Source organism: Halorubrum halodurans (genome assembly GCF_002252985.1).
GTDB lineage: Archaea > Halobacteriota > Halobacteria > Halobacteriales > Haloferacaceae > Halorubrum > Halorubrum halodurans.
Genome location: NZ_NHPJ01000079.1, coordinates 1 through 54,905 on the forward strand (window position 1 = coordinate 1; position 54,905 = coordinate 54,905).

The 54,905-nt window shown below is 69.4% G+C and carries 56 protein-coding genes and 1 pseudogene (1 of these 57 running past the window's edge); 34 read left to right on the forward strand and 23 right to left on the reverse strand.

Features of this window, described 5'->3' with window-relative positions:
* Nucleotides 1–142: 142 nt before the first annotated feature.
* Nucleotides 143–553, reverse strand: coding sequence for a hypothetical protein (locus DJ70_RS07350; protein ID WP_094531536.1), 411 nt, complete (start codon nt 551–553; stop codon nt 143–145).
* A gap of 113 nt (nt 554–666) precedes the next feature.
* On the opposite strand from DJ70_RS07350, the gene DJ70_RS07355 reads away from it, so the two are divergent.
* Both DJ70_RS07355 and DJ70_RS07360 read left to right on the forward strand, forming a co-directional pair.
* Nucleotides 667–876 (forward strand): hypothetical protein, encoded by a 210-nt coding sequence (locus DJ70_RS07355; protein WP_094531538.1) that lies wholly within the window; start codon nt 667–669, stop codon nt 874–876.
* A gap of 239 nt (nt 877–1,115) precedes the next feature.
* On the forward strand, nt 1,116–1,373 hold the full coding sequence (locus DJ70_RS07360) for a DUF7386 family protein (protein WP_094531540.1): 258 nt from the start codon (nt 1,116–1,118) through the stop codon (nt 1,371–1,373).
* A gap of 101 nt (nt 1,374–1,474) precedes the next feature.
* On the opposite strand, the gene DJ70_RS07365 is transcribed toward DJ70_RS07360, so the two are convergent.
* Complete coding sequence (locus DJ70_RS07365) at nt 1,475–1,951, reverse strand: type IV pilin (protein ID WP_094531542.1); 477 nt, start codon at nt 1,949–1,951, stop codon at nt 1,475–1,477.
* A 172-nt stretch (nt 1,952–2,123) separates the two neighbouring features.
* Between DJ70_RS07365 and DJ70_RS07370 the strand changes: the two genes are divergently transcribed.
* A complete protein-coding gene (locus tag DJ70_RS07370; protein ID WP_094531544.1) occupies nt 2,124–2,900 on the forward strand; it encodes a hypothetical protein in 777 nt (258 codons plus the stop codon).
* 23 nt (nt 2,901–2,923) lie between these two features.
* On the opposite strand, the gene DJ70_RS07375 is transcribed toward DJ70_RS07370, so the two are convergent.
* Nucleotides 2,924–3,184, reverse strand: a complete 261-nt coding sequence (locus DJ70_RS07375) for a phage repressor protein (protein ID WP_094531546.1) — start codon at nt 3,182–3,184, stop codon at nt 2,924–2,926.
* Between the two features lie 743 nt (nt 3,185–3,927).
* Here DJ70_RS07375 and DJ70_RS07385 point away from each other — a divergent pair.
* The 6 genes from DJ70_RS07385 to DJ70_RS07410 all read left to right on the forward strand — a co-directional run bounded on the left by DJ70_RS07385 (nt 3,928) and on the right by DJ70_RS07410 (nt 7,768).
* Nucleotides 3,928–4,950 (forward strand): tyrosine-type recombinase/integrase, encoded by a 1,023-nt coding sequence (locus DJ70_RS07385; protein ID WP_094531550.1) that lies wholly within the window; start codon nt 3,928–3,930, stop codon nt 4,948–4,950.
* 419 nt (nt 4,951–5,369) lie between these two features.
* The gene (locus DJ70_RS07390; protein ID WP_094531552.1) at nt 5,370–6,122 is read left to right on the forward strand and encodes a hypothetical protein; all 753 of its coding nucleotides are present in this window, start codon (nt 5,370–5,372) and stop codon (nt 6,120–6,122) included.
* Nucleotides 6,080–6,787 (forward strand): class I SAM-dependent methyltransferase, encoded by a 708-nt coding sequence (locus DJ70_RS07395; protein WP_094531700.1) that lies wholly within the window; start codon nt 6,080–6,082, stop codon nt 6,785–6,787. The genes DJ70_RS07390 and DJ70_RS07395 overlap by 43 nt, the downstream gene beginning before the upstream one ends.
* 40 nt (nt 6,788–6,827) lie before the next feature.
* Nucleotides 6,828–6,968 carry a hypothetical protein gene (locus DJ70_RS07400; protein WP_245810755.1) on the forward strand — a complete coding sequence of 47 codons (141 nt, stop codon included), beginning with the start codon at nt 6,828–6,830 and terminating at the stop codon, nt 6,966–6,968.
* Nucleotides 6,969–7,081: 113 nt separating this feature from the next.
* Nucleotides 7,082–7,333 (forward strand): AbrB/MazE/SpoVT family DNA-binding domain-containing protein, encoded by a 252-nt coding sequence (locus DJ70_RS07405; RefSeq protein WP_066416798.1) that lies wholly within the window; start codon nt 7,082–7,084, stop codon nt 7,331–7,333.
* Nucleotides 7,334–7,768, forward strand: a complete 435-nt coding sequence (locus tag DJ70_RS07410) for a PIN domain-containing protein (protein ID WP_094531553.1) — start codon at nt 7,334–7,336, stop codon at nt 7,766–7,768.
* Between the two features lie 236 nt (nt 7,769–8,004).
* Here the strand turns inward: DJ70_RS07410 and DJ70_RS07415 are convergent, their stop codons facing one another.
* The 3 genes from DJ70_RS07415 to DJ70_RS07425 form a co-directional block, all read right to left on the reverse strand.
* Nucleotides 8,005–8,256, reverse strand: a complete 252-nt coding sequence (locus DJ70_RS07415; RefSeq protein WP_094531555.1) for a type II toxin-antitoxin system HicA family toxin — start codon at nt 8,254–8,256, stop codon at nt 8,005–8,007.
* Nucleotides 8,257–8,517, reverse strand: coding sequence for a type II toxin-antitoxin system HicB family antitoxin (locus DJ70_RS07420; RefSeq protein ID WP_094531557.1), 261 nt, complete (start codon nt 8,515–8,517; stop codon nt 8,257–8,259). It abuts the gene before it with no gap.
* A gap of 141 nt (nt 8,518–8,658) precedes the next feature.
* Complete coding sequence (locus DJ70_RS07425) at nt 8,659–10,176, reverse strand: class I adenylate-forming enzyme family protein (RefSeq protein WP_094531559.1); 1,518 nt, start codon at nt 10,174–10,176, stop codon at nt 8,659–8,661.
* Between the two features lie 144 nt (nt 10,177–10,320).
* Here DJ70_RS07425 and DJ70_RS07430 point away from each other — a divergent pair, with 144 nt between their 5' ends.
* Nucleotides 10,321–11,454: an acyl-CoA dehydrogenase family protein gene (locus DJ70_RS07430; RefSeq protein WP_094531561.1), complete on the forward strand. Its 1,134-nt coding sequence runs from the start codon at nt 10,321–10,323 to the stop codon at nt 11,452–11,454.
* Complete coding sequence (locus DJ70_RS07435; RefSeq protein WP_094531563.1) at nt 11,451–12,446, forward strand: LLM class flavin-dependent oxidoreductase; 996 nt, start codon at nt 11,451–11,453, stop codon at nt 12,444–12,446. Before DJ70_RS07430 ends, DJ70_RS07435 begins: the two co-directional genes overlap by 4 nt.
* Before the next feature lie 31 nt (nt 12,447–12,477).
* Here DJ70_RS07435 and DJ70_RS07440 read toward each other — a convergent pair whose 3' ends face one another.
* Complete coding sequence (locus DJ70_RS07440; protein ID WP_094531565.1) at nt 12,478–13,794, reverse strand: carboxylate--amine ligase; 1,317 nt, start codon at nt 13,792–13,794, stop codon at nt 12,478–12,480.
* 218 nt (nt 13,795–14,012) lie between these two features.
* On the opposite strand from DJ70_RS07440, the gene DJ70_RS07445 reads away from it, so the two are divergent.
* Both DJ70_RS07445 and DJ70_RS07450 read left to right on the forward strand, forming a co-directional pair.
* A complete protein-coding gene (locus DJ70_RS07445; protein ID WP_094531567.1) occupies nt 14,013–14,540 on the forward strand; it encodes a DUF5813 family protein in 528 nt (175 codons plus the stop codon).
* A gap of 85 nt (nt 14,541–14,625) precedes the next feature.
* Nucleotides 14,626–14,946 carry a hypothetical protein gene (locus tag DJ70_RS07450; protein ID WP_094531569.1) on the forward strand — a complete coding sequence of 107 codons (321 nt, stop codon included), beginning with the start codon at nt 14,626–14,628 and terminating at the stop codon, nt 14,944–14,946.
* A gap of 138 nt (nt 14,947–15,084) precedes the next feature.
* Here the strand turns inward: DJ70_RS07450 and tmk are convergent, their stop codons facing one another.
* On the reverse strand, nt 15,085–15,684 hold the full coding sequence (tmk, locus tag DJ70_RS07455) for a dTMP kinase (RefSeq protein ID WP_094531571.1): 600 nt from the start codon (nt 15,682–15,684) through the stop codon (nt 15,085–15,087).
* Nucleotides 15,685–15,957: 273 nt separating this feature from the next.
* Between tmk and gcvH the strand changes: the two genes are divergently transcribed.
* The 6 genes from gcvH to DJ70_RS07485 all read left to right on the forward strand — a co-directional run bounded on the left by gcvH (nt 15,958) and on the right by DJ70_RS07485 (nt 21,534).
* A complete protein-coding gene (gene gcvH, locus DJ70_RS07460) occupies nt 15,958–16,341 on the forward strand; it encodes a glycine cleavage system protein GcvH (protein ID WP_094531573.1) in 384 nt (127 codons plus the stop codon).
* A gap of 193 nt (nt 16,342–16,534) precedes the next feature.
* Nucleotides 16,535–17,854, forward strand: coding sequence for an aminomethyl-transferring glycine dehydrogenase subunit GcvPA (gene gcvPA / locus DJ70_RS07465; protein ID WP_094531575.1), 1,320 nt, complete (start codon nt 16,535–16,537; stop codon nt 17,852–17,854).
* A 1-nt stretch (nt 17,855) separates the two neighbouring features.
* Entirely contained in the window at nt 17,856–19,286 is a 1,431-nt protein-coding gene (gene gcvPB / locus DJ70_RS07470; RefSeq protein WP_094531577.1) for an aminomethyl-transferring glycine dehydrogenase subunit GcvPB, read from the forward strand.
* 120 nt (nt 19,287–19,406) lie between these two features.
* On the forward strand, nt 19,407–19,850 hold the full coding sequence (locus DJ70_RS07475) for a hypothetical protein (protein WP_094531579.1): 444 nt from the start codon (nt 19,407–19,409) through the stop codon (nt 19,848–19,850).
* Nucleotides 19,851–19,946: 96 nt separating this feature from the next.
* Complete coding sequence (locus DJ70_RS07480) at nt 19,947–20,456, forward strand: metallophosphoesterase (protein WP_094531581.1); 510 nt, start codon at nt 19,947–19,949, stop codon at nt 20,454–20,456.
* A gap of 199 nt (nt 20,457–20,655) precedes the next feature.
* Nucleotides 20,656–21,534 carry a serine hydrolase gene (locus tag DJ70_RS07485; RefSeq protein WP_094531583.1) on the forward strand — a complete coding sequence of 293 codons (879 nt, stop codon included), beginning with the start codon at nt 20,656–20,658 and terminating at the stop codon, nt 21,532–21,534.
* A gap of 54 nt (nt 21,535–21,588) precedes the next feature.
* Here DJ70_RS07485 and DJ70_RS07490 read toward each other — a convergent pair whose 3' ends face one another.
* Nucleotides 21,589–22,758 (reverse strand): class II histone deacetylase, encoded by a 1,170-nt coding sequence (locus DJ70_RS07490; RefSeq protein WP_218827796.1) that lies wholly within the window; start codon nt 22,756–22,758, stop codon nt 21,589–21,591.
* Nucleotides 22,759–23,201: 443 nt separating this feature from the next.
* Here DJ70_RS07490 and DJ70_RS07495 point away from each other — a divergent pair, with 443 nt between their 5' ends.
* A complete protein-coding gene (locus tag DJ70_RS07495; protein ID WP_094531585.1) occupies nt 23,202–24,899 on the forward strand; it encodes a BCCT family transporter in 1,698 nt (565 codons plus the stop codon).
* 129 nt (nt 24,900–25,028) lie between these two features.
* Nucleotides 25,029–26,390, forward strand: coding sequence for an aminotransferase class III-fold pyridoxal phosphate-dependent enzyme (locus DJ70_RS07500; RefSeq protein WP_094531587.1), 1,362 nt, complete (start codon nt 25,029–25,031; stop codon nt 26,388–26,390).
* 54 nt (nt 26,391–26,444) lie between these two features.
* On the opposite strand, the gene ilvA is transcribed toward DJ70_RS07500, so the two are convergent.
* Both ilvA and DJ70_RS07510 read right to left on the reverse strand, forming a co-directional pair.
* Complete coding sequence (ilvA, locus tag DJ70_RS07505; RefSeq protein ID WP_094531589.1) at nt 26,445–27,677, reverse strand: threonine ammonia-lyase; 1,233 nt, start codon at nt 27,675–27,677, stop codon at nt 26,445–26,447.
* Complete coding sequence (locus DJ70_RS07510) at nt 27,674–29,053, reverse strand: amidohydrolase (RefSeq protein ID WP_094531591.1); 1,380 nt, start codon at nt 29,051–29,053, stop codon at nt 27,674–27,676. The genes ilvA and DJ70_RS07510 overlap by 4 nt, the downstream gene beginning before the upstream one ends.
* A gap of 124 nt (nt 29,054–29,177) precedes the next feature.
* Here DJ70_RS07510 and DJ70_RS07515 point away from each other — a divergent pair, with 124 nt between their 5' ends.
* Nucleotides 29,178–30,155: an NAD(P)-dependent oxidoreductase gene (locus DJ70_RS07515; protein WP_094531593.1), complete on the forward strand. Its 978-nt coding sequence runs from the start codon at nt 29,178–29,180 to the stop codon at nt 30,153–30,155.
* Nucleotides 30,156–30,239: 84 nt separating this feature from the next.
* Entirely contained in the window at nt 30,240–30,776 is a 537-nt protein-coding gene (locus DJ70_RS07520; protein WP_218827797.1) for a DUF4870 domain-containing protein, read from the forward strand.
* Between the two features lie 33 nt (nt 30,777–30,809).
* Here DJ70_RS07520 and DJ70_RS07525 read toward each other — a convergent pair whose 3' ends face one another.
* Nucleotides 30,810–31,988, reverse strand: a complete 1,179-nt coding sequence (locus DJ70_RS07525; RefSeq protein WP_094531595.1) for a M24 family metallopeptidase — start codon at nt 31,986–31,988, stop codon at nt 30,810–30,812.
* Nucleotides 31,989–32,343: 355 nt separating this feature from the next.
* On the opposite strand from DJ70_RS07525, the gene DJ70_RS07530 reads away from it, so the two are divergent.
* Entirely contained in the window at nt 32,344–33,360 is a 1,017-nt protein-coding gene (locus tag DJ70_RS07530; protein WP_094531597.1) for a sensor histidine kinase, read from the forward strand.
* 48 nt (nt 33,361–33,408) lie between these two features.
* On the opposite strand, the gene DJ70_RS07535 is transcribed toward DJ70_RS07530, so the two are convergent.
* Nucleotides 33,409–34,470 carry a phosphoribosylaminoimidazolesuccinocarboxamide synthase gene (locus DJ70_RS07535; protein WP_094531599.1) on the reverse strand — a complete coding sequence of 354 codons (1,062 nt, stop codon included), beginning with the start codon at nt 34,468–34,470 and terminating at the stop codon, nt 33,409–33,411.
* A 160-nt stretch (nt 34,471–34,630) separates the two neighbouring features.
* Here DJ70_RS07535 and DJ70_RS07540 point away from each other — a divergent pair, with 160 nt between their 5' ends.
* Nucleotides 34,631–35,209, forward strand: a complete 579-nt coding sequence (locus DJ70_RS07540; protein ID WP_094531601.1) for a tRNA (cytidine(56)-2'-O)-methyltransferase — start codon at nt 34,631–34,633, stop codon at nt 35,207–35,209.
* A 25-nt stretch (nt 35,210–35,234) separates the two neighbouring features.
* Here the strand turns inward: DJ70_RS07540 and DJ70_RS07545 are convergent, their stop codons facing one another.
* On the reverse strand, nt 35,235–36,713 hold the full coding sequence (locus DJ70_RS07545; RefSeq protein WP_094531602.1) for an ATPase domain-containing protein: 1,479 nt from the start codon (nt 36,711–36,713) through the stop codon (nt 35,235–35,237).
* Nucleotides 36,714–36,817: 104 nt separating this feature from the next.
* On the opposite strand from DJ70_RS07545, the gene DJ70_RS07550 reads away from it, so the two are divergent.
* Complete coding sequence (locus tag DJ70_RS07550) at nt 36,818–38,302, forward strand: PAS domain-containing protein (protein WP_094531604.1); 1,485 nt, start codon at nt 36,818–36,820, stop codon at nt 38,300–38,302.
* A 36-nt stretch (nt 38,303–38,338) separates the two neighbouring features.
* Here the strand turns inward: DJ70_RS07550 and DJ70_RS07555 are convergent, their stop codons facing one another.
* The gene (locus DJ70_RS07555) at nt 38,339–39,298 is read right to left on the reverse strand and encodes a hypothetical protein (RefSeq protein ID WP_094531606.1); all 960 of its coding nucleotides are present in this window, start codon (nt 39,296–39,298) and stop codon (nt 38,339–38,341) included.
* Nucleotides 39,299–39,430: 132 nt separating this feature from the next.
* Between DJ70_RS07555 and DJ70_RS07560 the strand changes: the two genes are divergently transcribed.
* Genes DJ70_RS07560 through DJ70_RS07570 form a run of 3 tightly spaced genes read left to right on the forward strand, consistent with a single transcriptional unit; the run spans nt 39,431 to nt 41,440 of the window.
* Complete coding sequence (locus DJ70_RS07560; RefSeq protein ID WP_066416873.1) at nt 39,431–39,955, forward strand: transcription factor; 525 nt, start codon at nt 39,431–39,433, stop codon at nt 39,953–39,955.
* A complete protein-coding gene (locus DJ70_RS07565; protein WP_094531608.1) occupies nt 39,955–40,650 on the forward strand; it encodes a DUF2110 family protein in 696 nt (231 codons plus the stop codon). Before DJ70_RS07560 ends, DJ70_RS07565 begins: the two co-directional genes overlap by 1 nt.
* Nucleotides 40,651–40,663: 13 nt before the next feature.
* Nucleotides 40,664–41,440, forward strand: coding sequence for a DUF5803 family protein (locus DJ70_RS07570; RefSeq protein WP_094531610.1), 777 nt, complete (start codon nt 40,664–40,666; stop codon nt 41,438–41,440).
* 154 nt (nt 41,441–41,594) lie between these two features.
* Here the strand turns inward: DJ70_RS07570 and DJ70_RS07575 are convergent.
* Nucleotides 41,595–42,842 (reverse strand): annotated as a pseudogene (locus DJ70_RS07575) (RNA-guided endonuclease InsQ/TnpB family protein); the annotation flags it as partial.
* A 284-nt stretch (nt 42,843–43,126) separates the two neighbouring features.
* Here DJ70_RS07575 and DJ70_RS07580 point away from each other — a divergent pair.
* Complete coding sequence (locus tag DJ70_RS07580; RefSeq protein WP_094531612.1) at nt 43,127–43,828, forward strand: competence/damage-inducible protein A; 702 nt, start codon at nt 43,127–43,129, stop codon at nt 43,826–43,828.
* Between the two features lie 160 nt (nt 43,829–43,988).
* Here the strand turns inward: DJ70_RS07580 and DJ70_RS07585 are convergent, their stop codons facing one another.
* Nucleotides 43,989–45,245, reverse strand: a complete 1,257-nt coding sequence (locus DJ70_RS07585; RefSeq protein WP_094531614.1) for an ArgE/DapE family deacylase — start codon at nt 45,243–45,245, stop codon at nt 43,989–43,991.
* 323 nt (nt 45,246–45,568) lie between these two features.
* Here DJ70_RS07585 and DJ70_RS07590 point away from each other — a divergent pair, with 323 nt between their 5' ends.
* From DJ70_RS07590 to DJ70_RS07600, 3 genes are all read left to right on the forward strand, one after another.
* The gene (locus DJ70_RS07590; protein ID WP_094531615.1) at nt 45,569–46,681 is read left to right on the forward strand and encodes an ATP-NAD kinase family protein; all 1,113 of its coding nucleotides are present in this window, start codon (nt 45,569–45,571) and stop codon (nt 46,679–46,681) included.
* A 562-nt stretch (nt 46,682–47,243) separates the two neighbouring features.
* Nucleotides 47,244–48,152, forward strand: coding sequence for a type II methionyl aminopeptidase (gene map, locus DJ70_RS07595; RefSeq protein WP_094531617.1), 909 nt, complete (start codon nt 47,244–47,246; stop codon nt 48,150–48,152).
* 371 nt (nt 48,153–48,523) lie between these two features.
* The gene (locus DJ70_RS07600; protein ID WP_094531619.1) at nt 48,524–49,708 is read left to right on the forward strand and encodes an MFS transporter; all 1,185 of its coding nucleotides are present in this window, start codon (nt 48,524–48,526) and stop codon (nt 49,706–49,708) included.
* Nucleotides 49,709–49,732: 24 nt separating this feature from the next.
* Here DJ70_RS07600 and DJ70_RS07605 read toward each other — a convergent pair whose 3' ends face one another.
* On the reverse strand, nt 49,733–49,969 hold the full coding sequence (locus tag DJ70_RS07605) for a hypothetical protein (RefSeq protein WP_094531621.1): 237 nt from the start codon (nt 49,967–49,969) through the stop codon (nt 49,733–49,735).
* 90 nt (nt 49,970–50,059) lie between these two features.
* Between DJ70_RS07605 and DJ70_RS07610 the strand changes: the two genes are divergently transcribed.
* Nucleotides 50,060–50,542 (forward strand): cupin domain-containing protein, encoded by a 483-nt coding sequence (locus DJ70_RS07610; RefSeq protein WP_094531622.1) that lies wholly within the window; start codon nt 50,060–50,062, stop codon nt 50,540–50,542.
* A gap of 82 nt (nt 50,543–50,624) precedes the next feature.
* On the opposite strand, the gene DJ70_RS07615 is transcribed toward DJ70_RS07610, so the two are convergent.
* The 5 genes from DJ70_RS07615 to DJ70_RS07635 form a co-directional block, all read right to left on the reverse strand.
* A complete protein-coding gene (locus tag DJ70_RS07615; protein ID WP_094531706.1) occupies nt 50,625–51,227 on the reverse strand; it encodes a CDP-alcohol phosphatidyltransferase family protein in 603 nt (200 codons plus the stop codon).
* A gap of 58 nt (nt 51,228–51,285) precedes the next feature.
* Nucleotides 51,286–51,867: an adenylate kinase family protein gene (locus tag DJ70_RS07620; protein ID WP_094531625.1), complete on the reverse strand. Its 582-nt coding sequence runs from the start codon at nt 51,865–51,867 to the stop codon at nt 51,286–51,288.
* Nucleotides 51,864–52,958, reverse strand: coding sequence for a histidinol-phosphate transaminase (gene hisC, locus DJ70_RS07625; protein WP_094531627.1), 1,095 nt, complete (start codon nt 52,956–52,958; stop codon nt 51,864–51,866). Before hisC ends, DJ70_RS07620 begins: the two co-directional genes overlap by 4 nt.
* 233 nt (nt 52,959–53,191) lie before the next feature.
* Nucleotides 53,192–53,935, reverse strand: coding sequence for a fumarylacetoacetate hydrolase family protein (locus DJ70_RS07630; protein WP_094531629.1), 744 nt, complete (start codon nt 53,933–53,935; stop codon nt 53,192–53,194).
* 89 nt (nt 53,936–54,024) lie between these two features.
* A protein-coding gene (locus tag DJ70_RS07635; RefSeq protein WP_094531708.1) for a zinc ribbon domain-containing protein crosses the window boundary here: on the reverse strand, nt 54,025–54,905 show its 3' portion. The gene runs 235 nt beyond the window's last position; only the last 881 of its 1,116 coding nucleotides appear in the window; its start codon lies off the right edge, out of view; its stop codon occupies nt 54,025–54,027.

The following is a 54,905-nucleotide window of genomic DNA, read 5'->3' on the forward strand; positions in this document are numbered from 1 at the left end:
ACGGCCGGCTCACCGAGCCCGTCCGCCAGCTGGGCCACCGCGTTGTAGTCGGCGAACTCGAGGAGCCCCCAGTTGACCGCGCCGATCGAGGTGAGGATCCAGATCACTCCCGCGATCGTGTCCTCGCCGTCCCAGATCGAACTCATAGCATCCACCCCAGGGCGAACTGCCCGGTGGTAACCGCGACGACGTACAGGAGCCCCCACAGGTCGGAGCTTTGGAAGAAGCTGCCGACCGAGTCAGGAAACACGATGAACGCGATCGGAAGCGCGAGCGTCCCGACCGCAGCCGCGAGGTAGTACCCTTGAAGCCCCTGAATGTCCTCCGAGAGGGTCTGTAACTCGGTGTTTTCGTTCGTGAGGATCGTCCCGGCGATCGAGCCGTAGCCGAGGATCCAGGCGGTCGAGAGCCCGATCCCGGAGACGGTGAACTGTGTCGCCGAGAACGTCACGTCGAATAGTTGGAACTGTGCGATACCGACGAGCATGAACGCCGACGCGAGCCCGGTGACGACCAGGGCCGCGTCGAGCGCGTCGAATTCCATCTTAGCCATGCGGACGGGACGGTCACGGTGATCCCCATATACTCCCGCATTCAGTACGGCGTAGGCCCGTCAGGTGTCACTTTGAGGTATCTTTAAGTGAACCACCGTGCCCGGACGCGTCGATGGGATTCAAAAGTCTCGTTGACCGCGACGGAAGCGGAACCGTAACGATCGACAAGCAACACCTCCAGCTAGACGGATTAGTCGCCGAAGACGGGTCGATCAAGGAAGCCGACGCGCACACCCAGCGCGTCGGCGAGCGCGCGTACCTGGTACGGTTCCCGGAGAACGGCGAAGTCCCCTCGTTGATCGAACTCGTGGGGCGAGCGTGAAACCCGCCGGAAGGGGGTTCTCGACGCGACCCCGTGGGGTCCGACGTGGATGTATTCACGAACCGCGATCTATGTACTTCGGTGGTCTTCGAGGACGGTTGAAGTACATAGAAATCGGTCGGGTTGTGGGTGACCACCGTCGAGATCGGAGTCGATCCGCCCGGACCATTTCAAGGCGGACCGGTTCAGCCACTCCAGAACGACGGGATCGTGACCCCCGTACATACGGTGAGGTATAAATGAGCCGTCGAACCAGCCTGAAACTCTCCGATGAACGTGAGCGGCAGCTCGAGAAGGCGAGCGAGATCGTGGCGAGCGGTCCCGACGACGACCCACCCATGTCGGTCGTCATCGACGCGGCACTCGCGCACCTCATTCAGTCAGAGACGAACATTCGAGAGGCTCGCGACGAACTAGATCCGACGACGATCCAGCAGTTCAATACTGATGTAATTGGGTTGCGGTACCGGACGCGGATAGAAAGCCGGTGGCGGTAACGTGGAATGTTTGGCCAGACAGACAAATAAACAATTTAGTGAGAGTTGTGTCTAATTGTGTGTGAAAATGAGTCGTATTCAACCGATTTGAATATATACGGCTACGGTGCGCCGTAGCTATTGAAGCTCTCGATCGTAAGGGTTCTGTCAACGAAGATCGAATCTGAAGGAGTGTGGATCAGTCGGATGTTGGTTATGCTGGTTCCACCAGTAGTAGCGTCGAATTCAATCGTCGATGACTCACCAACAGCGAGAGTTTCACCACTCGCTACACTCGAGAGCGTTTGTGTTTCGTCCACAACGTTTCCATCTGCATCTCGGACTTGAATATTGAATTCAGATAGCTGAAGTTCCTCACCGCCACCGTGTTCAATAGTAATCTCTCCCGTATTCGAGCTTTCATTTACGCTAAAGTCCAACTGTGCTGTCGGCTGACTGTCTCCGAGCGAATCACCGAGTCCGAGGACGAACGTTCCGATGACGGCGGCCAGAATGACGGTAATTGCGACCATGAGTATGACTCCGATAACGGGACTCACAGCCCGATCGTCCGTCGTGAATAGGTTGCTTGGTTTCATGATTGAACCCAGCTGGGGCCGAGAACGCGGGTACGAGCGTCCCCCGATCCGCGTTCGCCGGTCGCTGGCTATCTAAACAGAGGCGGATCCAGTATATGTACCTGCTGTCGTAAATATCATCCTTGAAAACGGAGTCGGCACGTTCAAATCCTGTTCACGAATAATCACGTGTATGTACCCCACACCACAGGCCCTCGCCCGCACCTACAGCGATCGCGAGTACCTTGACCCGTGGGAGAAAGTCCTCGACTACCGACGCGTTCAGGAGTACGCTGCCGATCATCCCAACCATGGGCGAACCCGCGTCGGAAACGCCCTCAACCTCCCTCCGAGTCGCGTCCGTGGCTGGCTCAACGGAGGGATGCCCGACCCGGTCCGTGGCATCCAGACCGCGATCGATCACGGATGGCTCGATCCCGACCCGAAGGGCGACGTGGTGGCCGCTCTCGTCGAGTTGCTGGCACACGTCCTCGCAGGCGGGAGCGTCAGCGAACTTTTCGTTCCCGCGGTGACATCCGGTCGGCGGATGGATCCCACGGTGATCTCCGAGGCTTTCCAGTCTGTCGGCGTCGACGTACGGACGCGCCACTCCGACAGCGATTCCCGAGCGACCGAACTCTATCCGACCACGGATTCCTCAGTCCTAGGGCGGTGTCTCGTTGTGATGGGAGCGCCGAAGGGCTCAAAGACCGAACTGTCTGCCCTCCCTGCCGTCGTCTGGGAGAGCTCAACCGCGACGCGCCGCCAATTCGTCGAGATATACGTGGCCCACCGTGGAGCGTATCTTGAAGGAAAGGCGACGACACGGATCCAAGAGGAACGCCCTGATTCATATCTCGAGGATCTTCACCGACTCATCACGGAATCTGTGGACGGAGAAGTGTCCATCGGTCCTAGTGGACTCACGATATCGGCTGACACCGCGAGGGAGCTTCGGATCGAGAAATAATCGGGGAAACGTCGGTCTACCAATTACTCGAGGTCATCGGTATCGAGTTCGCCCACGAGGTAGGCACGACCGCGATCGGTGATACGAGTGTATCCCTGCGGATCATCGTAGCGTTCGACGAGCCCTGCGTGTTCAAGTTTCGGAAGACGTCGATCGATTGTAGGCCGCGACACGTTGTCGACGTTGAACGCGATCGCCCGTGGAGGGATCGCTATCCCACACTCGTCGAGAAGCTCTAGGATAGCATCATCGGACTTAGTCATCCAACTCACCACGGGCCTCATGCTCTGTCAGTACCGTCATGCGGGTCTTAGTTATGTGGTAATCACTAGTGTGTGATTGAGTTCTCATTTAGAAGTAATAGAGTACAGCATCAAAATTAAATACCCTGTATTCTTGTGTAGGCAATAACGGAAGCACTCTCGCGGACCCGTCGCTCCTCGATGGGTCCGATCGTTCACAAAAGCGGACCCCGCTGCTGGGACAGCGGGCCCGCGTGGGCTTCCGTGAGACAGCACGAAAGCCATGTTTGGACACTACGCGCCGGGGTTTGAAGGCCCCGATCGACCGAGGAACCGCAACACAACCGCCGGAGTCGACCACTTTCAGTTTCACTCCGCGCGTCTGGATCCTACCTTTAATACATCCGTCCGTCGGCCTGAATCGATGGTCCCGAAAGAAGTTGTGCGGATCGAAGACCGGCAGGACAGGTGGCGGTACGTGTGCCCTCGCGGGCATCGTTCCTGGGAACCAACGAACCACCATTTCTGGTGTCAGAAGTGTGCCGCTCACGACGACGTGGACGGCGTATTTCACGAACTCAGCGACCGGAAAACGGGTGCGCTTATCCCACGCAATCGCGTGCGGCTCGTGACCCAGGTCGGTCCCTACGATCGCGATCTCGACGGAGAAGGATCCGCGTGACCGACGAGAAGCGCGGCCACGCCCGGCGGATCGCGGAGCAGCTCGCGATGTACGACGACGAGGATGACGAACACGATAGCGACGACGAGACGGAGGGATCGGAGTGAGCGACGACGATCTACAAGACATTCCGCCGTCGGTCGCGCGGGATCTGTATCTCGACCAGCGGCGCGAGGAAGTGAGTACGTCGACGCTCAAATCCCATCGGTACCGGGTTGACCAGTTCGTCGAATGGTGCGAGGAAAACGGGATCCGGAGCATGGCGGACCTCGATGGGCTCGACCTTCACAACTACCGGATCAAACGTCGCGAGGAGGACGGACTAAAGACGATCTCCCTACAGGGACAGCTCTCTACGATCCGCCAGTTCCTCCGTGTTTGTGCGAACGTGGAGGCCGTCGAAGAGGGACTTCACGAGAAGATCATCCTCCCGAGCGTGCCGAAGTCGGAACAATCGAGCGACGAGCTGCTAGAGAAAGGCGCGGCCGAGGCCGCGCTCGAATACCTGAATCGGTATCAGTACGCCTCGCGGGAACACGTCGAGCTGCTACTCTTGTGGCGTACGTCGATGCGACGGGGCGGGATTCGTTCGCTCGACCTGGGTGACTTCGACCGTGAGGAGGGGGTTCTCGAAGTCCGTCACCGGCCCGAGAGTGAGACGCCGCTGAAGAACGGCGAGTGGTCGGAGCGCGACGTTCAGATTCACGACTCGGTCCGAGACGCGTTGATCGCGTACATCGAAGGACCGCGGAAGGACGTGGTCGACGACTACGATCGGGCTCCGATACTGACGACGACGCACGGTCGCGTCGCCCGCGGAACGGTGAAACAGGACATGTACCGGGTCACCCGGCCCTGTATGTACGGCGTCGAGTGTCCCCACGATCGAGATCCCGACGAGTGTGAAGCGACCGAAGCCCGGAAGGCGAGCAAGTGCCCGTCCTCGCGATCGCCGCACGCGATCCGGACGGGATCGGTCACGGCCTACCTGGACGAAGGGACGCCGAAGGCGGTCCTCGGTGACCGGGTCGATATGACCGAGAAGACGATGGAAACGCATTACGACAAGGCGAGCAAGCGCGAGCGGATGTACCGCCGGACCGACTACTTGCCGGAGGATTTCTGACCATGAACGCGACTATTGACGAGACAAATTCGATCCCGGTCGAAACGGGGCATCGCCGATCATTCAGCCGCTACCCGTGTTGGCCCACCTACGACGTCCACGGTCTTTGGCCGTGGCGTATTAGGGGCCGGGAACTCCCCAGCCACCTAATTTCCGCACTTCCGTACCTCCAGAGGCTGATTCTTACCGTCCAAGCTGGAATTCGATCGACCCTAGAGCCGTCGGCGGTCGCGGGAGGGGGAGGAACTCGGTGCCGCATCAGACCTCGTACCCGGCGCACTGCGGTTACGGGTGGTCATGCTTCGAGATGCCGTCGCGGTTGCCGTCGCAGTAGCCAACCGTCGAAACGCCACCACGAAATCGACACAGGGCGAGGGCCGCGCACCCACGTTCAAGTGGCCTGACACCCATTCCCACGTATGGCGGGGCCCGACCCCGAGCAGCTACGTCACCTGATCGACCGCTTCCCCCGGCCACCGGACGACGACCGTGCTGACGACCTGCTCGACGGCGCCTACGGCCGGATGGCCGGCGAGTGGTACGACCGCCTCCGCGGGCTCGCGGACGCCTACGCCGACGGCGACGCGCTCCGCGAGGAACTGCTCGTCCACGCCGAGGCCGTCCCCGCGTTCCGCCTGAGCGACGGCGCCGCGCCGTTGCCCGAGCGCCGGAGACGACTGAGGGAAGCCGCCGACGAACTCCCGGAGATCGCCGAAGCGGCCGCGTGGTACGCCGACCTCCGAGACCTGCTCGAGGACGACCCCGACGACCTCTCCCCGGTCGAGCGCGCGCTACACGACTTCGGCTACGTCCTGGCACACGGGCTGTTCCTCGGCGCCAGCACGCCCGAAACCGCGGTTCGCCGGCTCAGGCTCGCCTACCGGCTCGTCGGCGTCCGGATCGACGACACCGAGACCGACGGCGCAGAGCGGACGACGTTCACCTGCCCGTACCGGAACCTCGGCGCGGGTCGGTGCGGAACGCGCTGGCTCTGTCACGAGAAGCTCGACCGTGTCGACGACGGCTACGTCACCTACCTCGCGGAGCGCGGGATCGACTACCGGCGGCCGCGGGCCTGTGCGGGATCCGAGCAGTGCCACTCCGCGGTCGCGCGGGAGAGCCCCGAGCGCTGGTGGCCGAAGACGCCGCCCGCGGCAGTGAGCGAGTCGTGACGGGCCCCGAGCACGTCGACCGCGTACGGGAGAGATACGACCGCTGGGCGCGGGTCTACGACTGGTTCGCGCGGGCGACCGCCGGCGTCGGCGGCGTCCGGGACGCCTGCGTCGACGCGCTGGACGTGGACGAGGGCGACACGGTGGTCGAGTTCGGTTGCGGCCCCGGCCCGAACCTCCCCGCGCTCCGGGAGGCGGTCGGCCCGTCGGGTCACGTCGTCGGCGTCGACCTCACCGGGCGGATGCTCGACCGCGCGCAGGTGCTGATCGCCCGCCGCGGCTGGCGGAACGTCTCGCTCGTACGGGGCGATGCGGCCACCCCGGCCGTCGCCGACGCGGACGCGGTGCTATCAACGTTCGTCACCTCGCTGTTCCCCGATCCGGCGGCGGTGGTGGGCGAGTGGTGCGAGCTGGCCGACCGCGTCGTCGTCGCCGGCTTCGCACCGCGCGGGAACCGCGCCGCGAACGCGGCGCTGTGGGCGTTCACGCGGCTGAGCACGTCGCTGTTCGACGCGACCGGTGAGGACCCGCTGGGGCAACTGGACCGACGGACTGCGGCCGCCCGGCACGAGTTGGACGCCCGGATGGACAGGGTGGAGGGCGGAACGTTCGCGTTCGGAACGATCGTGGTGAGCGCCGGGTACCGAGAGACGGCCGTTCGTTGAGGAACTCTACGCCCGGTACGAGGAGCGGCACGACGACCCCGTGACGCTACGGTATCTCCGGGAGAACTACCTGCCGAAGCCGGAGCAGTACGACCTGATCGAGGTCGAGGATGATGGAGGGACGAAGCGGTACTCCCTCGTCGGCGTTGACGGGCCGAAACCTCCCCTCGAACGGCGCTGATTCGGCAATCATCGGATACGGACGGCCGGCTGAACGAGAAATGGAGATCCACGTTCCGAACCGTAGTGTGATGGCACACTAGGATTATTGGCGGTGGTCCCATACCGCCGCGTATGAGCAGCGAGAGCGTCGACTCCGAGAGCAAGGTCTCGGGGAATCAGGCGAACATTCCGGCACACATCCGCCGAGAGCTGGAGATCGACGACGGCGACAAGCTCCGCTGGCGGATCGAGGACGACGGAACGCTCCGCGTGCGGGTCGTTCAACAGCGCAGCGGGACGTTCAGCGACTTCGACGGGTACGACGGCGATCAGGAGACGAACGTCGAGAGCGACCACGACGCCTGGGGCGTCGACCCCGAGTAGATGCCGCGCGCGCTCGTCGACACGACCGTTCTCTTCGCGGCGGCGTACCGCCGCGACGGCGCACACGATGACGCCCTCCCGATCCTCCGAGGAATCGACACTGCCGACCTGCCGGAGGCGGTGATCCTCGATTACGTGCTCGCGGAGACGCTCAACGGGCTGACGACGCACGCTGGTCACGACGCCGCCGTCGACTTTCTCGACCGCGTGGAGGAGAACACGCGGCTCCACGTCGACTCCCTGACCGCGGACGCGTTCGCGACGGCGAAGGGCCTCTTCCGGCAACACGAACGGTTCTCGTTCGTCCACGCCTGTACCGTCGCGTACATGCGACTGGAGGGTCTCGGCTACCTCTACGCGTTCGACGACGACTTCGACGCCGCCGAGGACGTCTACCGCCTCGACGTCGCGACCGATCCGTATCAGCCGGAGTGACCGAGACGCGGTTCGTGTTCAGCGAGGCGCACCGGAACTCTCACACGAGTCTACCTCGTGAACACGATCGACGAGGCGCTCGTCGACGGGCTCGCGGCGTTGGGGGGGCGACCGGGTCCCCTTGTACGAGGACCTCCCGGCGCGAACCGAGATCCGTTTTCGAGGACTTCGAGGATGGGGTCGTCAGTTGGCAGTCGTATCCACTCGATGGTTTCGCACGTATCACGGCTCGGCAGTCATCGATGCGCGTCGATCCACTCACACCACGCGTGGAAATCCTCAGCTCCACACTGGTCAGCGATCGAGTGGAGCGTTCCAGTCGGGATCTCGTCTTCGGACTTCATTGGGATCGTGACGATCCGCACCTCGTCGGTATCGGGTGACGCGTATCGCATCTTCAAGTGGCTTCCAACCCGACCGACTCGTCTGTATCCGAAGTCGTTGAGCACTGATGCGATCTCTTGTCCGGAGAAGTTCGTCCGGACCATTCACTTCATGAATTCGGGAAGCTCCTCGACGCCGGGCTTCGTGTCCTCAAGGCCCCACTCCTCGAGGTCCTCGTCGGTGACGGGCTCGCCGCCATCCTCGTGGAGCTCGATCGCCTCCGCGAGCATCCGGAGTGCTTCGGCTTTCGTATCTCCGTAGGATGCGACACCGCTCTCGAGGTCCTTCGCGGTGATCTTCCCGCCGTCCTCGTGAATGAACTCGACGCCCTCCTCGTCGGGGGCGTCGCGTGTCGCACTCGCCATACTCCTCCTTCGCGGACCGTTCGAATAAGCGTTCTGTCGGTGTCGGACCATCCGGAACCGATCGGAACCCCGCGGGTCGGGCGAAACCGATTCTCGGTGGAGCCGAGCCCATCGGTCACCGTTCCACACGCCGTGAAGGGGTTACAGCCGTTCCTCCAGCGTCTGCCGGTCGAGCTTTCCGGTGGCGTTCCGCGGGAGCGCGTCGACGAAAGTCACGTCCCGCGGATGTTTGAACGCCGCGAGCTCCGCGAGGACGTGGTCTCTCACCTCCTCGGCGGTGAGATCGGCTCGAGGGAGACGGTCGACGAACGCCACCGGCTTTCTCCCCTTCCACTCGTCGGGTTTCCCGACGACGGCGGCCTCGCGGACGCCGTCGAGTTCCTCGATGACGCCCTCGACCTCCTGGGGGTAGACGTTCTCGCCGCCGGTGATGATCGTGTAGTCGACCCTGTCGAGCACGTGGACGTAGCCGTCCTCGTCCACGCGGGCGTAGTCGCCGGTGTGGAACCACTCGCCGGTCCACTCCGCCTCGTGGTCGAGATAGCCCGTCAACAACGCTTCGCCGCGAACCAGCAGCTCGCCGGGTTCGTTCGTGGGGACCTCCGCGCCGGTCGATCTGTCGACGACCTTCGCCTCGATGAGCCGGCCGGAGGTCCGGCCGACGCTCGGGAGCCGTCGCGACCCCCGTCTGTCCTCCCAGAGGCCGGCGGCGAAGGTCTCGGTCATGCCCCAGCCGTTGAGGACCGGCGCGTCGAGGAACGCCTCCGACCGCCGTATCAGGTCGGCGGACACGCCCGCCCCGCCGATGACGCCGGTGCGAACCGAGTCGGTGTCGACCGAGCGGTCCGGCGCCACGGCCAGCCAGTCTTTGAACATGGCCGGGACGCCGGAGAAGACGTTCACGCCGTGAGCCTCGACGTCGTCGAGCGCCGCCACCGGGTCCCACTCCTCGCGCAGGAGCAGCTCGCCGCCCGCCTTCAGCGTCGGTCCCAGGATCGTTCCGATACCCGTACAGTGGTACAGCGGCATGACCGCGAGAAAGACGCTCCCCGGCCCCATCTCGTAGGAGACCACGGAGGCGTCGCTGACGGCGATCAGGTTGGCATGCGTGTGGACCACGCCCTTCGGACGACCGGTCGTTCCGCTCGTGTGGAGGACGAACGCCTCGCGCTCGCCCATCGTCTCGGGGACGGCGACGGCAGGACGTGTCGTGCGAACCGCGGCGTCCCACCGTCTGACGCCGTCCGGGGCGTCGTCGGTGCGAACGCCGAAGACGGTGACGTCGGCGGCGTCGGTGGCGTCGCTCTCCTCGAGCGCGTCGGTGACCGCCGGTAGCGTTTCCCCGCTCGCGATCGCGGCGCTCGGCTCGACCTGATCCAGCAGCGACGCGACCTCCCGCCGCCGGAAACGGGTGTTCACGGGGACGACGACCGCCCGCCGGGCGAGCGACCCGAGCGTGGACGTGACGAAGTGGTAGGTGTTCGGGAGCATCACCACGACGGCGTCCCCGGCGTCGACCCCGGCGTCGCGGAGGACGGTGGCCGCCGAGCGGGCGTCCTCGAGCAGGTCCGCGTAGGTCCACGTTACGTCACCCTCCCGGACGGCGACTCGGTCGGGAAACGCGCGTTCGTTCGATGCCAGATAGTCGAGGTAGTTCATTGGCGACGTCGCCCACGGAATCCGGTGACAGGCGGACCGGCGTCACATCGATACAAAAGGATTACGGAGAATCGAGGATTCGGCCGCGGACCGCCGCATCGCGCCGCCGGTAGTTATATCCAGAAAACGTCGATACTAGGTCGCATGGAACTGACCGACGAGGAGCGCGTCATCAGACGACACGTGCGCGAGTTCGGCCGCGAGGAGATCGAACCGGTCGCGGTCGAGCACGAACGCGAGGGCCGCTACCCCTGGGACGTGATCGAGACCGCCGCCGAGGCGGACCTGCTCGCCCCCCGACTCGACGAGTCGGTCGGCGGTGCGGGGCTCGACGTCGTGGCCTCGTTGCTGGTCAACGAGGAACTCCACCGGGCTGACCCGGGTATCGCCGAGTCGGTCACGTCGACGACGTTCGGGTGTGAACCGCTCGTCGAGCACGGCCGCGACGAACACGTCGAGGAGTGGGTCCGACCCGCCACCCGAGGCGAGGCTGTCACGGGGGTCGCGATGACCGAGCCCGAGGCGGGATCCGACTTCGCCGCCATCCGGACGACGGCCGAGCGCGACGGCGACGCGTACCTGCTGAACGGCGACAAAGTGTTCATCAGCAACGGCAGCGTCGCCGACGCGCTCGTCGTGTACGCGCGCACGAGCGAGCCGGAGGAGCCTCATCGCGGTATCTCGGCCTTCGTCGTCCCGACGGACCGGGAGGGCGTCGACCGGACGTCGATGGACGGGTATCTCGGACCGGCCCCGACCGACGTCGCGCAAGTCTTCCTGAACGACGTACGCGTGCCCGTCGAGGATCGCCTCGGTGAGGAAGGCGACGGCTTCTATCAGGCGATGGCCTTCCTCGACGAGGCCCGCCTGGAGGTGGCGGCGGCGTCGATCGGCGCCGCCCGCGGCGCGATGGACTTGCTCCGCGAGTACACCACGGAGCGGGAGGCGTTCGGCGACGCCGTCGCCGAGAAGCAGGCCGTTCGCCACCGGGTGGCGGACCTGGAGACCCGACTGGACGCCGGTCGGGCGCTCGTCTACGAGGTCGGGCGTGACCTCGAGCGCGAAGGGGAGGTCGACTCCGACCGGTCGGCGAAGGCGAAGCTGCTGGCGACCACGCTTCTGGAGGACGTCGCGAGCGAGGCCGTCCAACTACACGGCGGGTACGGCGTCTTCGACGAGTACCGCGTCGAGACGTTCTTCCGCTTCTCGAAGATCCCACAGATATACGAGGGAACCAACGAGATACTGCGAGAGGTGATCGCGGGGGAGACCCTATGACCATGAACGTCGGGATCAACGTCAGCGACATCGATCACGACCTGACGCTCGACCTCGCCCGTCGCGCCGAACGGGCCGAACTCGAGAGCGTCCTGCTCGGCGAGACCTGGGGGTGGGAGGCGTTCACGTTGCTCGGGGAGCTCGCACGGGTAACCGAGACCGTCACGCTCGGAACGGGCATCGTCCCGGTCTACTCGCGGTCACCCGCGTTGCTGGGGCAGGCCGCCGCGACGGCCGCTCGCGCCACGGGCGGCCGGTTCCGCCTCGGGATCGGCGCCAGCGGTCCCGCCGTCATCGAGAACTGGCACGGCGCCGAGTTCGACCGTCCCGTCGGCCGGACGGCGGAGACCGTTCGGATCGTAAAGCGGGTCCTCTCCGGCGAGGTCGTGGACCACGACGGAACGGACTTCGACCTCTCGGGCTTCCGGCTCAGGGTGGACCCGCCGGGAGACGTTCCCGTCTACGTCGGCGCGCTCGGGGAGACGAACGTGCGGATGGCGGGCGCCGAGGCCGACGGCTGGATGCCCGTGTTCATGCCCGAGGGGCGGTTCGAGGAGCTCTACGAGGAGTTCCGCGACAGCGCCGAGGGACGGGGACGCGATCCGGACGAGCTGGCCGTCGTCCCGAACACCGTCGCGGCGGTGGCGGAGGACGGGCAGGCCGCTCGCGACATGGTCCGACACCACATCGCGTTCTACGTCGGCACGATGGGGTCGTTCTACCATCGGATGCTCTCGGAAGCGGGGTACGACGACGAGGCCGACGCGATCCGGGACGCCTGGCGGGACGAGGGCCCGGAGGCGGCGACCGAGCAAGTCCCCGACGCGGTCGTCGACGCGGCGGCCGTCGCCGGCACGCCCGAACGGGCGGCCGAGCGGCTGGCGGCCTACGAGGACCTCGGCGTCGACGGGCTCTCGCTGTACTTCCCGCGGCGTGCGGACGCGGACCTCATGCGCGAGACGGTCGACCACCTCGGATCGCTCACGGAGTGAGCCGGAGCGGCCGATCCCGCGGGCGTACCCCTCAACAGGAGCAGTAGTACTCGCGGTCGACGAACGCCGTCTCGAACAGCTTCGCGGCCGGGGCCGGATCCGACGGACGGTAGACCCCGGTGGTGAGGTCGCCCTCGCGCTCGAAGGAGCCGGCGACGAGCCGCCGCCAGTCGTCGCCCGACAGCTGGTCCCAGAAGGCGTCGTCGCCGGCGAGAAGCGAGAGGTAGTCGCGGAGGTACACCCAGCGGTTCGGCTCGCTCGACGCGTCGAGGTTGGACTCGTACTCCGCGTCGGTGACCGCGGCGTACGCCGCCATCGGGAGGTTCGCGCCGGCGGCGACCGGCAGCGAGATCCACTTCCACGGGCGGGTGTTGACGTCGAGCAGCAGGAACTCCTCGCGCTCGTCGTCGTAGACGAACTCCGCCTCGCTGATCCCGTGGTAGCCGGCGTCGTCGAGCACGGCGAGCGCGCGCTCCTCGATCGCGGGCTCGTCTGCCGTCTCGACGAGACAGGAGGTCCCGAACTGGAGCGGGTACCGGACCGCCGCGTTGCCCACGACCGCGAGCGCGTCGTCGACGCCCGAGGGCGGGACGTACGACGCCAGCGAGTGGTCCCGCCCGGTCGCGACGTCGACGCGCTTCTGGGCCATCACCTCGACGCCCTCGGCGGCCGCGCTCGCGACGACCTCCCCGAACTCCGCGCGGTCCGCGACGGTCACCACGTTCGTGCCGAACGCCTCCTCGAACTCGCGTTTACGGGCGGGCTTCACCACGAGCGGGAAGCCGAGCGCGTCGGCCGCCGCGTCGAGGGCGTCCGCGTCGATCCCGGCGGTGTCGCCGGCCTCTCCGCTCGAAGCGCCCCCGAACCGGTGGGTCTCCGGGTAGGGGATCCCCAGCTCCTCGCAGGTCGCGTACAGCCGGGACTTGTTCAACACGTCGTCGATCGTGTCGATCCCCGAGTAGGGGAGCCGGACGCCGTCGGGGTCGGCCTCGGCGTACGCGAGCGCCCACTCGTCCATACAGCCGAACGCGACCGCCTCGGTCCCGGCGGCGTCGACGATCGCCTCCACGTCCTCGCGGAAGCCGTCGAGGTCCGCGAGCGGGTAAGTGACCGCCCCGGCGACGTCGACGGCGTCGGAGGGCGGCGCGAGCCCGTCGTGGGTGACGGAGTCCGACCCGTCGCCGGCCGCGCGGTCGAGCGCGATCACGGGGACGTCGTGGGCGTCGAGCGCGCGGGCGACGCCGAGGCCGGTGACGTGGGCGTTGCTGACGAGCGCGGGCGGCCGGTCGAACGACGCGTCCGCGAGCGCGTCGATCAATCCCTCGGTCGAGCGGAATCGGTCTGCCATGGCTCCCCTCCCGCGGCCGGATACAAAGGCACACCAGTACCGGCCCGACGTGCCCCCATCGGTGACGCGCGGGGGAGCGCCGTTTCCGGCGAGCGGCCGACCCGAGCCCGGTGCCCCGACGAGCGCGCGGTCGCGACCCCGACGCGAACCCGTCCCGACACCGACGCGAACCCGTCCCGACGCGCGGTCCTTTTGGGGACGCGGGCCCTTCTCGGGGTATGAGCGAGAGCGAGCGCGAGGACGACGGCGACGAGGTTCCGGGACGCGTCCGCCGGGCCTTCCGCGACCACGGCTCCTTCGAGTCCGCGGACGACGGCGGGTGGCGCTCCGTGACGACCGCCTTCGACGCCGCGGTCGAGGCCGAGCCGCCCTCCGAGGACGGCCGGATACGGCTCTCGATCGTCGTCCGCGTTCCGACGCTGTCGGCGGTCACCGTCGACGACGTGGCCGACGTCGTCGAGACGGGGTGGTACGAGACGTTCGAGCGCCGGGTCGTCGACGTCGGCGGCGTCACCCGCGGGGACCACGAGTTCGATCCCCGCGTCGGTCGCGATGATGACGAGATCGTCGTCCGGTTCGCGTTGACGGACATCAACGAGCGGCGCGGCGTCGACGACGCGGGCGCGCTGATCGACTTCGTCGAGGGAACCTACGTCCAGGGCGTGATCCCCGGCTACGAGTACACCGACCCGGTTTCGGGACTCGTCTCGTCCGCCAGACGCCAGGGTGACGGAGGAACGGTCTGAGTCGTGACGGATCGACCCCGCCCGGCGGGAGTCGCGGACCGGCGCGGGGCGATAGGGGCAAAAGCGGGGGGCCCGTAGGGCGGGTATGATCGCGCTCTTCGGGTTCGCGAGCCTCGTCGGGCTCGTCGCCTTCCACACGCTCGTCGCCGGCGTGACGACGCGCTTTTTCAGGCTCCGGCTGGCGACCTCGTGGGGATGGGTGCTGTACACGGTCGTCCTGACGCCGATGCTGCTGTTCGTCTCGACGCTGTTCTTCACCGGCATCGGGGTCGGGGCGGGCGTCGACCTCGTGAGTCCGACGATCGTCGTCTCGGTGCTCGTGGCCCTGCCGATCGTGTTGGGCGTCGCCATCGACTACCTCTACGTGCCGCCGCCCGAGGAGTACGAGCTTCCGGACACCCGGTGAGGGGGGGAGAGGGAGGAGAAGAGAGAGAGAGGGCAAGAGAGGAGAAGGAGCAGAGGGGGAGAGGGAAAGAGGGAGGAGAAGAACGGGGGCGAGAAGCGGGAGAAGCGAGGCCGGCGACGCATCGAGCGCGTTCCCTCGCTACTCCGCGTCCCCGAGAAGGGACTCGACGACGTCCTCGACGCGGCCGATCACGTCCTCGGGGGGCCGCGTGGCGTCGACGCGGACGAACCGTCCGGGCTCGGCGTCGATCAGTCGCTCGTAGTTCTCTCTGACCGCGGCGAGGTAGCCGTCCCGCTCGAACTTGTCCGTCCGGCCGGCGCGCTCCGCGGCGGTGGCCGCGTCGAGGTCGAGGTAGATCGTCGCGTCCGGCGGGCGCGAGAAGGCGGCGTGGATCCCCCGGACGTACTCCATCGGTCGGGCGATGTCGACGTCGCTCTCGGCGAGCGTCGCGCCCTGGTAGGCGAACCGTGAGTCCGAGTACCGGTCCGAGACGACGAGCTTTCCGTCGGCGAGCGCGGGTCGGATCGTCCCCGAGAGGTGGTCGGCGTGGTCGGCGGTGTACAGGAAGAGCTCGGCGAGCGGGTCGGCGCCCGCGTCGCCCATCGAGCGGTACACCGCGTCGCCGTACCAGCTGTCGGTCGGCTCGCGGGTGAAGACGGCCTCCGAGTGGACGTCCTTCAGCGCCTCCCAGACGGTCGTCTTTCCGCTCCCGTCGAGCCCCTCCAGCGTGATCAGCATGGTCGCGCTCCGACCCGCCGGGAGAATAAACCGTCGGGATCCGAACGCGTGGAACCCGGCCGGAACGCGCCGTCTCGGACCCCGCCGCGCTCCGGCGGGACGGGGCGGATCGGCCGCCGGGAACACACCTTTTATCTCCCCGTCCTCGGTAGGAACACGCACGCGCATCGCGAGCGCACACGACGGGGCCGCCGTCCGATCCGGAGGCTGCGACGGCCGATCCGGGTCCGACCCGGTCCGGTCAGGTCGACGTGTGCCGCGATCGATCCCACAATGAGCTTCGAAGTTCCCGACGAGTTACGATATCTGGAATCGCACGAGTGGACCACCGTCGACGACGAGGCCGTCCGCGTCGGCATCTCCGACTTCGCACAGGACGAGCTCGGCGACGTGGTCTTCGTCGAGCTTCCCGACGCCGGCGACGAGATCGCGGCCGGCGAGGCGTTCGGCGTGGTCGAGTCGATCAAGGCGGTCTCGGACGTGTACGCGCCGGTGTCCGGCGAGGTCCTCGCGGTCAACGAGGAGCTCTTCGATCGCCCCGAGCTCGTCAACGAGGACCCCTACGGCGACGGCTGGCTGATCGAGATCGCCCCGAGCGACGGCGTCGACCACGACGAACTGCTCGACGCCGACGAGTACGACGCGCAGATCGCCTGAACGCGGCACGGCCCGACACACCGACCCGACACCACATGACGAGCCACCAAACGCCACCGGAGCGGACCCGATCAACCGACCGAACCGACCGATCCGGACCGACCGGACTGACCTCACCGACCGGACCGACCCGACGAACCGGACGAACCGGAGCCGCCGGGTCGACCGCGGCCGGAACCGACGCGGGGCACAGATGAGCGGGAGCCCGTACGCGCCCCACACCGACGCCGAGACCGCGGCGATGCTCGAGACGATCGGCGTCGCCGACGAGGAGGCGCTCTTCGACATCCCGGACGACGTCGCCTTCGACGGCGCGTTCGGGATCGACGCCCGGACCGAACGCGGGATCCGCGACGAGTGCGCCCGCATCTTCGGCCGGAACGCCGACGCGACCGAGTTCCTCGGCCGCGGCCACTACGCCCACTACGTGCCGAGCGTCGTCGACCACCTCTCGGACCGCGCGGAGTTCCTCACGAGCTACACCCAGTACCAGCCGGAGATCTCCCAGGGCTTCCTCCAGGCGCTCTTCGAGTACCAGTCGATGCTCGTCGAGCTCACCGGGCTCCCGGTCGCGAACTGCTCGATGTACGACGCCGCCACCGCGCTGGCGGAGGCCGCGACGCTCGCGGACCGCACGCGCTCGACGTCCGGCGACGTCGTCCTCGTCCCCGGCCACCTCCGGGAGGGGAAGCGGGCGGTCCTCGACAACTACTGTGCCGGCGCGGACCTGACCGTCGAGTCGTACCCGATGGACGACGGGATCGCCGACCTCGACGCCCTCGCGGACCGCGTCGGCGACGACGTCGTCATGGTGTACGCGGAGAACCCCACGCTCCGCGGCTGTATCGAGGAGAACCTCGCCGCGATCGGCGAGATCGCCGCCGACGCCGACGCGCTGTTCACGCTGGGGTCGGACGTCGTCGCGCTGTCGGTGCTGGAAGAGCCCGCGAGCGTCGGGGCCGACGTCGTCGTCGGCGAGGCGGGCGCGCTCGGGCTCCCGACCGCCTACGGGATGGGACTGGGGATCTTCGCCTGCCGCGAGGAGCACCTCCGGCAGGTCCCCGGCCGGCTCGTCGGCGCGAGCGAGGACGCCGCCGGCGACCGGGCGTTCACGCTCACGCTCCAGACGCGCGAACAGCACATCCGCAAGGAGCGGGCGACCTCGAACATCTGTACGAACCAGGCGTGGGTCGCACTGCGCGCGGCGATCCACGCCGCGTGGCTCGGGCCGGACGGCCTCGTCGACCTCGCGAGCGACTGCGTGCGCGAGGCCGCCGCCCTCGCCGACCGCCTCGACGAGGTCTCCGGGGCGGCCGCGCCGGTCCACGACCGCCACCACGTCCGGGAGTTCGCGGTGCGGACCGACCAGCCGGCGGCTCCCGTGGCCGACGACCTCGCCGACGCGGGGTTCCTCGTCCACGTCGTCGGCGAGCACCTGCTCCAGGTGTGCGTGACCGACCTCACCGCCGGGAAGTCCGACGACCTCGTCGCGGCGTTCGAGGAGGTGATCTGAGATGATCCACGACCAGGCCGACTACACGCGCGAGGAGGAGGCGGTTCACGAGCCGCTGCTCTCCGAGAAGGGCGAGGGGACGGTCGACGTGCGCGAGGAGTCGCCGCTCCCCGACGATCTGACCCGCGAGGAGCTCACGCTTCCCGCGCCCTCGGAGCCGGAGATCGCCCGCCACTACACCCGGCTCTCGCAGATGAACTGGGCGATCGACGCCGGCCCGTACCCGCTCGGGAGCTGTACGATGAAGTACAACCCGAAGTTCACGGAGGACGTGGCCGCGGACCCGAACGCCGCGGTCCACCCCGACCGGCCGGACCGGTCGGTCCAGGGGAACCTCGAGCTCCAGTACCGGCTCCAGGAGTTCCTCGGGGAGATCGGGGGGATGGACGCCGTCACGCTCCAGCCGCCCGCCGGTGCGGCCGGCGAGCTCACGGGGATCCTGATCGCGAAGGCGTACCACGAGCACCACGGCAACGACCGCTCGGAGGTGGTGATCCCGGCGTCCGCACACGGCACCAACTTCGCGACCGCCGCGACCGCCGGCTACGAGGTGGTCGAACTCCCCTCCGGCGAGGACGGCCGCGTCGACCTGGAGGCGCTCGAGGCCGCCGTCGGCGACGACACCGCCGCCCTGATGTTGACGAATCCGAACACGGTCGGGCTCTTCGAGCGCGACATCACGGAGATAGCCGAGATCGTCCACGACGCGGGCGGGCTGCTCTACTACGACGGCGCGAACCTCAACGCGCTGCTCGGGCGCGGCCGCCCCGGCGACATGGGGTTCGACGTGATGCACTACAACGTCCACAAGACGTTCGCGACGCCCCACGGCGGCGGCGGCCCCGGCGCGGGCCCCGTCGGGGTGACGGCGGAGCTGGCCGACTTCCTCCCGAGCCCGCGGGTTCGCGAGACGAACGGCGAGAGGGGGTACGAGCGCTTCGAGCCCGCCGAGTCGATCGGGAAGGTCCACGGCTTCGAGGGCAACTGGCTCGTGTTGATCAAGGCGTACGCCTACATCGCCCGGCTCGGCGACGAGGGGCTCCGTGACGCCGCGGCGAAGGCCGTGCTCAACGCGAACTACCTCGCCGAGCGGGTCGACCTCGAGGTTCCCTACGGCCCCTTCCACCACGAGTTCGCGGCGACCGCGGGCGACCGCGACGCAGCCGACGTGGCCAAGCGCATGCTGGACTTCGGCGTCCACCCGCCGACGACGAAGTGGCCCGAGATGGTGCCCGAGGCGATGTTGACGGAGCCGACCGAGATCGAGAACCGCTCCTCGCTCGACGACCTCGCGGAGGCGTTCGACCTGGCGTACGCGGACGCCGACGAGGCGCTCGAGACCGCGCCGAACCGCACCGCCGCCGCCCGGATCGACCAGGTCGGGGCCGCCCGGAACCCGCGGCTCTCCTGGCAGGCGCTCGACGGGGAGTAGTCGAGAGGGCGGAGCGGACGCCCCCGACGAGCCGTCGGACTGCTCCCGACCGGTCCCGACCGCTCTCGGCGCGTGAGAACCGTTGACGTCCCTTTCTCCCGACGGGCCGCACGAACGCGCATGATACGAGCGATCCTCGGGCTCGCCGGAGCCCTCGCCGCGCTGTTTCCGGACCGAGCGGTCGACGCCTTCGAGGCGGTCGCGCTCGAGGAGACCGACGCGGAGACGAAGCCGTGGGTCGGGTCCGCGGTCCGCGCCGAGGGCGTCCTGGCGGTCGCCGCCGGGCTGCTCGGCGGCCGCGCCTCCGCGTGGCCGGCGAACGTCACCGGCGTCTTCGGCCTCGTCGTGTTCGCGGTCCCGAGGGCGTACCGGGCCTTCGCCGCCCGACTCCTGTACGAGGAGCCGGACGAGGTCCGGTGGGCGGACCGCTCGACGCCGCTTCTCAGAGCCGTCGGGGCGGCGTACGTCCTCGCGGCCCTCGGGGCGTTCCGGCGCCGTCGCCGTGGCCGCGAGCGCGGGGACGACTCGGGGAGCGAGGACCCGGCGGAGCGCGTCGAGGCGTGATCGGCGGGGAGCGGGGCCGACCGCGCTCGCGTGTCCTCGGAGCTCGTCGACGCCTCGCCCCGGTCGCTTTTGAACGCGCCGCGCGTACCGGCGGACATGCTCGTCGGCATCGTCTCCGACACCCACGACGACCTCGCCGCCGTCGAGGCGGCGATCGATCTGTTCGAATCGGCGGGCGTCGACGCGGTCGTCCACTGCGGCGACTTCGTCGCCCCCTTCTCCGTGACCCCCTTCGACGCCGGCTTCGAGTTCCACGCCGTCCGCGGGAACAACGACGGCGAGTGGGCGGTGGAGTCCACGGTGAACGCGTTCGGGACCTACCACGGCGAGGCCGGGACGCTCTCGGTCGACGGCGTCGACGTCGCCGTCACCCACGGGACGAGCGAGGTCGTCGTCGACGCGCTCGTCGACTGCGGCGACTACGACTACGTCCTCCACGGCCACACCCACGCGCACGGGGTCGAGGAACGGGACGGCACCGTGCGGGTGAACCCCGGCGGGCTCCCGATCCCGGTCGCGGGCGCGGACGACGCCTTCCGCGTCGCGACGCTCGACACGGCCGCGTCAGGGTCCGCAGCCGTGACGCACCACCGGCTGGACCGCTGAACGGGCGGCGGAGGCCACGCGACGGCCGGCCGAACCGGATCGAGTGCCGGCACGGAGAAGGGACTTCCCGAGGCGTTATGCCGCTCCGGCGGGAGCGTCGCGACGTGTCCGAACCGACCCCCGAGTTCGCGGGCGCCGGCCGACCGGTCGCCGTGCCGGTCCGGACGCCGCCCGCGGGACCGACGGAGGCCCGAGACGGATGAGACCCGACCGCCCGCCCGTCGAGACCGACGCCGACCTCGCGGAGGCGATCGACGCGATCGCCGACCGGTTCGACGGTCGGCTCGGCGTCTTCCTCGGCCTGTCACGGGAGGTGGAGGAGTTCGACGTGCTCCACCGACGGAACGCGGACGGGACGTTCGTCGCCGCGAGCACGATCAAGCTCCCGATACTCTACGCGCTCTACGAGGCGTACGACGGGCGACTCGACGCGCTCGCGGAGCCGCGACCGATCGCGGCCGAGAACCGCGTCGGCGGCAGCGGGATATTTCACCTCCTCGACGATCCGACCCCGTCGCTCGAGGACCTCGCGCGGGCGACCATCGCGATCAGCGACAACGCCGCGACCAACCAGCTGATCGACGAGCTCGGCGCGGAGCGCATCGAGGCGGCCGCGGCGCGGCTCGGCATGGCCGACACCCGGCTCCGGCGGAAGATGATGGCGACGCTTGAGGGCCACGACTTCGAGCCGCTCGGCGAGCAGCCCGACGGCGAGCCGGCGAACCTCACCACGCCGGCCGACTGTGCCCGTTTCTTCGCCGACGTCGTCCACGAGGCGACGCTGTCGCCGGCGGCGTACGACCGGCTCCGGGTGCCGCTCGACGAGCAGAAGGACGCGTCGCTCTTCGCCCGGTACCTCCCGTACGGGACGCCGATCGCACACAAGACCGGCGGCCTCCCGACGGCGGCGCTGGACACAGGGGTCGTCTCGGCCGACGACGGCGGGACGCCGCCGCTCGTGTTCGCGGCGTTCGCGACGCAAGCCGAGAACGGTGGCGACGCGGGCGACGCGGTCGCGGCGGTCGGCGACGCGGCGTTCGAGCGGTTCGCGGCGCTACGGCGGGAACGCGGCGACTGACGGGAGGAGCGCGGCGGGCGGTAACGGCGGAGAACGGGAACCGTCAGCGTGGCGCTACCCGTCGGCCGGCTCCGCCAGGACGGGCCAGTGCGTTCGGTGGTGGTCGATCGCCTCGTCGAGCCACGCGTCGACGAGGTCGGTCGGCTCGTCGAGCCACGCCATCGGGTCGTCGTGGCCGTACCCGTCCAGGTCGACGAGTCGGTCGAGCACGCCCTCGAGGACGCCGAGGGTGGCAAAGGAGAGGTGCGACGGCTGGTAGCCGCCCTCCTGGATCAGCGCCAGGCGGCCGTCGGCGGCGTCGTCGGCGAGCGCCCGAACTCTGGACCCGAGCGTCCGGAACCCGCCGCGGGTGACGAGGTTTCGGCCGTTGGGGTCGACCGTGCCCGCGTCCTGGCCGGCGCTCACGAGGACGAGGTCGGGGTCGTACGAGCGGACGACCGGTTCGACGATCGTCTCGAACAGGCGCTCGTACCCGCGGTCGCCGGTGCCCGGCGGGAGCGGGACGTTGAGGGTGTATCCCGCCCCGTCGCCCGCGCCGTCCTCCGCGAGCGACCCCTCCTGCGGGTGGTACTCGGACCACGAGCCGTGGTCGTGGTGGGCGCTCACGAGGAGGACGTCGTTGCGGTCGTAGAAGGCCTCCTGGGTCCCGTTGCCGTGGTGGACGTCCCAGTCGACGATCGCGACCCGGTCCGCGCCCGAGGCGAGCGCCTCCTCGGCCGCGATGGCCGCGTTGTTGAGGAAACAGAACCCGTCCGCCTGGGTCGGCTGCGCGTGGTGGCCGCTCGGACGACACAGCGCGTACGGGATTCCCGCCCGCCCGGACAACGCGTGGTCGGCGGCGGCGGCCGCGGCCCCCGCCGCGACCCGCGCCGCGTCGTACGTCGCCTCGTTCGCCCCGGTGGTCGTCCGGCCGATCCGGCCGCCGCCGTCGGCACAGAACCCCTCCAGCCAGTCCACGTAGTCCGCGTCATGAACGCGCTCGATCGCGTCCCGCGTCGCCCGGTCGGGCTCGACGAAGCGGCTCTCCTCGGGGAAGCCGTGTTCCACCGTCGCCACGATGTTCTCGACGCGCTCGCGGCGGTCCGGGTGGGTCTCGTCGGCGGCGACGATCGGCGTCGAGGGATGCTTGAACGCTCCCGGCGGCTGTTCGTGATCCAGCATGCGCTCGTGCCAGAAGACGGTGAGATCGGCGTCGCCGCCGTTCGCGGTCGGTTCGGCGGTCATCGGTTCTTCCTCCCGCGAATCGGGTCCGCTCCGCTCGAGTCGGTCGGGATCGGCGACGGTCGGCTCTCTCGCGGATCGGCGGCCGCCCGTGCGGACGGCGCGTGCGTCGCGTGTCGCATGCCCTCGCTTTCGCGGGAGGGGGTGAAAAGATCCCGGCGTGACGGCGGAGGGGTACGGCGACGGAACGGCACGGTGACGGAACGGCACGGCGACGGAGCGGCGACCCGGAGTTCCGGCACGCCGTTCCGGTTCTTCGGTCCGCTCGCGCCGGGTATACACAACAACCGTGTACTACGAATACGAAAAAGGACAACATTTATGTAAGGCCGATTCAACAACCGGACTGTGCTATCACGTATCACGGCAACCGGCCGGCGGGGGGAATCGGACGACGACCGTCGCGTGCGCCCTATCTCGAGACGGTTCCGCGGGGGTGATCCCGCGTGAGCGACGCGGAGGAGGCTGACGGTCCGATCGCGACGTTCCGGGAGGAGATCGACCCGACCGTCTTCGCGTTCGGCGCGCTGATAACCCTGGGCGTGATCGTCGCGTTCTTCATCAATCCGTCCGCCGTCGAGAGCGGCATCTCGTCGCTGAACAACCAGCTGCTCGGCGCGTTCAACTGGGCGCTGCTGCTCATCGTCTTCTTGATCGTGTTGTTCCTGCTGTTCCTGATCGTGGGGCCGTGGGGCGCCATCAAGCTCGGCGACGAGCCGCCGGAGTACAGCTTCCTCTCCTTCTTCGCGATGTTGTACTCGGCTGGCTTCGCGGCGGGCGTCGTCTTCTGGGGTCCGACCGAGGCGCTGTTCTACTACAGCAACCCCTCGCCGCTGTTCAGTACCGTCGAGGGCGGAACGGCCGAGGCGATGACGATCGCCGTCCAGCAGACGCTGTTCCACTGGGCGCTACCGCAGCTCGCGGTGTTCACCATCATGGGCATCGCGATCGGCTACTTCGCGTACAACTACGAGAGCGTCCCGCTGCGCGTCTCCTCGGCGCTCACGCCGATCCTCGGTGCCGACAACCTCGACGGTCCGCTCGCGAAGGTCGTCGACGTCCTCGCCGTCTTCGCGACGATCGGCGGCGTCGCCACGTCGCTCGGGTTCATCGGGAGCCAGTTCGTCACCGGCCTCGACTACCAGTGGGGGATCAACATGGGCGACCTCGGCATCCTGCTCGTCGTCACCATGATGACCCTGCTTTTCACGACCTCGATGGTGCTCGGGGTCGACAAGGGGATCCGCCGGCTCTCGAACTTCAACATGGTGCTCTTCGTCGCGCTCATGCTCGTGACGTTCGTCGTGGGTCCGACGCTGTTCCTCGTGCTGCTCGGGACGCAGGCGTTCGGCGGCATGATCAGCGAGTTCGTCTCGATGAGCCTCTTCACCGGTGCCGGACCGATGGGCGCGGGCGAGTCGGGCGCGACCGGCTGGATGAACGCGTGGACGGTGTTCTACTGGGCGTGGGCGCTCTCGTGGTCGCCGTTCGCGGGGCTGTTCATCGCGCGGATCTCCAAGGGGCGGACCGTCCGCGAGGTCGCCTTTACCGGGATCGTCGCGACCTCCGGCGCAACCATCCCGTGGTTCACCTTCGTCGGCGGCACCGCGGTCTGGGCACAGCACAACGGTATCGCCGACTTCGGCGCGGTGATCGCCGGCGAGGCCGGGCCGGAGGTGTCCGGGTTCATCCTCTTCGAGGCGCTGAACTTCACGTTGAACCTCGGCGGAGCGTCGATGACGATCCCGATCGGGTCCGTGCTGATCTACGCCTTCATGATCCTCGTGACGACCTTCTTCGTCACGTCCGCGGACTCCTCGACGCTCGCCGTCTCGATGATGACGACCGGCGGGAAGGCCAAGCCGTCGAACATCAACCGGATCTTCTGGGGCGTCGTCCTCGGGATGACCGCGGCGATCCTGATGATCCTCGGCGGCACCGGCAGTGCGAACACGCTCCAGCAGGCGGCGATCATCACCGGAACGCCGTTCGCCTTCGTCTGCTTCCTCGCGATGCTGGCGCTGATCAAGGACTTCGGCGAGAACTACGATCAGGTGCTCTTCCAGAACGACACCGTGTTGTACGGATCGAAGGACGACTCCGGGTCGCGGTCCGGGTCCGTCGCCGGGTCCGACGACGACTGAGTCGGCCGGCGACCGAATCGACCGACGAGGGAAGCGGCCGGCGTTTCCCGCCCGTTCCGCTCGCGTCCCCGTTCGCCCGCTCGCGCGTCGGGAGAAGGTTTTAATGGACACTGTACACACTTACTGTGTATGGACAGGGACACTGCGGAGCCGGACGCCGGCGGTCTGCCGGGTCCGAACGCCGAGAAATGGGTGGAACGCTACGGCGAGCACGCCGCGCCCAGCGAGTACTCCCACGAGTTCGTCTGGGACGTCACCCGCGAGGCCGACGGCCCCTTCGTCACCGACGTCGACGGCAACGTCCTGATGGACTTCACGTGCCACATCGGGGCCGCGCCGCTCGGCTACAACAACGAGAAGGTGCTCGGCACGCTCCGGGAGTTCGACCTCGTCGAGCCGATGAAGATCGCGGGCCAGGACATGTACTTCGGCTCCGGACCGGACCCCGACGACGCCCCCTTCCCCGGATCGGCCCAGCTGATGGAGCGGCTCACGGAGGTCTCCGCGACGTTCGGGCTCGACACCGTCTTCCTCTCGAACTCCGGGGCGGAGGCGATCGAGAACGCGATGAAGGTCGCCCACGACCACAAGCCGGCCGCGAAGTACGGCTTCGCGTTCGGCGGGAGCTTCCACGGCCGGACCCTCGGAACGCTCTCTCTCACCAACTCCAAGGACGTCTACACCCGCCACTACCCGGAGGTCGCCGGGATCGAGACGGTGCCGTTCTGCGCGGATCGCGAGTGTACCGCCGAGACGTGCGACTGCGGCTTCTTCGCCGGCGGCGGCTCCCAGTTGCGGAACGCGCTCGCGCCGGAGGGCGGCCACGTCGACCCCGCGGAGGTCGCGTTCGTCGTCCTCGAGCCGATCCAGGGCGTCGGCGGCTACCGCTTCCCGAGCGAGCCGTTCATGGCGGAGGTCGGCGCGGTGACCGACGAGTACGACATCCCCCTGATCGTCGACGAGATCCAGTCCGGCGTCGGCCGCACCGGAGAGTTCTGGGCGTCGGAGCACTACGACCTCGAACCCGACGTGATCGGGGCGGCGAAGGCGCTCCGGGTCGGCGCGACCGTCGGCCGCTCGGAGCTGTTCCCCGACGAGAAGAACCGGCTCGGCTCCACGTTCGGCGGCGGCGACCTCCTCGGGTCGATGATGGGCGCGCTCACGATCGAGGCGATCGAGGAGCACGACCTGCTCGCGAACGCGCGGACGCGCGGCCGGCAGGCGAAGGAACTGCTCGCGGACGATGCGGGCGACCACGTGGTCGACGTGCGCGGGAAGGGGCTCATGCTCGCCGTCGAGTTCGACACGCCGAAACGCCGCGGCGAGGTCGTCAGGGAGGCGCTGGAGCGCGGCCTCCTCACGCTCGGCTGCGGCAAGAAGACGATCCGGCTTCTCCCCCCGCTCGACTCGACGGAACGCGAGATCGACCTGGGGATCTCGATCTTCCTCGACGCGGTCGCGGCCGCGGGACCGACGCCGACGACCGCCTGAGACGGCGGGTTCGGTCGAACCGGTCGGGGGCGTTCGGACCGTTCGGAAACGAGACTACCCCTCGAGCGACCGCGACGCCACCGCGACGCCGTCGAGGTCGGCGAGCGCGTCGAGCGTCCCGCGGAGGTGATCGGGGCCGCTGCCCTCGATCCGCACGGTCACGGGGACTCGGTTCGGGTCATCGTCCGCGCGTCGCTTCCCCCGCTCGAGCCCGTCGAGCTCCGCCCCGCGGTCCGCGACCGCGTCGGTGAGATCGCCGAGCGCGCGCGGCCAGCCGTCGACGAGGAGGCGGGCCTCGGTGTAGCGGCCGAGCTCGGCGAGGCCGGTCCGGGTCAGCTCCGCGTGGTCGGTGAGGTTCACGTTGCCACCGGAGACGACCGCCGCGACGTGTTCGCCCGTCACGTCGAGGTCGTCGGAGCAGAGCGCGGCGACCGGCGCGGCCCCCGCGGCCTCCGCGACCGTCTTCGCCCGCTCGGCGAGCAAGGTGACGGCGACGGACAGCTCCCGGTCGGTGACGGCGACGACCTCGTCGACCCGCTCGCGGACGACCCGCCACGTCGTCTCGAGCATCCGGGTGTCGGCGATACCCTCGGCGACCGTGTCCACGTCCGAGAGCTCGACGAGCTCGTCCCGCTCGATCGAGGGCTTTGCGTGGAGCGCGCCCTCCGGCTGGACGCCCACGACGCGGACGTCGTCGTCGGCCGCGAGCAGGGCGGTCGCGACCCCGGATATCAGCCCGCCGCCGCCGATGGCGACACAGACCGTGTCGATCTCGGGGTACTGCTCGCGGAGTTCGAGCCCGACGGTCCCCTGGCCGGCGATCACCGCCTCGTCGTCGAACGGGTGGACGAAGGTCCGGCCGGTCGCCTCCGCGCGCTCGAGCGCGTGCTCGTAGGCCCGCTCGTAGATGTCCCCCTCGACGACGACGGTCGCGCCGTACCCCCGCGTGGCCTCGATCTTCGAGGCGGGCGTCACCTCGGGGACGACGATCTCCGCGTCGATCCCGAGCAGCTCGCCCGCGAGCGCGACTCCCTGCGCGTGGTTGCCCGCGCTCGCCGCGATGACGCCGGCGTCGCGCTCGGCGGGCGAGAGCCGGGCCATCGCGTTGTACGCCCCGCGGATCTTGAACGAGCCGGTCCGCTGGTGGTTCTCGAGTTTGAGCCCGACCGAGGCCGCGCCGCTCCGCTCGGCGAACGTTCGCGACCGGTCGAGCGGGGTCCGGTGGGCGACGCCGTCGAGGCGCTCGCGGGCCGCCTCCACGTCCCCGATCGAGACCGGAGCCGTCATCGATCGGCGTCGGCCCCCGTCGAACCGCCGTCCGTCGCCGAAGGATCCCTATCGGTCGAAACGCCGCCGTCCGTCGCCGGGACGTCGCCGTCGGCCGAAACGTCGCCGCCTTCGACGCCGAGGATCGCCTCCGTCAACACCCCGACGCCGATCGGCAGGCTCTCCTCGTCGACGTCGAACGTCGGGGAGTGATGGCCGGTGGGGTGGTCGGTGCCGACGATCATGTACGTCGCGAGCCCGCCGTTCGACTGGACGCGGTCCATCAGGTACGTGGCGTCCTCGCTCGCGCCGAAGTCCGCGACCGGCAGCACCTCGGTCACGCCCTCGATCCCCTCGGCGACGGAGGCGACGTGGTCGGCGAGTTCGGGGTCGCTGTCCGCCCGCGGGCACTCGGTCGTGACCTCGAACTCGAGCTCGCAGCCGTGCGACTCCGCAGCCCCGCGGAACGCCCGCTTCAGCCTGGATTTCCCGTACTCCTTGAGCGCCGTCGTCTCGCCGCGGGCCTCCGCCTCGACGCGCGCGCGGTCGGCGATCACGTTGCTCGCGCTCCCCGCCTCCGCGTAGCCCACGTTCACACGAGTCATGCCCTCGCTGTGTCTGGGAATCCCGTACGCGTTCGAGATGGCGGTGCCGAGCGCCTGCATCGCGTTGTCGCCCTCCTCCGGGGACTTGCCGGCGTGCGCCGAGGTGCCGTGGAAGGTCGCCTCGACGTGGGCGATCGCGAGCGCCCGTTCGATCCCGGCGACGACGCGACCGGTGGGGTGGCCGAGCCCGACGTGGACCGCGAACAGGTAGTCGATCCCCTCGATGAACCGGCTCTCCGCCATCGGGTGGCCGCCGCCGCCGAGCTCCTCGGCGGGCTGGAAGAAGACGACGAACCGCCCGGCGAAGTCGCTCTCGGCCACCGCCTCCAGCGTCGCGAGCCCCATGGTCATGTGGGCGTCGTGGCCGCAGGCGTGCATCACGCCGTCCGTCTCCGACCGGAAGCCCTCGGCGACCGGGACGTGGTCGTCGTCGGTCGACTCCTCGATGAACAGGCCGTCGATGTCGACCCGGAGCCCGACGGTCGGCCCCTCGCCGCGCTCGAGGACGGCCACGCAGCCGGTGACGCCCCCCGCGGTCCGTTCGAGCACGTCCTCTCGCGCGCCGCGGTCGCGGGCGCGCTCGACCCACTCGTCGTAGGCGTCCTCCTCGAGGACGCCCATCCGGTCGTCGGGGTCGTACGCCTCGCGGCCGACCGCGAGCTCGTCGACGCCGATCCGCTCTATCTCCTCGACCAGCCGGCTCGTCGTGTAGAACTCGCGCCAGCCGGGCTCGGGGTGTTCGTGGAGTTCTCGGCGCGTCTCGACGAGCCGCTCCGCCACGGGTCGTGTCATGTGAGCCCGTGGCGCTCGAACGTACTTAAGCGTACACGATGATCGTATATGAAGACTACAAAAAAGGTAAGTACCGGTCCGGCGAATCCCCGAACATCACCGCCAGCAGGCGGCGAATCCACCAATGAGCGAGCCAGACGTCGTCGTCCTCCGCGAGGGGACCGAGGGACTGTCGATGGAATCGTACGCCGAGACGCTCCGCGACCGCCTGCCCGACCGCGAGGTCGCGCTGGCGCGGACGCCCGCGGAGGAGCGCGAGCTCGTCCCGCGGGCGCGGGTCGTCACCGGGATCACGGTCGAGGAGGCGCAGATCGCCGACGCCGACCGCTTGGAGCTGTTCGCGTGTACCTTCGCCGGCACCGACCACGTCCCCGTCGAGGCGCTCACGGACCGCGGCGTGGCCGTCACCAACGCCGGCGGGATCCACGCGCCGGGGATCGCGGAGCAGTCCATCGCCAACATGCTCGTGTTCGCCCGCCGGCTCCACGAGGGGTGGCGGCGCAAGTCGAACGCGGAGTGGCGACACTTCCAGTCGCACGAGTTCGCGGGCAGCACCGTCACCGTGATCGGGCTCGGCTCCATCGGCCAGCACGTCGTCGAGCGCCTCGAGGGGTTCGACGTGGAGACGATCGGAGTCCGCTACACCCCCTCGAAGGGCGGCCCGACCGACGAGGTCGTCGGCTTCGAGGAAGACGCCATCCACGACGCGCTCGCCCGCAGCGACTACGTCGTCGTCGCGTGCCCGCTCAACGACCTCACACGCGGGCTGATCGGCGAGGCGGAGCTGGCGACGCTGCCGCCGCACGCCGTCGTCGTCAACGCCGCCCGCGGCGGGATCGTCGACACCGACGCCCTGGTGTCCGCGCTCCGCTCCAGCGGGCTCCGCGGGGCCGCCCTCGACGTGACCGATCCCGAGCCGCTGCCCGCGGACCACCCGCTCTGGGACCTCGAGAACTGCCTGGTCACGCCTCACACCGGCGGCCACACGCCGAAACACTGGGACCGGCTCGCAGACATCGTCGCCGACAACGTCGCCGCGCTCGAGTCCGGCGGCGACCCCGCCGACCTCCGGAACCTCGTCGCCGCGCCCGACGGGGACTGAGCGATCCGGTCCCGGAAGCGGAGCCGCCGACCGCCGTCCGTCTTTAATACCTCAGCGAGCGTATGCGTCCCCGGTGTACTATCAATGGTAACCGACCGGTCAACCGCCGGAGACGCCGTCGATGCCGTCGACGCCGTCGTCGAGGAGCCGACGAACGACCCGCTCGCGGGAGAGGAATCGACGGACGTGGAGGCGACGAGCGGGATCGACGAGACGGGGCCGACCGGATCGGGAACGACCGCCGACACGGCGACCGGGACCGGGCTCGAACCCGCCGTCGCGGGCGCGCTCAGCTACCTGCTCGGACCGATCACGGGCGTGTTGTTCTACGTCTCGGAGCCCGAGGACGCCTTCGTCCGGTTCCACGCCGTCCAGAGCACGCTGGTCTTCGGCGGGCTGTTCGTCGCCTCGATGGTCCTCTCGGTCGTCCTGACGCTGGCGTCGTTCGTCCCCGGCGTCGGCTGGATCGCGGCCGCGGTACTGGGGATCGGAAGCCTGCTCCTCACGCCGGTCGCGTTCCTCGCGTGGGCGTTCCTGATGTACGAGGCGTACCAGGGAGAGGAGTACGCGGTGCCGCTCGTGGGCTCGTACGCCCGACGGTACGCGGCCGTCGGCGAGTGAGCCGGTCGACCCGACGCCGAGCCCGGTCCCTCCTCACGCCGTGAACAGCCGGCGCGGGAAGTCCGCGAGCGTCTCCGCGCCCGTCGAGGTGACCCGGAACGTCTCGCTGAGCTCGACGCCGAACTCGTCCTCCCACAGGCCGGGGATCATGTGGAAGGTCATCCCCTCCTCCATGACGGTCTCGTCGCCGGGGCGGATGCTGGCGGTGTGCTCGCCCCAGTCCGGCGGGTAGCCGAGCCCCATCGAGTAGCCGATGCGGTCCTCCTTCTCGACGCCGTACTGCGCGATCGTTTCGCGCCACTCGCGCTCGACGCGCTCGCAGGTGACGCCGGGCTCGACGACGTCGAGCGCGGCCTCGATCCCCTCGACGACGACGTCCGCGGTCTCCTCGATGGCGTCCGGCGGGTCGCCGACGAACGTCGTCCGCGCGAGCGGCGAGTGGTAGCGGTGGCGACACCCCGACAGCTCGATGAGGACGGGGTCGCCCTCCTCGAACTCGCGGTCGGTCCAGGTGAGATGCGGCGTCCCCGTGTGGTCGCCGGAGGGCATGAGCGGGACGATCGCGGGGTAGTCGCCGCCGTACTCGTCGGTGCCGCGGACCAGCCGGTCGTAGATCGCGGCGGCGGCCTCGTACTCCGGGACGCCGGCCTCGATGGCGTCGAGCCCCGCGAGCATCGCCTCCTCGGAGATGCGGGCGGCCTCCTCCATGTAGGCGATCTCTCGGTCGGACTTGTGTATCCGGAGCCAGTTCACGAGGAGGTCGGCGTCGACGAACTCCGCGTTCGGGAGCTGCGACCGGAGCCGGGTGTACGACTTCGCCGTGAAGTAGGCGGCGTCCATCTCGAGGCCGATCCGGCCGGCGTCGACCGCCAGGTCCTCGAGCACGTCCGCGAGGAAGTCCATCGGATGGAGGTCGTACGGCGAGTGGACGTGGTCGTCGCTGTACGCTCGCATGTTCTCCTCAGCGAGCCACGTCGTGGCGCGCGCCCCGTTGCGGTCCATGTCGCGGCCGACCCACACCGGCTCCGGGTAGTCGCGCGTGACGACGACGGCCTGGTGGACGTAGAAGGACCAGCCGTCGTACCCCGCGAGGTAGTTCATGTTCGCCGGGTCCGCGACGACGATCGCGTCGAGGTCGCGCTCGTGGAGGCGCTCCTTGGTTCGTTCGACCCGCGACTCGTACTCCGACCGTGGGAAGACATCGTGTGGCATGATCCGGGCCCTGTCGGATGCGTCTCTCGCACGGGTGTAAAATATTTCGTGTATCAGAACTACGGAAACCGTTTACTTCGCGCCGCGGCCGACGCGTGGCGGGCGGTCCGACCGCTCGACGCCGGCCGGCGGCGGGGGGCGCGAACCCGCCACGCGGCGGCGAGGGCCCGGCACGGTCCCCACGGCACCCGACGGGGACGGCGGTGCCGCCGGAAACGTTTTCAGACCGATACTGACATACGAACAACTGGATGTGGTGGAAATCGAGTGCTCGGAGCTCGGGGACGTGGAGCGACGGACGCCACGGTCCGGGGGACGGCGTGGCGAGACCTGAGTCGGTCAGAGAGCGTGGAGCATGACGTCGTGGGAACCGGAGACGTCGGCGGCGTTTCGCGCGCTCACGGAGTACTCCACGGACCTCGTCTCGGTCCTGGACGAGTCGGGGACGATCCTCTACCAGAGCCCGTCCGCCGAGCGCGTCCTCGGGGAGGAGTCGGACGAGCGAGTCGGGACCAACGCCTTCGAGTACGTCCACCCGGACGACCGCGGGCGGATCGCGGAGACGTTCGGAGAGATGGTCCGGAGCCCAGGCACGGTCACGGAGCGCGTCGAGTACCGGTTCGAACACGGCGACGGCTCCTGGATATGGATCGAGTCCATCGCCAGCAACCGGACCGACACGACGATCGACGGCTACGTCGTCAACTCGCGGGACGTCACCGAGCGGAAGGAGAAACAGCAGCGCCTGGAGCGGCAAAACGAGCGCCTGGAGGAGTTCACGAGCATCGTCTCTCACGACCTTCGCAACCCCCTGAACGTCGCCCAGGGACGGGTGGAGCTGGTTCGGGAGACGTGTGACAGCGAGCACGTCGACCCCCTCGACCGGGCCCTCGATCGGATCGACGACCTCGTCGACGACCTCCTGACGCTGGCCCGTCGAGGCGAGCCCATAGGCGAGACGGAGCCGGTCGATCTCGCGGAGCTGTCCGAGCAGTGCTGGCGGACCGTCGAGACGGCCGACTCGACGATCCGGCCGTCCATCGATCGGACGATCCGGGCCGACCGGAGCCGCCTCAGACAGCTGCTGGAGAACCTGATCCGGAACGCGGTCGAGCACGGCGGCACGGACGTGACGCTCGTCGTCGGCGAGTTGGACGAGGGGTTCTACGTCGAGGACACCGGGCCCGGCATCCCCGAGGACGAGGGCGACGAGATCTTCGAGGCCGGCTACTCGACCGCGGACGACGGGACCGGCTTCGGACTGTCGATCGTCAAGGAGGTGGCCGACGCCCACGGCTGGACCGTCCGCGTGACCGACGGCTCGGCTGGCGGGACGCGGTTCGAGGTCACCGGGGTCCAGTTCGCCCGATGACCCCGCCGCGGGGACCGGCTCGCCCCGGCTCGGCCCGGCGGGCCCGTCCTATCCGTCCAGCGACCGGACGGCCGAGACCGCCTCGTCGACGGGTGGCGCGTCGAACCAGTCGGTTCCCGTGTAGGCGTTCGCGCCGGCGGCGTACATCGCCGAGACGGCCTCGAGGACCTCTCGGGGGAGATCGATCGGCTCCTCCTCGCAGAGTTCGCGCCAGTCGGCGATGTCGCGGTCGCCGACCGCCGCCTTCGCCTCGCCGACCGCCTCGACCCACTCGGGGTCGGCGCGTTTGTACCACTGGCGGACGACCTCCTTCGAGACCTGCTGGCCGCCGTAGGAGAACCGGTTCTCGTCGAAGGTCCCGACCACGTCGGCGACGCGGAGCTCCCCGTCGACGTAGAGGCACTCGATCTTGCCGTCCTCGTGGACGAACCCGGCCGCCTCGGCGTGGTCGGTGACGACGCGGTTCACGTCGCGCGCGAGGGCGGCGAGCGCGTCGACGTCGGCGCGGCCCGCGATCCGGTCGGCCTCCGCCCGCGAGAGGTACCGGTCCTGCTCCTCGTACTTCGTCGAGAACTCGACGACGGGGTCAGACAGGCCGACCGACTCGTCCGGCCACTCCTCGAAGTCGAGGTCGAGGTCGGCCGGGTCGCGCCGGCTCCGGAGGCTCGAGCCCACGGGGACCGTGTTCCGGAAGACGACCTCCAGGGGGACGAGGTAGTTCGCCCCGCCCGCGGCGTGGAACGCGTCGTAGTCGTACCCCGCGTCGGGGCCCTCATACGGGAGGTCCGGCACCCGCGTCAGCTCGATCGCCATCTCGGTCGGCGGCGCGCCGGCCTCGGCGAGCGGGACGACCGCCGCCTCGGGATCGGCCCCGGAGTCGACGGCGACGGGGTCGACGACGCCGCGGTAGTGCGTGGGGATCCCGGCGTCGGCCAGGCGCTCGAAGTTGAACGCGCCCATGGTACAGAGGCTCGCACCCTTGTGCGGGATCGCGTCGGGCATCCGTCCCCAGTCGAACACTGAATAGGCGTCGGTGAACGCGAACCGACCGCTGCCGAGGGCCTCGGCGGTCGCGGGCTCGACGACGCGGAACTCCTTGACGCTCGTCATACCGGATCCGCGACCGCCTCCCAAATGAATCTTTCAGTTACGTGGTCACCTCGGCTCGTCGTCGACCATATCGATCCACATTTGTGGATCACCTTCGGCGGGGGAGCGACGGGCCGACGGCATCGAAAGGCCCTCACGCCTCCCCGTCGCAGGTGGACGCATGAGCGAGGAACGCGAGGTCGCCGTCCTCCGGTACGGCCACCGACCCGGACGGGACGACCGCATGACGACGCACGTGGGCCTGACCGCGCGGGCGCTCGGCGCGGACCGGGTGATCCTCCCGGACAACGCCGGGCAGTCCGCGGAGACGGTACGAGACATCACGGACCGGTTCGGCGGTCCCTTCGGCGTCGAGTTGCGCGACGACCAGACGGCGATCGTCCGGAACTGGGCGGGGGTCGTCGTCCATCTCACCATGTACGGCGAGCGGATCCAGGACGTCGAAGCCGAGATCCGCGAGGCGGTCCGCGGCGGCGACGAGGTCGGCGGCGACGGCGAGGCGGGGCGGGACCTGCTCGTCGTCGTCGGCGGCGAGAAGGTCCCGTGGGCGCTCTACGAGCGGGCGGACTTCAACGTGGGCGTGACGAACCAGCCGCACTCGGAGGTCGCCGGCCTCGCCGTCTTCCTCGACCGGCTCTTCGAGGGGGCGGAGCTCGACCGCGAGTGGGCCGACGCCGACCGCCGCGTGGTGCCGGAGGCGACCGGCAAGACGGTGGTGGACGCGGACGGCGACGGGTAGCTCGGGGCTCGCTCGACGCCGCCCCTCACTCCCCGTCGGCTCCGCCGGTTCGCTCGCGGTCGACGACCTCCGGTGTGCCCCCGAGGATCCCCCGCATGTTCGACATCGGCTCGCCGACCGTGATCCCGTGTTCCGTGATCTCGAACTCGCGGATCGTCCGCTCGAAGTCGGAGGTTCGCTTCTTCAACACGCCGACGGCCTTCCGCATCTCCCCGTGGATCTCCAGGTGGCGGAGGAAGACGATGTTGTCGGCGAGGTAGCTGATGTTCTCCATCGTCGCCTGGAACTCGCCGGTGACGTTTCGCGTCTCGTCGACGAAGACGGCGGTCGCGCCCATGTTCTTGAGGTAGCGCCCGAGCGCGTGCATCTGCTGGAGCATCGTGGTCTCCTCGCCGCGGAGGGTGAGCCGGTACCCCGAGATCCCGTCGATCATCACGATGTCGGCGTCCCGCTCTTCCACCTCCTCGCGGACCATCCGGGCGAACTCCTGGGGGGACCGTTCCAGCGCCTCCACCTCGGTCACCTGGAGCGTCCCCTTGTCGATCATCCGGTCGACGGGGATGTTGACCGCTCGCGACCGGGCGAGGAACGTCTCCTCTGTCTCCTCGAAGAGGTAGATCACCGACCGCTCCCCGCGCCCGGCGGCCTCCTTCATGAACTGCGTGGACAGCGTCGTCTTGCCCACGCCGGTCGGCCCGCTCACGATGGTCACGGTTCCCCGCTCGAGCCCGCCGTCGAGCAGCTCGTCGAGCTCCGGGATCCCCGAGGAGACCTGCTCGGGTTCGTACTCGCCGACGTGCTCGCCCGGCTGGAGCGCCGGATAGACCTCGATCCCGCCGTCGGTGATCCGATAGGCGTGGTCGCCACCCTCCGTCGAGGATCCGCGGAACTTCGGCACGCGGATCGACTTCCCGTGGGGCTCGCTCCCCAACACGACGGTCCCGTCCGTGATGAACTCGAGGTCGTCGGTCGGCTGCGACGCCGTGTTCTGGACGGTGAACAGCACGGTCGCGCCCCGCCCTTTGAGGAATCGCATGAAGCCGACGACCTGTTTGCGGAACTGGTAGTCGTCGTCGGTCAGGTACCGGAGCTGCGTCAGGGGGTCGACGACGACGCGATCGGGATCGACCGCCGTGACGCCCTCGACGATCCGGTCCGTGAACGACTCCCGTTCCACCTCCGACGGGGCGAACACCTCGTAGGACAGGTCCTCGGTGAAGACGTCCGCGCTCGGGCTCAGATCGAGGAACTCGATCGCGTCGGTGTCGAACCCGAGCGCCGCGGCGTTCGCCTTCAGGTCGCCGAGGTCCTCCTCGAGGTTGACGAAAAGCGCCGTCTCGCCGCGTTCGACCCCCTCGGCGAGGAAGTGGAGGCCGAGGATCGTCTTCCCGCTTCCCGCCCGGCCGCTGATCATGTAGCTCCGCTCCGGGATCAGTCCGCCGGACAGGATCTCGTCGAGGCCGACGACGCCGGTCGAGACCCGGTCGGGGAGTGATGGTGACATCTCGTCCGTCCTTCGGCGAGCAGCGTTATAAAATGCCGACGCCCCCGCAAGCGGCGTGGCGCAGGGACAACGCTTAGTGGACGTGCGTGCTTCTACTACGGGAGATGGCATCGGGTTCGGACGCGGTCGACGGGGACGCGGTCCGTGGCGCCGAGGATCACGGAAGCGAACCCAGCCTGCTGCTGTTCATGCGACCGGGCCGCGATCGCGAGCTGCTCGTCGAGGCGCTGTGCGACCGGTATCGGATCGAGACGGCGACGGACCCGACCGCGCTCGAGTCGGCGTTCGACTGCTGTCTGCTCGACGCCGCCGGCTTCGAGCGGGCGGGCGATCGGATCGAGTCGAGACGGGAGCGGTCGGCCTCCACGTTCCTCCCGTTCGTCCTCCTGATCCCCGAGGACGCGACCGGCCCGACCGCGGAGCGCGCGTGGGACGCCGTCGACGACGTCGTCGATCTCCCGGTGAAACGTGCCGAACTCTCCGCGCGGGTCGCGAACCTGATCGAGCGACGGGAGACCTCGTTGCGGCTCGCAGAGCGCGAGCGGCGCCTGGCGGAGACCGTCGAGGACCTGCGGCTGAAAGAGCGGGCGATGGACGAGGCGCCGGTCGGCATCACCCTCGCGGAGCCGGGAGACGAGGACAACCCGCTGACCTACGTGAACGCGGAGTTCGAGGACCTCACCGGGTACGGCTCCGAGATGCTCGGCGAGGACTGTCGGTTCCTCCAGGGCGAGGAGACCGCCACGGAGACGACGGCGCGGATCCGCGCGGCGATACGCGCCGAGGAGCCGGTGTCGGTGGACGTCCTGAACTACCGCAGGAACGACCGGAAGTTCTGGAACCGGCTCACGGTCGCGCCGATACGCGACGAGGAGGGGACCGTCACGAACTACGTCGGGTTCCAGATGGACATTACCGACCGCAAGATCCGCGAGCGAAGGCTCGAGGTGATGAACCGCGTCCTGAACCACAACCTCCGGAACAAGATGAACCTGATCGAGGGGTACGTGGATCTCCTTCGCGAGGAGATCGACGACGGGGAGCCGCAGTCCGTGGACGTGATAGAGCGGACGGCGGACGACCTCATGGGGATCGCGGAGAAGGTACGGCAGATCGACCACACGCTGTCGTCGGAGCCGTCGGGGACCGCGATCGCGTTGCGCGACCGACTCTCCGAGCTGGTGGGCACGTTCGAGGACCGGTACCCGAACGCGACGTTCGAGCTCTCCTTGCCGGCCGACGACCCGGTCGAGGTCGTCGCGGTCGGGCTGTTGACGGCGATCGAGGAGGGGATCGAGAACGCGGTCAAACACAACGACGCGCCGACCCCGTCCGTCGAGATCCGGGTCGACCGCCCGGAGCCGGGATGGGTCGCGATCGAGATCGAGGACGACGGGCCGGGGATCCCGGACCACGAGACGACCGTGCTCAGACACGGCGAGACGGCGGTGACACACGCCGAACGGCTGGGTATCTGGCTGATGTACTGGATCGTGAACAGGGCCGGCGGCGACTTCGCCGTCTCCACGGACGAGGGCGAGGGGACGACCCTTCGCCTGTCCGTTCCGACGGGAGAGCCCGGATCGTGAGGGCCGGGCGGAGCCGATAGCGGGGGCGACGAGCGCCTACAGCGCCCGCTTCGACCGGAGGCGCGCGAGCCGGACCCGCGCCTCCTGGCGGGTGGTTCCGCGGACGCGACCGGTCTCGTCGTCTGCCATCGAGACGAGCGAGAGCCGGTCGAAGAGCGGCGGCCAGTCGGCCGCGCCCGCCGCCTCCCCCGCGAAGGCGACCGCGTTCGCGAGCCCGTCGCGTTCCGTCTCGCCGGCGCGGGCCACCGCGGCGTCGGCGGCGCGCCGCCGGTCGGCGACGAACAGTCGGTCGCCGACGATCGCCGGGATCCACGCCGGGAGCGCGACGAGCCAGACGAGCAGGCCGGCGACGGCGTACGCCGGCGCCGGGATCCGCTCGCGGTCCGGCTCGTAGCCGTGGATGCGGTTGACGCGGCGGTCCGCCGGGCTGCGGTCGGAGCGGCGGCCGACGAGCAGCGTCGCGAGCAGCGTCACCCACTCGACGACGACGAGTCCGGGCAGCAGGGCGGTCGTGAAGGCGGCCTCGCGGGTGCGGAGACGCACCAGCGCGTGGCGCAACGCGGCGTCGCGGTCCGCCGCCGGCAGCGAGAGGAGCCGCGTGGAGACGACGAGTCGCGGTCCCCGGTAGCCGTCGACGACGGCGACGTTGGCGGCCTCGGCCCTGACGGCCGTCACCGGCGGCGGGTCGACGCCGACCGCCTCCGCGACCGCGTCGACGCGCGACTCGACGAACGCCGCGGGGCGGTCGTCGAGGTCGGCGTCGGGGAGCCGCGCGATCCGCCGGTCGACGAGGACCGGGCCGAGCGCGGCGGAGGTCCCGAGCCCGACGAGGACGGCGCTCAGCGCGACGGCTCCGCCGCCGAGCTCCGGACCGCCGGCGGCGCCGAGAAGCCACGCCAGGGGGACGATCGGGACCGCCGCGAGGACGACCGGGACGGTCGCGAGCGCGAGCGCGCCGAGGGCCGTGGCCGCCCGATCGATCGGACCGGAGTTCATACGCGGAAGGCGTGAGGCGGGCGGCGTATAGCTCTGCCGGAGGCCGTCGGTCCCCGTCGGAGGCGGACCGGCCGGAGCCGTCGGCTCCGCCTTCCGGAGCTTTTAACCTCGCTCCGCCGCCAGATCACGGTAATGGCTTTTGAGGACCTGTTGAACGACCCCGTCATCCAGAAGTACCTCCACGAGCTCGTGGGGCCGACGGGGATGCCGGTCGCTGCCGCACCCCCGGACGGCGAGGTGACCGACGAGGAGTTGGCCGAGGAGCTCGGGCTGGAGCTCAACGACGTCCGCCGCGCGCTCTTCATCCTCTACGAGAACGACCTCGCCACCTACCGGCGGGTCCGCGACGAGGACTCCGGCTGGCTCACGTACCTCTGGACGTTCCACTACGACAACATCCCGGAGAACCTCCAGGAGGAGATGTACCGGCTGCTCGACGCCTTGGAGGACCGCGAGGAGTACGAGCGCACCCACGAGTTCTACCTCTGTGAGGTGTGTTCGCTCCGCTTCGAGTTCGGCGAGGCGATGGACTTCGGCTTCGAGTGTCCCGAGTGCGGCTCGCCGCTCGACGCGATGGAGAACGACCGGCTCCAGGAGGCGCTGTCGGCGCGCCTCGACGAGCTTCGAGACGAACTCAACGCGGACGTGACCGGCTGATGGTCGTCCTCGCGACGAAGTGCTACGTCGAGGGCGACGCCCGCGAGCGCGCGCTCGACGGGATGTACTCGCTCGTCGACAACGACGTCGGCGAGCTCGCCGTCGAGTGGACCGTCGGCGTCCGCGAGGACGGCTTCGTCCAGGTCGACGTGACCGGCGAGGACGCCACCGTCGCCCGCAACGTCCTCGCGGAGACGTGGGGCGAGGTCGTCGCCCACGACGAGGGGCTCGTCCCCGGCGAGACGTACGTCGGCACCCTCGAGTCGTGGGACTCCGACGGGTTCGTCCTCGACGCGGGCGAGGAGGTCCGGATCCCCGCCGGGGAGCTGGGTCTCGGCGTCGGCTCGCCCGAGCAGGTCGTCGAGCGGTTCGGCCTCGTCCAACACCTCCCCATGGAGTTCGTCTACGGGGGGAACCCCGACGATCCGGACGCCGACCCGCACCGGCTCGCGGACGCCGAGCGCGACCGCCTCTACGACTGGCAGCGCGGGTCGGGTCGGCTGAACGTCAACTCCGCGACGCGCGGGGAGGTTCGGGCGACCGTGAACCGCGCGGGTCACGCGCGGGACATCGTCACCGTCGAGCGGCTCGGCCTCCTGGAGCAGAGCATCGTCTGTACGGAGAACACGGACCCGCCGGGACTGCTCGCCGCGATCGGCTCGTATCTCCCGGCGGAGATGCGCTGTGTCGTCTGAGGTGAACTGAACCGTGAACCGACGCTTCGCGCTCGCGGTGGCGATGGTCGCGCTGCTCGCCGCCAGCGCCGGCTGTCTCGGCTACGTCACCGGCGGCGGCGAGGTCACGAACGAGACGCTCGACGCCGAGCCGCCGCGCGAGTACGACTTCGACGCCGACCGCGACGCCGTCTTCGAGCTCTCGACGGACGCGCGCTACACGGTCGTCTACGACCTCTCCGGCCGCGACGAGCTCCGCCTGTACCGGCAGACCCCGTACGCCGGCGACCAGCCGCTGGAGTTCGAGGCGTTCCGGTACCGCTACCCCGACGGCGAGGTGGTGACCGGCAGCGAGTTCCGCGCCCGCGGCGGCGAGGTCGAGCGGACCCCGGACGAGACGTGGATCCGCCTCGCCGACGACATGGAGGGCGGAGCGGTCGCCTTCTCGGGTGCCGGGTCGCCTCGGCGGTTCACGTCGCTGGCGTACGTCGAGGGCTCCTACGCCGTGACGCTCCCGCCCGGATTCAGCACGGACTTCCCGCTCGTCGGACACGTCTCGCCGCGGAGCTACGAGGTGGAGACGGTCGGCGACCGCGACCGGATCGTCTGGGAGGAGGTGACGGGGTCGATCGTCGTCCAGGCGTACCGCGAGAGCGACCTCGTGATCTTCGGCGGGATCCTCGCCGTCGCGGTCCTCGTCGCGGCCGTCGGAACGCTGCGGTTCAAACGCCAGCTCGAGGAGCTCCGCGAGCGGCGCCGCGAGATGGGCGTCGGCGTGTACGACGACGAGGACGACGACGGCTTCCTGTAAACTACCCTACCCTACTCGCTCACGGCGTCTTCTCGCGGGCCTGCGGCCCGCTCGAATGGTCCGCGGAACTCCGTTCCGCGCTATTGCCGTTCGTGGTTCGAGACGGCGGAGCCGTCTCGTCATCACGAGAGACGCGGCGCGTCTCTCGAACGACTTCGTTGAGGGCGGGGCTTTCGCGTGGACTCCCGTTCTGGCCATCGCTGGCAGGCTCGTACTCACCGTTCACGTTCAACGTCCCGCGATTCAAGCGCACGTTTACGGGTGCGCCTCCGTCCGACGACGTTTGCGCCGAGCGGAGATGCTTCAGACCGATGTTCTTCGCCGCGTTGTAGTCGGCGTTCACTTCGTAACCGCACTTCTGGCAACAGAACCGTGCTTGCGTCTCGCGGTTCTCTCGGAGTGTCGTCCCGCACTTCGAACATCGCTGGGAGGTGTAGGCGGGACTCACCTGCTCGACCGTGATGCCGACGACTTCGGCTTTGTACTCGACGTACTCGAACAGGCGTCGGAAGGCCCACGCGTGGAACTTCTTGGCGTTCGGCATCCGCTCACGAATTCCGGTCAAGTTCTCGAACGCGATCACGTCACAGCCGTTCTCGACGGCTTCCGCGACGAGTTCCTTCGAGACGGTGTGGAGGAAGTGGTCGTAGCGTCCCGTCTCGGTGCGTCCAACCGACTGGATGGTTTCGTGAGCGGCCCGGGTTCCACGTCGTTGGAGCGACCCGCGCCGCTTTTCGAACTCGCGGTGCCAGTGGTTCAGCTCTGCGCCGTTCCAGAACGAACCCGTGGAGGTGACGGCAACGTTTTCGATGCCGAGGTCAACGCCGAGGACTGTGCTGTGCCCGGCGTTGCCGTCGTCGGCAGTCTCGGACTCCACGTCCGCCTTTGTGCGGACGTGAAGGTAGAACTCGCCGTCGCGGTAGTGCAGTTCCGCGCCCGTCACTTCGTAGTCGTCGTTGAACAGATACTCCGAGTGAGGCGTCTCGCGGTCCTCGTCGGGGAGAACGTACTCGGCGGTGATGCGGCCCTCGACGGTCGAGAGCGTCGCGTGGTCGTCGTTGAACGTCGCACATCGCTTGTCGTAGACGAGCGTCGGCGCGGAGAAGCGCGGCTTTCCCGCGTAGTCGCCCTGTTTCCACCTAGCGACGACGCTCTGGACGGCGTCGGCGGCCTTGTTTCGGGCGTTCTGGACGAGATTCGCTTGAAGTCGCGTCTCGGCCCGCACGTCGTCGTAGGTCTCACGTTGGAGTTGGGCTTTGCTCGTGGTCTTGTACTCGCCTTGCCAGGCGTGGTCAACGACGTAGTTGGCGGCCCACAGGAACTCGGAGATGGTTTCGTGGAGGAGAGCGGCGTCGCTGTCGGCCACGTCGAGTTTGACGGGGACCGTGCGACGTACCTCCATCCGTAATTCAGATGTTACGCTAAATTTTTATATTAATACCGTTTTCGGAAGAGAGTTAGCCACGTGTAGAACGTGGTACTGACGGTATCATGTCGGTTTCCTCCCCGACCTACTCGCTCCCTTCGGTCGCCCTTGAGGTCGGGGGCTCCACCTTGAATTACGCTGAGACGACGCCGGAGGCGGACCGTCGCGCCGACGGCTCGATCCGACCGGCGGTTCGATCCGACCGGGCGCTCGATCCGACCGTCGGCGGCCTTTTTTACTCGCCGCGCGTGGGTTCGCACATGAACGCCGCCATCGTCACCGTCGGGGACGAACTCCTCGTCGGGGACACCGAGAACACGAACGCGACGTGGCTCTGCGGCCGGCTCGCCGACCGGGGCGTCGCGGTCCGGCGGGTGACGGTCGTCCCGGACGAGGTCGGAGAGATAGCCCGCGTCGTCAACGAGTACCACGCGGAGTACGACGCCGTGATCGTCACCGGCGGGCTCGGGCCGACCCACGACGACGTGACGATGGAGGCGGTCGCCGCCGCCTTCGGCCGGGAGGTCGTCGAGAACGAGGCGGCGGCCGCGTGGCTCGAGGAGCGGGGGTACAGCGCCGGCGACCTCGCCGCGGAGACGACGCACCTGCCCGCGGACTGCCGTCCGCTCCCCAACGACGAGGGGGTCGCGCCCGGCGCGGTCGTCGAGTCGGTCTACGTCCTGCCGGGCGTCCCGGCGGAGATGAAGGCGATGTTCGAGCGCGTCGAGTCGGCGTTCGACGGGATCCCGACCCACGCGGTCGTCGTCGCGGTCGACGAGCCCGAGAGCACGCTCATCGACCGGTTCGCGGAGCTCAGAGAGCGGTTCGAGGTGCGCGTGGGGTCGTATCCGGGCGAGAGCGTCAGGGTGAAGATAACGGCGGAGAACGCGGCGGAGGCCGAACGGGCCGCGGCGTGGCTGCGGGATCGAGCGGAACTGGTGGAGCGAGCGGACGGGTCGTGAGACGGCGCGTCGACGCCGCGATCAGCGCGCGAGGTAGGCGACCCACACGGCGGTGACGATCAGGCTGACGGCGAGCACGGCGAGCGCGGTCGCCTCGATCGGAAGCGGCTCGGGCTGAACGGCGGACAGGATCATGGTCGAAGGTTGTCCCGGTCCCGGCTTAAATGTTGATCTTCGCCTCGGATCCCAGGAACGACGAGACGGCGTCGGCGAGCACGTCCCGGCTCGTCTCGACGTCCGTCCAACGCACCGACTCGTTGGGGAAGTGGCCCCGTTCGATGTTGCCGGGGCCGAAGAGGACCGTCGGGATCCCCGCGGCCTGGTAGTGTCGCGAGTCCGCCCCGTAGGTCGCTCCGACCGGGGCCGTGTCGGCGAGGCCGTTTCGCGACATCGCGTCCCGAACCGACCGGACGATCGGCTCGTCGACGTCCACCGCCGCCGGCTCGAACTGGATCGAGAACCGCTCCACCGACGGCGGGTGGTCGGCGAGCCAGTCGCTCCCGGCCGCGGCGGCATCGATCGCCGACCGCACCGCCGACTCGACCTCGTCGACGGTCTCGCCCGGCGCGACGCCGACGCGGATCTCGGCGGTGAGCGACGCCGCGACGGAGGAGGCCCACGTGCCGGCCTCGACGGTGCCGATCGATATCGGCCACGGGTTGTCGTACGCCCCGTACCGCGGATGGTCGACCCGGTCGGCGCGGGTCGATTCGAGCTCGCGGAGCGCGGTGCGGATCCGCTCGAAGTGGGGCAGCACGGACTCGCCGTTCCATCGCGTCGCCGCGTGTGCGGACGTCCCCTCGAGACCCAGCCGGAGCATCACGGACCCCTCGACCGCGGTCACCGGCTTCAGCTCCGTCGGCTCCGCGACGATCGCGGCGTCACGGTCGAACGGATAGGGATTGGAGAGCGCGGCGGCGGCCGCGCCGATCCCGCCCTCCTCCTCGCCGGCGACGCTCTCGACGACGACGCGCCCGTCGAGATCGGACGGATCGCGGTCGGCGAGCGCCTTCGCGGCGAACACGCAGGCCGCGAGCCCCGACTTCATGTCGACCGCGCCGCGCGCGACGAGTCGGTCGCCGTCCCACGCGGGCGAGAACGGGTCCGTCTCCCACGCCCCCTCCTCGACCGGGACGACGTCGACGTGGCCGTTGAGGACCACGGTCGGCCCCGCCTCGGGGTCGCCGAACTCGACGACGCCCGCCACGGAGGGGCGACCCGCCACGTCGATCGCGTCCGGGTCCGACGGGAACGAGGGGTGCTCCGCGAGCGCGTCGGCGTCCGCGGTCCAGCGGTACGTCTCGAAGCCGAAGGCGTCGAGCCGATCCGCGAGCCACTCCTGGGCGGGTCCCTCGTTCCCCGGCGTCGTCCGGTACGACAGCAACTCCTCGGCGAAGCGTCGGAACGCGCCGCTCATCGATCCCTCGCCGGCCGGCCGATCGCCGACGGTCGCGGCTCGGTTCCCGGTCGCGTCGGTGACGGGAGGGCGTGCTCCGGATCGACCAGGTCACCGCCGCGTCCGACGTGGACGGACTGAGTCCTCATACGCTTCGACCCGAGTGAACCGTTCGTCATAAATCTATCTCATAAAACGTCTTTAGATGATAGAGAGGCGTAGGGATCTTTTCTGAGGTCGATCCTGTTTCGTTTCGTCGACGGATCGTTGTATGACGCCGCGTGATCGGTCGCGCCGGCGATCCGTCAGAGATCCGTTAAGTGGTCGCCGCCGCAAGGTCGGGTATGCACGTCGGCGTCGTGATGAACCCGATCGCCGGGATGGGCGGTCGCGTGGGACTGAAAGGGACCGACGGGAAGGTCGAGGAGGCGCGCGCGAGGGGTGCGAAGCCGCGCGCGCCCGACCGGGCGAGGCGAGCGATGGAACGGCTCGCCGCGGTCGCCCCGGAGACGACGGTCTCGACGGTCGCGGACCCGATGGGCGAGCGGATCGTCCGGGACGCGGGGTTCGAGCCGGCCCGCGTCGTCGACCCGTTCGAGGGGGACGGCGCCCGCGGGGACGACGGCAAGGGCGGCGCCGCCCCCGAGACGACCGCCGATCACACCCGTCGCGCCGTGGGCGCGTTCCTGGACGACGGGGTCGACCTCGTGTTGTTCGTCGGCGGCGACGGCACCGCGACGGACGTGGCGGCGGCCCTGGAGGGGAGCGAGGTGCCGATGCTCGGCGTGCCCGCGGGCGTGAAGGTGTACTCCTCGGTGTTCGCGGTCTCGCCGGAGGACGCCGCGGAGGTCGCGGCGACGTTCTCGCGGACCGAGCGCCGCGAGGTGATGGACATCGACGAGGACGCCTATCGCGAGGGCGAAGTTCACCCCGAACTGCGCGGGGTCGCACACGTCCCGGTCGCCGAGGACCTCCAGTCGTCGAAACAGACCGCGAGCGGGACCGTCGAGTCGCTCGCGGAGGGAGTCGCCGAGGACGTCCGGGCGCGCGAGGGCGACGGGGTCACCTTCGTCCTCGGCCCCGGCTCGACGGTGGGCGCGATCAAGGCCGAACTCGGCTTCTCGCCCTCCCCGATCGGCGTCGACGTCTGGCGCGACGGCGAGGTGGTCGCGCGCGACGCGACGGAGTCGGAGATCCTCGACGCGCTCGGCGAGGAGAACGTCGTCGTCGTCTCGCCGATCGGCGGGCAGGGGTTCGTCTTCGGCCGAGGGAACCCGCAGCTCTCGCCCGCGGTGATCCGCGAGTGCGACGTGACGATCGTCGCGTCCCGCGCGAAGCTCGACGACGTCCGGGCCCTCCGGGTGGACACGGACGACCCCGACCTCGACGCCGAGCTGGCGGGATGGGTGCGCGTCCGCGTCGGGAAGTTCGAGACGCGGATGATGAAGATCGTGTGAGGCGTCCCGTCGCCCCCTCGCACACGGGCGCGGACGGGACGGGGGACGTGGGATCGCTCAGTGTAGCCGAAGGAGTGAGCGATCGATTGCGGTGGCGCGCCTCCGAGTGCCCCGGAGGGCACGAACCGCCCGCGAGGGACGCGGTGAGCACTCGGAGAGTGCGAGCCGCGAGGCTGGGGAGGCGTGAGGTGCGGGGCTGTGCGGAGTGGGGTGGGACTCAAAGGGGCAGTCGCGAGGGCAAAGACGCGCGACGCAAGCACCGCAGGGAGCGAGTGAAACGAGCGACCGAGGAGCACAGCGAGCGCATCGAGTCCTGGCGACTGGGGCTTTGGAGATGTTCACCACGCCAGCAACGATCGCCTTCTACTCACCCCGATCACACACGAAACACCCGTTCTATAAGCACCGTCGAGTGACCAGACGTTTCGGACCGAAACGCGTCGGGAGAACGGGGTTCGACGGGTCGGACGGGAGACGAACGCCGACACCTCAACCGATGGAGGCTCTCGCCGATCGGACCGCTCCCGCAACCTCTTTGCGATCCCTCGACGAACCCGAACCCATGAGTCACGGACCCCTCGACGACGACGCGGTCGAGAGCTATCGGGAGGCCGGCGCGGTGCTGGCCGAGGCGATGAACGAGGCCCGGTCGATGGTCGAGCCGGGGCGAACGCAGCTCGAGGTCGCCGAGTGGGTGGAGGACTTCGTCCGTGAGGAGGGCGCGGGACTGGCGTTCCCCGTCAACCTCAGCGTCGATCCCGAGGCCTCACACGCGACCCCGTCCCGCGACGACGAGACGGAGTTCGGCGAGGAGATGGTGTGTCTCGACGTCGGCGTCCACGTCGACGGCTACATCGCCGACGCCGCGGTCACCGTCGACCACACCGGTACCCTCGAGCTCGTCGAGGCCGCGGAGATGGCGCTGGAGGCCGCGATCGACGAGGCCGGGCCGGGCGTCGAGGTCGGCGTGGTCGGGAAGGCGATCGAGGACGTGATCCGCGGGTACGGCTACACCCCGGTTCTCAACCTCTCCGGGCACGGCGTCGAGCGGTACGACGCACACACCGGCCCGAGCGTTCCGAACCGCGGCGTCGACCGCTCCGTCGAGCTGGAGCCGGGGCAGGCGGTCGCCATCGAGCCGTTCGCGACCGACGGCCGCGGCAAGGTCGGCGAGGGGACCGACGAGGAGATCTTCGAGCTCGAACGCGAGAAGAGCGTCCGGGACCGCAGGGCGCGACAGGCGCTCGAGGAGATCGCGGAGTTCGACGGGCTCCCCTTCGCCGCCCGCTGGCTCTCCGACGACCGCGCCGGGATGGCGCTGCGCCGGCTCAAACAGGCGAACGTGATCAAGGGCTACCCCGTGTTGAAGGAGGCGGACGACGCGCTCGTGAGCCAGGCCGAACACACGCTGCTGATCACCGAGGACGGCGTCGAGGTGACCACCGCGGGCATCCACGACTTCGACGGGTAGATCGCGTCTTTGGCGGGGAGATCGGGGGGTCGACGGGTGGCCGGCGTCCGGATCTCTCCCCGGTCGCGGGACCGCTCCATCCACCGGACCGTCACACTCACCGGACCGTCACGCTCACCGTACCGCCACACTCACCGGACCGCCCCGCACCTCACGCCTCCCCAGCCTCGTTGCTCGCGCTCCCGCGCTCGCAACTCCCTCGCGATCCGTCTCGCGCCCTGACGGGCGCTCGCGGGATCGCGCCCCCGCCAGGGAAGTTCTCGCTGGGGGAAGCCCCGTCGGAACGCCGTGGCAGGCCCCTGGAGGAGGCCGGTCCCGGCGACCGCCGCCGAGATCGGAACCCGCTTTGATGCGGGTCCGGTAGGGCGGCCGTGAACTGGCGGTACGCACACACGGCGCTCGGGCTCTGTACCCTCGCGTTCACCGCGACGATGGTCGCCCGGCTGGCCATCAGTCCGCTCGTTCCCGAGATCACCGCGGCCTTCGAGGTCACGAACGCGACCGTCGGGCTCGCGCTCTCGGGCATGTGGGTGGCGTACGCGCTCGCGCAGTTCCCCTCGGGGATCCTCGGCGACCGCTACGGCGAGCGGACCGTGATCCTCGTCGCCGTCGGATCGACCGCGGTCGCCTCGCTGCTCATCGCCGCCTCGCCGTCCATCCTCGCGTTCATGCTGTTCACCGTCGTCCTCGGCGCGGGTGCCGGCCTCCACTACTCGGTCGCGACCACCTTCCTGACCCGGCAGTTCGACGACATCGGGCGGGCGATCGGCGTCCACGTCGCCGGCGGCCCGATCGCCGGGCTCGCCGCCCCGCCCGCGGCCGCGCTCGTCGGGGCCCGCTACGGCTGGCGCACGGGCGTCCTGCTCGGCGTCGCCGTCGCCGTCCCCGTGTTCGCGCTGTTCGCGTGGCGGATCCGGCCGACGGAGCCGCGCCGACCCGACCAGCCCATGCGCGAGCGGTTCGCGGTCGGCCCGCTCGCGGAGCTGCTCTCCCGGCCGTCGATCCTCTACACGACCGGGTTGGCGACGCTCGGCGCGTTCACCTGGCAGGCCACCGCCTCCTTCCTGCCGACGTTCCTCGAGGTCGGCGGCGGGCTCTCGGGCGCGCTGTCGGCGCTGCTGTTCTCGCTGTACTTCCTCGTCCACGGCGGCACCCAGCCGGCGACCGGCTCGCTCTCCGACCGGATCGGCCGGGACGAGACCGTGATCCTCACGATGGCGTCCGGGGTCGCCGGGTACGCGCTCCTCGTCGTCGCGACCCGCGACGGGGCGGGGCTCGCGCCGATACTGTTCGGCGTCCTCTTCGTCGGGCTGGCGATGTCGTGGGGCGCGCCGCTCCAGTCGCGGTTCATGGACCTCCTCTCGGACGCGGAACGCGGGGCGGGGTTCGGCCTCGTGCGCACCGTCTACATGGTGGTCGGGGCGTCCGGGAGCGTCGTGGTCGGGACCGTCTCCGACCTCGCCGGGTGGGCCGTCGCGTTCGGTTTGCTCGCCGCGGTGATGGCGCTCGGGCTCGTCACGCTGCTGGCGAACCGGCTGCTCGGGCTTGGGTACTGAACGGAAAACGGCGGAGCGGGGCGGCTACAGGCGATCGTCCTCGAGGCTGCCCGGATCCTGGGCGGTGTCGAACATGTTGTTCTCCGCGCCGTCGAGCATCTCGTCGCGGGGATCGTCGTCGACGACGCTGACGTTGTACGCCTCGATCCCGGAGGCGATCAGTTCCTCTGCGGCCTGTTCCTCGGTGACGAACTCGGAGTCCGCGAGCTGCTGGAACTCCGCGTACACGTCGTCCGAGAGGTTCAGTTCGAAGGTCGGCATGACTCACCGTTTCGGGCGGACGCTTTTAAACTCGATGGCCGGGCTCGGATCCGCACAAGTGGTAAGCCGGTGAGGGCCGATCCCCCGCTCATGAGCGACGCGAGAAAGGTCGCCGTCGAGGCGTTGCCGGACGCGCCGAACCCCACCCGTCACAAGAAGGAGGTCGACGAGGCCCTCGGGACGACCGCGTTCGGATTCAACTACTACGTCGCCGACCCCGGCCAGCGGCTCCCGTGGGCGACCCACCGACACCCGGACCACGAGGAGCTGTTCTACGTCCTCGAGGGAGCACTCGAGGTCGAACTGGCCGACGGCGTCCTCCCCGTGACGGCCGGCGAGGCGGTCCTCGTTCCGCCGGAGACGACGAACCTGGCGCGCGCCGTCGGGGAGACGCCCGCTCGCGTGGTCGCCGTCGGCGCGCCGAAGGACAGCGACGGCGCGGTCATCGAGGAGGAGTGTCCCGCCTGCGGCGCGGAAAGCGATCGGAGCTACGCGGTCGACGGCGACGACTACGTGCTCTCGTGTGCGGCCTGCGGGGCGACGGTCGAACGGCTCACGCCCGGCCCGGAGTAGGTTCGCGAGCTCGCGCGGTGGGGGCGGCGGAAGCGGCCCCGGTCACGGGAGACGGCCGCGTGCCAGGGGAGACGGCCGCCGGTCACAGGTCCCGCCACGCGCCGAAGAATCGTTGGAGGGCGGTCAGGTGGCCGACGGCGGCGAAGAGGGCGAGGAGCAGGGCGACCGCGTCGAGTCCGGCGACGATCGGGTCTGGGTAGACCGCGGCGACGACGCCGACGATCCCCATCAGCGCGAGCCGGTCCGCGCGTCCGAGCAGCCCCCCGTACTCGCGGCCGATCCCGACCGCCTGGATCTGGGTGCCGAGGTACGACGTCATCAACACGCCGGTCACCGCGAGGAATCCGAGCGCGTACGCGTCGATCCCGGCGGTGAAGCCCGCGATGACGGCGATGTCGGCGTAGCGGTCGAGGACGTGGTCCAGCAGGTCGCCCCCGTCCGAGGCGACCGCCTGCTCGCGGGCGAGCGCGCCGTCGACGAGGTCGAGCCAGCCGTTGAGCGACACGAGGAGCGACCCGAGGACGTAGAACGCGGGGTCGGCGACCGCGAACGCGCCGGCCGCGAGGAGGGCCGCGCCGAACGCGAGCACGCTCACCTGGTCGGGGGAGAGCCCGAGCCTGTCGGCGGCGCGCACCCACGGGCCGAGCAGGCGGTCCGCGACCGACCGAAACCGGTCCAGCGTCACGCGGATCTCCCCTCCGAGGACGGGCACATGGTTCGACCGTCCGCAACGCCCGCCCGGCTCATAAGTAGTCGGTGAAGTCGACGGTTCCGGCGCTCGGCTCGACCGCCCCCTCGATCGCGTCGCGGACCGCATCGGCGACGGCCTCGGGCTCCAGATCCGTCGTGTCCACCTCGTAGACGTTCGCCATGCCGTGTGCCGCGACGGCCTCCGAGAGGACCACGTCGAGCGCCTCCGACTCGGCGTTCTCCGCCGCGGTCGCGGCCGACTCGCCGCGCTCGCGGAGCCGACTCTCGACGGTCTCCGGATGACACCGCAGGACGACGACCCGGTCGACGTCGAAGTGATGCGCCAAGTGCGAGTCGAGCACCCCGCTCCACTCGCCGAGGTGGTCGGCCACCGCGTCGAGGTCGGCGACGAGGGTGTCGCGCTCGTCGTCGCGCTCGGTCCAGAGGTCGTCGTTCCCTTTGATCCGGTCGTTGAGGTGGATCACGTCGTACTCGTCGGCGAGGCGGTCCGTCGCGGTGGACTTTCCGGTTCCCGGCGTGCCGGTGACGGCGACGCGGTCGGGGCGGTCGCCGCCCCCCGCGTTCGCGACGCGGTCCGGACGGTGGGCCGTCGCGTCCCCGTCCGTTCCCGTCACGCTTCCGCCTCGAGTTCGAGGTCCGCCAGCACGTCGTTGAGGCGGTCGACCGCCTCCCGCGTCTCCTCGCGGGTGCCGGTGGAGATCCGGACACAGCCGGGGAGGCCGAAGGAGGTACAGTCCCGGATGATGACGCCGCGCTTCCTGGCGGCCTCGGCGACGGCGCTCCCGTCGCCGACCCGCGCGAGCACGAAGTTCCCCGCCGAATCGAACGTCTCGGCGGCGAGCTCCTCGCCGACGTACTCGCGGGCCCACCGCGCGGTCTCGACCGACTCCGCGACGTGGTCCGGGTCGTCGAGCGCGGCCAGCGCGGCCCGACACGCCAGCTCGCTCGCCGCGAACGGGGTGTTGACGCGGGCGTACGCCTCCCCCCACGCCTCGGGCACGACGCTGTAGCCGATCCGGAGGCCGGCGAGCCCGTACGCCTTCGAGAACGTCCGGAGGACGGCGACGTCGTCGCGGTCGCTCACGAGCGGGATCGCGCTGTCGACGGCCGCGAACTCGCCGTAGGCCTCGTCGACGACGACGAGGGTCTCCTCGGCGGTCGCGTCCGCGATCGTCTCGATCTCCTCGAGGGGGATCACGGATCCCGACGGGTTGTGCGGCGAGGTGAGGTAGACGATCCGCTCGCCGCCGTAGGCGCTCAGGACGTTCTCGGCGGTCTGCGTGAACCCGTCGTCGATCGAGAGCGGGTACGTCTCGACGTCCGCGTGGTGGTACCGGGCGGACATCGCGTAGTAGGCGAAGCCGGGATCGGGCACCAACACCCGGTCGTCGGGCTCGAGGGCTGCCCGCGAGAGGTAATCGATCGAGCCGTCGGCTCCCGGCGAGACCCACACCTGCTCCGTGGACACGCCCCACTCCTCGGCGATCCGGTCGGTGAGGTCCGCGTGTGAGGACTTCGGGTAGGCGTTCACGCGATCCGCGTGTTCGCGGATCGCCTCGACGGCCGCCGGGCTCGGGCCGTGGGGGTTCTCGTTCGAGGAGAGCGTGATCAGCTCCGAGCGGTCGATCCCGAGCTCGCGGGCGACCTCCTCGACGCCTCGACCGGGGACGTACGGGGAGTGATCCGAGAGATCCCGTGGTTGCATGCCCGTGGGTCGGCGGCGGCCGGCCTTAAGCGTGATCGAACGCGGCGGGGAGGCGCGGACGCCCCGGCACGCCGGATTCATCGGAAACGCGGTGTGCGATCGGTCCGCACTCCGGAAAGTTCGCGACGGCGTGTGGCGGCGTTCGACGGCGTGTGGCGGCGTTCGACGGCGTGTGGCGGCGTTCGACGGCGTGTGGCGGCGTTCGACGGCGTGTGGCGGGTGCGATCCCGACCTCAGGGGATCCGCACGTCGTGTTCGAGCGTCCCGACGCCCTCGACGGTCACCTCGACGGTGTCCCCGTCGGAGAGCGGGCCGACGCCCTCGGGAGTCCCGGTGGCGATCACGTCGCCCTCCTCCAAGGTCAGGTACGTCGTGATCTCCTCGATCAGCGTCGGCACGTCGAAGATCAGCTGGCCGAGGTTGGCGTTCTGTTTCCGCTCGCCGTTCACGCGGAGCTCGATGCTCGCCTCGTCGGGCACCTCGTCGGGCGTCGCGACGACGGGGCCGAGCGGGGCGGCGTTGTCGAACGCCTTCCCGCGGACCCAGTTCTGCTCGCGGTTCTGGTCGTCCCGGTTCGAGACGTCGTTCATACAGGTGAACCCCTCGACGACGTCCATCGCGTCCTCGGCCGCGACGTCCTTACACGACTCGCCGATCACGACGACGAACTCCGCCTCCCAGTCGATCCGGTCTTTCCCCTCGGGGGCGGTGACGGTGTCGCCGTGACCCGCGAGCGCGTTGGGTCCCTTCAAGAAGAGCAGCGGTCGGTCCGGCACGTCGTTGCCGAACTCGGCGGCGTGCTCGGCGTAGTTGCGGCCGATACAGACGATCTTCGTGGGGTCGACCGGCGGCAGCACGTCGATGTCGGGGTCGTCGAAGTCGTACACGTCGTCGCCGAACGCGACCGTCTCGGTCTCAGGGTCGTAGGGTCCTTTCCGAACCGATCCGGCCGGGTCGCGGAACCGTGCGTAGTGCATGTCCCCGAATTGATCGTGATGGTTAAAGTCCCCGTGAATGGGTCCGTTGTTGCCGGCGGAATTCGACGCGCTCGCGGAGCCGGGTCGCGTCAGCGCTCCCGCGGGTCCGCCGCCGACTCCATCGCCGTCGACCGCGTCTCCGACTCCTTCGGCTCCCCCGACTCCGAGTCCTCCGACCCCGATCCGCCCGGCTCCGACCTCGCAGCCGTCGCCTTGGCGGTCGGCGGGTCGCCGATCGTGCCCCCGAACAGGTCCGCGCGGGCGCAGTCGACGCAGTAGTGGTTGTATCGCTCGTCGTGGGTCACGAGGGGGACGCCCGCGACGACCGTCTCGTCGCGCCGCCGCCGCACCAGCCCGCGGTCGAACGCCTCCCCGCAGACGACGCAGGACTCCTCGACCCGCTCCGTCGGCCGGACCACGCGGTGGTCGACGGTGCGGCGGCGACCGAACTCCGCGAGGCCGTGCCTGCGACCCAGCCGTCGACGGACCGGCGGGGCCGCCCCGGCACCGAGCAGGGCGAAGCCGACCCCGATCAGCGCGAACCCCGGCGATCCGCCGATCGCCGCGACCGTCGCGATCCAGCCGCCGATCAGCAACAGCAGCCCGGCGAGCAGATACGTGGAGACGGTCTCGAGCGTCCCCTCGCGGTCGGCGTTCGACGGAGGGCGGGGAGTCGTCGGATCGCCCCGGACGAGCCGGAGACGCTCGGCCAGCTCGGAGTAGTGCCACCAGGCGTACAGGACGTTCCCGATCCCGCCGGTGATCAGAAACAGGAGGACGTGGACGCCTACAGAGCCGATCCCCCTGTCGACGAGGACGACGCGGTCGCCGTCGTCCCGTTCGATCTCCCAGCCGGCGTCGAGGTGCTCTTGGACCCGCCGGCGGAAGGCGCGCTGGCTCTCGTCCGGGGGCGAGCCCGGAGACGCGGATCGGCCCGAACGGGAGCCGGACGACTCCGAACCGGTCCCTC

Bases quoted from the DNA above. Each gene is read 5' to 3' on its own strand.
- DJ70_RS07350 (WP_094531536.1), bottom strand. From the start codon at position 553: ATGGCTAAGATGGAATTCGACGCGCTCGACGCGGCCCTGGTCGTCACC.
- DJ70_RS07355 (WP_094531538.1), top strand. From the start codon at position 667: ATGGGATTCAAAAGTCTCGTTGACCGCGACGGAAGCGGAACCGTAACG.
- DJ70_RS07360 (WP_094531540.1), top strand. From the start codon at position 1,116: ATGAGCCGTCGAACCAGCCTGAAACTCTCCGATGAACGTGAGCGGCAG.
- DJ70_RS07365 (WP_094531542.1), bottom strand. From the start codon at position 1,951: ATGAAACCAAGCAACCTATTCACGACGGACGATCGGGCTGTGAGTCCC.
- DJ70_RS07370 (WP_094531544.1), top strand. From the start codon at position 2,124: ATGTACCCCACACCACAGGCCCTCGCCCGCACCTACAGCGATCGCGAG.
- DJ70_RS07375 (WP_094531546.1), bottom strand. From the start codon at position 3,184: ATGAGGCCCGTGGTGAGTTGGATGACTAAGTCCGATGATGCTATCCTA.
- DJ70_RS07390 (WP_094531552.1), top strand. From the start codon at position 5,370: ATGGCGGGGCCCGACCCCGAGCAGCTACGTCACCTGATCGACCGCTTC.
- DJ70_RS07405 (WP_066416798.1), top strand. From the start codon at position 7,082: ATGAGCAGCGAGAGCGTCGACTCCGAGAGCAAGGTCTCGGGGAATCAG.
- DJ70_RS07410 (WP_094531553.1), top strand. From the start codon at position 7,334: ATGCCGCGCGCGCTCGTCGACACGACCGTTCTCTTCGCGGCGGCGTAC.
- DJ70_RS07415 (WP_094531555.1), bottom strand. From the start codon at position 8,256: ATGGTCCGGACGAACTTCTCCGGACAAGAGATCGCATCAGTGCTCAAC.
- DJ70_RS07420 (WP_094531557.1), bottom strand. From the start codon at position 8,517: ATGGCGAGTGCGACACGCGACGCCCCCGACGAGGAGGGCGTCGAGTTC.
- DJ70_RS07425 (WP_094531559.1), bottom strand. From the start codon at position 10,176: ATGAACTACCTCGACTATCTGGCATCGAACGAACGCGCGTTTCCCGAC.
- DJ70_RS07430 (WP_094531561.1), top strand. From the start codon at position 10,321: ATGGAACTGACCGACGAGGAGCGCGTCATCAGACGACACGTGCGCGAG.
- DJ70_RS07435 (WP_094531563.1), top strand. From the start codon at position 11,451: ATGACCATGAACGTCGGGATCAACGTCAGCGACATCGATCACGACCTG.
- DJ70_RS07440 (WP_094531565.1), bottom strand. From the start codon at position 13,794: ATGGCAGACCGATTCCGCTCGACCGAGGGATTGATCGACGCGCTCGCG.
- DJ70_RS07445 (WP_094531567.1), top strand. From the start codon at position 14,013: ATGAGCGAGAGCGAGCGCGAGGACGACGGCGACGAGGTTCCGGGACGC.
- DJ70_RS07450 (WP_094531569.1), top strand. From the start codon at position 14,626: ATGATCGCGCTCTTCGGGTTCGCGAGCCTCGTCGGGCTCGTCGCCTTC.
- tmk (WP_094531571.1), bottom strand. From the start codon at position 15,684: ATGCTGATCACGCTGGAGGGGCTCGACGGGAGCGGAAAGACGACCGTC.
- gcvH (WP_094531573.1), top strand. From the start codon at position 15,958: ATGAGCTTCGAAGTTCCCGACGAGTTACGATATCTGGAATCGCACGAG.
- gcvPA (WP_094531575.1), top strand. From the start codon at position 16,535: ATGAGCGGGAGCCCGTACGCGCCCCACACCGACGCCGAGACCGCGGCG.
- gcvPB (WP_094531577.1), top strand. From the start codon at position 17,856: ATGATCCACGACCAGGCCGACTACACGCGCGAGGAGGAGGCGGTTCAC.
- DJ70_RS07475 (WP_094531579.1), top strand. From the start codon at position 19,407: ATGATACGAGCGATCCTCGGGCTCGCCGGAGCCCTCGCCGCGCTGTTT.
- DJ70_RS07480 (WP_094531581.1), top strand. From the start codon at position 19,947: ATGCTCGTCGGCATCGTCTCCGACACCCACGACGACCTCGCCGCCGTC.
- DJ70_RS07485 (WP_094531583.1), top strand. From the start codon at position 20,656: ATGAGACCCGACCGCCCGCCCGTCGAGACCGACGCCGACCTCGCGGAG.
- DJ70_RS07490 (WP_218827796.1), bottom strand. From the start codon at position 22,758: ATGACCGCCGAACCGACCGCGAACGGCGGCGACGCCGATCTCACCGTC.
- DJ70_RS07500 (WP_094531587.1), top strand. From the start codon at position 25,029: ATGGACAGGGACACTGCGGAGCCGGACGCCGGCGGTCTGCCGGGTCCG.
- ilvA (WP_094531589.1), bottom strand. From the start codon at position 27,677: ATGACGGCTCCGGTCTCGATCGGGGACGTGGAGGCGGCCCGCGAGCGC.
- DJ70_RS07510 (WP_094531591.1), bottom strand. From the start codon at position 29,053: ATGACACGACCCGTGGCGGAGCGGCTCGTCGAGACGCGCCGAGAACTC.
- DJ70_RS07515 (WP_094531593.1), top strand. From the start codon at position 29,178: ATGAGCGAGCCAGACGTCGTCGTCCTCCGCGAGGGGACCGAGGGACTG.
- DJ70_RS07520 (WP_218827797.1), top strand. From the start codon at position 30,240: ATGGTAACCGACCGGTCAACCGCCGGAGACGCCGTCGATGCCGTCGAC.
- DJ70_RS07525 (WP_094531595.1), bottom strand. From the start codon at position 31,988: ATGCCACACGATGTCTTCCCACGGTCGGAGTACGAGTCGCGGGTCGAA.
- DJ70_RS07530 (WP_094531597.1), top strand. From the start codon at position 32,344: ATGACGTCGTGGGAACCGGAGACGTCGGCGGCGTTTCGCGCGCTCACG.
- DJ70_RS07535 (WP_094531599.1), bottom strand. From the start codon at position 34,470: ATGACGAGCGTCAAGGAGTTCCGCGTCGTCGAGCCCGCGACCGCCGAG.
- DJ70_RS07540 (WP_094531601.1), top strand. From the start codon at position 34,631: ATGAGCGAGGAACGCGAGGTCGCCGTCCTCCGGTACGGCCACCGACCC.
- DJ70_RS07545 (WP_094531602.1), bottom strand. From the start codon at position 36,713: ATGTCACCATCACTCCCCGACCGGGTCTCGACCGGCGTCGTCGGCCTC.
- DJ70_RS07550 (WP_094531604.1), top strand. From the start codon at position 36,818: ATGGCATCGGGTTCGGACGCGGTCGACGGGGACGCGGTCCGTGGCGCC.
- DJ70_RS07555 (WP_094531606.1), bottom strand. From the start codon at position 39,298: ATGAACTCCGGTCCGATCGATCGGGCGGCCACGGCCCTCGGCGCGCTC.
- DJ70_RS07560 (WP_066416873.1), top strand. From the start codon at position 39,431: ATGGCTTTTGAGGACCTGTTGAACGACCCCGTCATCCAGAAGTACCTC.
- DJ70_RS07565 (WP_094531608.1), top strand. From the start codon at position 39,955: ATGGTCGTCCTCGCGACGAAGTGCTACGTCGAGGGCGACGCCCGCGAG.
- DJ70_RS07580 (WP_094531612.1), top strand. From the start codon at position 43,127: ATGAACGCCGCCATCGTCACCGTCGGGGACGAACTCCTCGTCGGGGAC.
- DJ70_RS07585 (WP_094531614.1), bottom strand. From the start codon at position 45,245: ATGAGCGGCGCGTTCCGACGCTTCGCCGAGGAGTTGCTGTCGTACCGG.
- DJ70_RS07590 (WP_094531615.1), top strand. From the start codon at position 45,569: ATGCACGTCGGCGTCGTGATGAACCCGATCGCCGGGATGGGCGGTCGC.
- map (WP_094531617.1), top strand. From the start codon at position 47,244: ATGAGTCACGGACCCCTCGACGACGACGCGGTCGAGAGCTATCGGGAG.
- DJ70_RS07605 (WP_094531621.1), bottom strand. From the start codon at position 49,969: ATGCCGACCTTCGAACTGAACCTCTCGGACGACGTGTACGCGGAGTTC.
- DJ70_RS07610 (WP_094531622.1), top strand. From the start codon at position 50,060: ATGAGCGACGCGAGAAAGGTCGCCGTCGAGGCGTTGCCGGACGCGCCG.
- hisC (WP_094531627.1), bottom strand. From the start codon at position 52,958: ATGCAACCACGGGATCTCTCGGATCACTCCCCGTACGTCCCCGGTCGA.
- DJ70_RS07630 (WP_094531629.1), bottom strand. From the start codon at position 53,935: ATGCACTACGCACGGTTCCGCGACCCGGCCGGATCGGTTCGGAAAGGA.